Origin of the sequence: Alteribacillus sp. JSM 102045, from assembly GCF_041949975.1 — a bacterium.
Taxonomy (GTDB): domain Bacteria; phylum Bacillota; class Bacilli; order Bacillales; family Marinococcaceae; genus Alteribacillus.
Genome location: NZ_JBHFQG010000006.1, coordinates 1 through 57,671, shown reverse-complemented (window position 1 = coordinate 57,671; position 57,671 = coordinate 1). Strand labels below are relative to the sequence as shown.

57 protein-coding genes (1 of these 57 running past the window's edge) are annotated in these 57,671 nt (G+C 38.3%); 46 read left to right on the top strand and 11 right to left on the bottom strand.

Features of this window, described 5'->3' with window-relative positions:
• The 9 genes from ACE1TI_RS06090 to ACE1TI_RS06050 form a co-directional block, all read left to right on the top strand.
• Positions 1-114: the 3' portion of a tetratricopeptide repeat protein gene (locus ACE1TI_RS06090; RefSeq protein ID WP_375006698.1), read on the top strand. 1,155 nt of this gene lie to the left of the window's left edge; the window shows 114 of its 1,269 coding nt (coding positions 1,156-1,269); its start codon lies beyond the left edge, outside the window; its stop codon occupies positions 112-114.
• Between the two features lie 83 nt (positions 115-197).
• A complete protein-coding gene (locus ACE1TI_RS06085; protein WP_375006697.1) occupies positions 198-752 on the top strand; it encodes a ReoY family proteolytic degradation factor in 555 nt (184 codons plus the stop codon).
• Between the two features lie 144 nt (positions 753-896).
• Positions 897-1,361 carry a YpiF family protein gene (locus ACE1TI_RS06080; RefSeq protein WP_375006696.1) on the top strand — a complete coding sequence of 155 codons (465 nt, stop codon included), beginning with the start codon at positions 897-899 and terminating at the stop codon, positions 1,359-1,361.
• 145 nt (positions 1,362-1,506) lie between these two features.
• A complete protein-coding gene (locus ACE1TI_RS06075; RefSeq protein ID WP_375006695.1) occupies positions 1,507-2,007 on the top strand; it encodes a Rieske (2Fe-2S) protein in 501 nt (166 codons plus the stop codon).
• Positions 2,008-2,021: 14 nt separating this feature from the next.
• A complete protein-coding gene (gene qcrB / locus ACE1TI_RS06070; RefSeq protein WP_375006694.1) occupies positions 2,022-2,696 on the top strand; it encodes a menaquinol-cytochrome c reductase cytochrome b subunit in 675 nt (224 codons plus the stop codon).
• A gap of 52 nt (positions 2,697-2,748) precedes the next feature.
• On the top strand, positions 2,749-3,615 hold the full coding sequence (locus ACE1TI_RS06065; RefSeq protein ID WP_375006693.1) for a menaquinol-cytochrome c reductase cytochrome b/c subunit: 867 nt from the start codon (positions 2,749-2,751) through the stop codon (positions 3,613-3,615).
• 54 nt (positions 3,616-3,669) lie between these two features.
• Positions 3,670-4,296 (top strand): lipoprotein heptaprenylglyceryl N-acetyltransferase LhaT, encoded by a 627-nt coding sequence (gene lhaT, locus ACE1TI_RS06060; protein ID WP_375006692.1) that lies wholly within the window; start codon positions 3,670-3,672, stop codon positions 4,294-4,296.
• 103 nt (positions 4,297-4,399) lie between these two features.
• Positions 4,400-5,221 (top strand): sporulation protein YpjB, encoded by an 822-nt coding sequence (locus ACE1TI_RS06055; RefSeq protein WP_375006691.1) that lies wholly within the window; start codon positions 4,400-4,402, stop codon positions 5,219-5,221.
• 100 nt (positions 5,222-5,321) lie between these two features.
• Positions 5,322-5,999 (top strand): zinc metallopeptidase, encoded by a 678-nt coding sequence (locus ACE1TI_RS06050; protein WP_375006690.1) that lies wholly within the window; start codon positions 5,322-5,324, stop codon positions 5,997-5,999.
• Positions 6,000-6,043: 44 nt separating this feature from the next.
• Here the strand turns inward: ACE1TI_RS06050 and ACE1TI_RS06045 are convergent, their stop codons facing one another.
• Positions 6,044-6,919, bottom strand: a complete 876-nt coding sequence (locus ACE1TI_RS06045; RefSeq protein ID WP_375006689.1) for a YitT family protein — start codon at positions 6,917-6,919, stop codon at positions 6,044-6,046.
• Positions 6,920-7,059: 140 nt separating this feature from the next.
• Between ACE1TI_RS06045 and ACE1TI_RS06040 the strand changes: the two genes are divergently transcribed.
• The 19 genes from ACE1TI_RS06040 (at position 7,060) to ACE1TI_RS05950 (ending at position 27,966) form a co-directional block, all read left to right on the top strand.
• On the top strand, positions 7,060-7,410 hold the full coding sequence (locus tag ACE1TI_RS06040) for a nucleotide pyrophosphohydrolase (RefSeq protein WP_375006688.1): 351 nt from the start codon (positions 7,060-7,062) through the stop codon (positions 7,408-7,410).
• On the top strand, positions 7,403-8,209 hold the full coding sequence (dapB, locus tag ACE1TI_RS06035) for a 4-hydroxy-tetrahydrodipicolinate reductase (RefSeq protein WP_375006687.1): 807 nt from the start codon (positions 7,403-7,405) through the stop codon (positions 8,207-8,209). Before ACE1TI_RS06040 ends, dapB begins: the two co-directional genes overlap by 8 nt.
• Before the next feature lie 12 nt (positions 8,210-8,221).
• Positions 8,222-8,635, top strand: coding sequence for a methylglyoxal synthase (gene mgsA, locus ACE1TI_RS06030; RefSeq protein ID WP_375006686.1), 414 nt, complete (start codon positions 8,222-8,224; stop codon positions 8,633-8,635).
• Positions 8,632-9,336, top strand: coding sequence for a bacillithiol biosynthesis deacetylase BshB1 (gene bshB1 / locus ACE1TI_RS06025; protein ID WP_375006685.1), 705 nt, complete (start codon positions 8,632-8,634; stop codon positions 9,334-9,336). The genes mgsA and bshB1 overlap by 4 nt, the downstream gene beginning before the upstream one ends.
• The gene (bshA, locus tag ACE1TI_RS06020; protein WP_375006684.1) at positions 9,336-10,457 is read left to right on the top strand and encodes an N-acetyl-alpha-D-glucosaminyl L-malate synthase BshA; all 1,122 of its coding nucleotides are present in this window, start codon (positions 9,336-9,338) and stop codon (positions 10,455-10,457) included. The genes bshB1 and bshA overlap by 1 nt, the downstream gene beginning before the upstream one ends.
• A gap of 15 nt (positions 10,458-10,472) precedes the next feature.
• Positions 10,473-11,627: a CCA tRNA nucleotidyltransferase gene (locus ACE1TI_RS06015; protein WP_375006683.1), complete on the top strand. Its 1,155-nt coding sequence runs from the start codon at positions 10,473-10,475 to the stop codon at positions 11,625-11,627.
• A complete protein-coding gene (locus ACE1TI_RS06010) occupies positions 11,617-12,582 on the top strand; it encodes a biotin--[acetyl-CoA-carboxylase] ligase (RefSeq protein ID WP_375006682.1) in 966 nt (321 codons plus the stop codon). Before ACE1TI_RS06015 ends, ACE1TI_RS06010 begins: the two co-directional genes overlap by 11 nt.
• 194 nt (positions 12,583-12,776) lie before the next feature.
• Entirely contained in the window at positions 12,777-13,616 is an 840-nt protein-coding gene (gene panB / locus ACE1TI_RS06005) for a 3-methyl-2-oxobutanoate hydroxymethyltransferase (RefSeq protein ID WP_375006681.1), read from the top strand.
• Complete coding sequence (gene panC, locus ACE1TI_RS06000) at positions 13,613-14,506, top strand: pantoate--beta-alanine ligase (RefSeq protein WP_375006680.1); 894 nt, start codon at positions 13,613-13,615, stop codon at positions 14,504-14,506. The genes panB and panC overlap by 4 nt, the downstream gene beginning before the upstream one ends.
• Positions 14,481-14,864 carry an aspartate 1-decarboxylase gene (gene panD / locus ACE1TI_RS05995; RefSeq protein WP_375006679.1) on the top strand — a complete coding sequence of 128 codons (384 nt, stop codon included), beginning with the start codon at positions 14,481-14,483 and terminating at the stop codon, positions 14,862-14,864. Before panC ends, panD begins: the two co-directional genes overlap by 26 nt.
• 100 nt (positions 14,865-14,964) lie before the next feature.
• Positions 14,965-17,775, top strand: a complete 2,811-nt coding sequence (gene dinG, locus ACE1TI_RS05990; RefSeq protein WP_375006678.1) for an ATP-dependent DNA helicase DinG — start codon at positions 14,965-14,967, stop codon at positions 17,773-17,775.
• 26 nt (positions 17,776-17,801) lie between these two features.
• Complete coding sequence (locus tag ACE1TI_RS05985; protein ID WP_375006677.1) at positions 17,802-19,112, top strand: amidohydrolase; 1,311 nt, start codon at positions 17,802-17,804, stop codon at positions 19,110-19,112.
• Positions 19,113-19,131: 19 nt separating this feature from the next.
• The gene (locus tag ACE1TI_RS05980) at positions 19,132-19,608 is read left to right on the top strand and encodes a PepSY domain-containing protein (RefSeq protein ID WP_375006676.1); all 477 of its coding nucleotides are present in this window, start codon (positions 19,132-19,134) and stop codon (positions 19,606-19,608) included.
• Positions 19,609-19,810: 202 nt separating this feature from the next.
• Positions 19,811-20,992, top strand: a complete 1,182-nt coding sequence (locus ACE1TI_RS05975) for a pyridoxal phosphate-dependent aminotransferase (RefSeq protein ID WP_375006675.1) — start codon at positions 19,811-19,813, stop codon at positions 20,990-20,992.
• 97 nt (positions 20,993-21,089) lie between these two features.
• Positions 21,090-22,379 (top strand): asparagine--tRNA ligase, encoded by a 1,290-nt coding sequence (gene asnS, locus ACE1TI_RS05970; RefSeq protein WP_375006674.1) that lies wholly within the window; start codon positions 21,090-21,092, stop codon positions 22,377-22,379.
• Positions 22,380-22,448: 69 nt separating this feature from the next.
• A complete protein-coding gene (locus tag ACE1TI_RS05965) occupies positions 22,449-23,144 on the top strand; it encodes a DnaD domain-containing protein (protein WP_375006673.1) in 696 nt (231 codons plus the stop codon).
• 16 nt (positions 23,145-23,160) lie between these two features.
• Positions 23,161-23,823: an endonuclease III gene (gene nth, locus ACE1TI_RS05960; protein WP_375006672.1), complete on the top strand. Its 663-nt coding sequence runs from the start codon at positions 23,161-23,163 to the stop codon at positions 23,821-23,823.
• Positions 23,816-24,340, top strand: a complete 525-nt coding sequence (locus ACE1TI_RS05955; RefSeq protein ID WP_375006671.1) for a YpoC family protein — start codon at positions 23,816-23,818, stop codon at positions 24,338-24,340. The genes nth and ACE1TI_RS05955 overlap by 8 nt, the downstream gene beginning before the upstream one ends.
• Before the next feature lie 38 nt (positions 24,341-24,378).
• A complete protein-coding gene (locus ACE1TI_RS05950; RefSeq protein ID WP_375006670.1) occupies positions 24,379-27,966 on the top strand; it encodes a dynamin family protein in 3,588 nt (1,195 codons plus the stop codon).
• Between the two features lie 175 nt (positions 27,967-28,141).
• Here ACE1TI_RS05950 and ACE1TI_RS05945 read toward each other — a convergent pair whose 3' ends face one another.
• Together ACE1TI_RS05945 and recU are read right to left on the bottom strand one after the other, a co-directional pair.
• On the bottom strand, positions 28,142-30,904 hold the full coding sequence (locus ACE1TI_RS05945) for a transglycosylase domain-containing protein (RefSeq protein WP_375006669.1): 2,763 nt from the start codon (positions 30,902-30,904) through the stop codon (positions 28,142-28,144).
• A gap of 94 nt (positions 30,905-30,998) precedes the next feature.
• Positions 30,999-31,601, bottom strand: a complete 603-nt coding sequence (gene recU / locus ACE1TI_RS05940; protein ID WP_375006668.1) for a Holliday junction resolvase RecU — start codon at positions 31,599-31,601, stop codon at positions 30,999-31,001.
• A gap of 160 nt (positions 31,602-31,761) precedes the next feature.
• Between recU and ACE1TI_RS05935 the strand changes: the two genes are divergently transcribed.
• From ACE1TI_RS05935 to ACE1TI_RS05920, 4 genes are all read left to right on the top strand, one after another.
• Entirely contained in the window at positions 31,762-32,019 is a 258-nt protein-coding gene (locus ACE1TI_RS05935) for a DUF370 domain-containing protein (RefSeq protein ID WP_375006667.1), read from the top strand.
• A gap of 387 nt (positions 32,020-32,406) precedes the next feature.
• A complete protein-coding gene (locus ACE1TI_RS05930; protein ID WP_375006666.1) occupies positions 32,407-32,901 on the top strand; it encodes a helix-turn-helix domain-containing protein in 495 nt (164 codons plus the stop codon).
• Positions 32,902-33,019: 118 nt separating this feature from the next.
• Complete coding sequence (locus ACE1TI_RS05925) at positions 33,020-33,391, top strand: YppE family protein (RefSeq protein ID WP_375006665.1); 372 nt, start codon at positions 33,020-33,022, stop codon at positions 33,389-33,391.
• Between the two features lie 48 nt (positions 33,392-33,439).
• Positions 33,440-34,279, top strand: a complete 840-nt coding sequence (locus tag ACE1TI_RS05920) for a sulfurtransferase (protein ID WP_375006664.1) — start codon at positions 33,440-33,442, stop codon at positions 34,277-34,279.
• Positions 34,280-34,328: 49 nt separating this feature from the next.
• On the opposite strand, the gene ACE1TI_RS05915 is transcribed toward ACE1TI_RS05920, so the two are convergent.
• The 3 genes from ACE1TI_RS05915 to ACE1TI_RS05905 form a co-directional block, all read right to left on the bottom strand.
• Positions 34,329-36,005, bottom strand: a complete 1,677-nt coding sequence (locus tag ACE1TI_RS05915; RefSeq protein WP_375006663.1) for an ABC1 kinase family protein — start codon at positions 36,003-36,005, stop codon at positions 34,329-34,331.
• A gap of 64 nt (positions 36,006-36,069) precedes the next feature.
• The gene (locus ACE1TI_RS05910; RefSeq protein ID WP_375006662.1) at positions 36,070-36,399 is read right to left on the bottom strand and encodes a phasin family protein; all 330 of its coding nucleotides are present in this window, start codon (positions 36,397-36,399) and stop codon (positions 36,070-36,072) included.
• Positions 36,400-36,520: 121 nt separating this feature from the next.
• Positions 36,521-36,700: a hypothetical protein gene (locus tag ACE1TI_RS05905; protein WP_375006661.1), complete on the bottom strand. Its 180-nt coding sequence runs from the start codon at positions 36,698-36,700 to the stop codon at positions 36,521-36,523.
• A 226-nt stretch (positions 36,701-36,926) separates the two neighbouring features.
• Here ACE1TI_RS05905 and ilvA point away from each other — a divergent pair, with 226 nt between their 5' ends.
• The 5 genes from ilvA to ACE1TI_RS05880 all read left to right on the top strand — a co-directional run bounded on the left by ilvA (position 36,927) and on the right by ACE1TI_RS05880 (position 40,557).
• Positions 36,927-38,174 carry a threonine ammonia-lyase IlvA gene (gene ilvA / locus ACE1TI_RS05900; protein WP_375006660.1) on the top strand — a complete coding sequence of 416 codons (1,248 nt, stop codon included), beginning with the start codon at positions 36,927-36,929 and terminating at the stop codon, positions 38,172-38,174.
• Between the two features lie 65 nt (positions 38,175-38,239).
• Positions 38,240-38,992 (top strand): DUF3891 family protein, encoded by a 753-nt coding sequence (locus ACE1TI_RS05895; protein ID WP_375006659.1) that lies wholly within the window; start codon positions 38,240-38,242, stop codon positions 38,990-38,992.
• Between the two features lie 57 nt (positions 38,993-39,049).
• Complete coding sequence (locus ACE1TI_RS05890; RefSeq protein WP_375006658.1) at positions 39,050-39,574, top strand: type 1 glutamine amidotransferase domain-containing protein; 525 nt, start codon at positions 39,050-39,052, stop codon at positions 39,572-39,574.
• A 219-nt stretch (positions 39,575-39,793) separates the two neighbouring features.
• Positions 39,794-40,117 (top strand): thioredoxin family protein, encoded by a 324-nt coding sequence (locus ACE1TI_RS05885; RefSeq protein ID WP_375006657.1) that lies wholly within the window; start codon positions 39,794-39,796, stop codon positions 40,115-40,117.
• A gap of 14 nt (positions 40,118-40,131) precedes the next feature.
• A complete protein-coding gene (locus ACE1TI_RS05880) occupies positions 40,132-40,557 on the top strand; it encodes a TlpA disulfide reductase family protein (RefSeq protein ID WP_375006656.1) in 426 nt (141 codons plus the stop codon).
• A gap of 39 nt (positions 40,558-40,596) precedes the next feature.
• On the opposite strand, the gene ACE1TI_RS05875 is transcribed toward ACE1TI_RS05880, so the two are convergent.
• Positions 40,597-41,322 carry a metallophosphoesterase family protein gene (locus tag ACE1TI_RS05875; RefSeq protein ID WP_375006655.1) on the bottom strand — a complete coding sequence of 242 codons (726 nt, stop codon included), beginning with the start codon at positions 41,320-41,322 and terminating at the stop codon, positions 40,597-40,599.
• A gap of 217 nt (positions 41,323-41,539) precedes the next feature.
• Between ACE1TI_RS05875 and ACE1TI_RS05870 the strand changes: the two genes are divergently transcribed.
• The 4 genes from ACE1TI_RS05870 (at position 41,540) to ACE1TI_RS05855 (ending at position 45,056) form a co-directional block, all read left to right on the top strand.
• Positions 41,540-42,682, top strand: coding sequence for a conserved virulence factor C family protein (locus tag ACE1TI_RS05870; protein ID WP_375006654.1), 1,143 nt, complete (start codon positions 41,540-41,542; stop codon positions 42,680-42,682).
• 240 nt (positions 42,683-42,922) lie between these two features.
• Complete coding sequence (locus tag ACE1TI_RS05865; protein ID WP_375006653.1) at positions 42,923-43,135, top strand: hypothetical protein; 213 nt, start codon at positions 42,923-42,925, stop codon at positions 43,133-43,135.
• Between the two features lie 18 nt (positions 43,136-43,153).
• A complete protein-coding gene (locus ACE1TI_RS05860; protein ID WP_375006652.1) occupies positions 43,154-43,633 on the top strand; it encodes a PH domain-containing protein in 480 nt (159 codons plus the stop codon).
• Entirely contained in the window at positions 43,626-45,056 is a 1,431-nt protein-coding gene (locus ACE1TI_RS05855) for a PH domain-containing protein (RefSeq protein WP_375006651.1), read from the top strand. The genes ACE1TI_RS05860 and ACE1TI_RS05855 overlap by 8 nt, the downstream gene beginning before the upstream one ends.
• A gap of 41 nt (positions 45,057-45,097) precedes the next feature.
• Here the strand turns inward: ACE1TI_RS05855 and ACE1TI_RS05850 are convergent, their stop codons facing one another.
• The 4 genes from ACE1TI_RS05850 to ACE1TI_RS05835 form a co-directional block, all read right to left on the bottom strand.
• Positions 45,098-46,096, bottom strand: coding sequence for a DUF2777 family protein (locus ACE1TI_RS05850; RefSeq protein WP_375006650.1), 999 nt, complete (start codon positions 46,094-46,096; stop codon positions 45,098-45,100).
• Between the two features lie 274 nt (positions 46,097-46,370).
• Complete coding sequence (locus tag ACE1TI_RS05845; RefSeq protein ID WP_375006649.1) at positions 46,371-47,309, bottom strand: MBL fold metallo-hydrolase; 939 nt, start codon at positions 47,307-47,309, stop codon at positions 46,371-46,373.
• 105 nt (positions 47,310-47,414) lie between these two features.
• The gene (locus ACE1TI_RS05840) at positions 47,415-48,359 is read right to left on the bottom strand and encodes a hypothetical protein (RefSeq protein WP_375006648.1); all 945 of its coding nucleotides are present in this window, start codon (positions 48,357-48,359) and stop codon (positions 47,415-47,417) included.
• Between the two features lie 44 nt (positions 48,360-48,403).
• Positions 48,404-49,447 (bottom strand): toxic anion resistance protein, encoded by a 1,044-nt coding sequence (locus ACE1TI_RS05835; RefSeq protein ID WP_375006647.1) that lies wholly within the window; start codon positions 49,445-49,447, stop codon positions 48,404-48,406.
• 225 nt (positions 49,448-49,672) lie between these two features.
• Here ACE1TI_RS05835 and ACE1TI_RS05830 point away from each other — a divergent pair, with 225 nt between their 5' ends.
• The 5 genes from ACE1TI_RS05830 to ACE1TI_RS05810 all read left to right on the top strand — a co-directional run.
• On the top strand, positions 49,673-50,101 hold the full coding sequence (locus ACE1TI_RS05830) for a DUF2203 domain-containing protein (RefSeq protein WP_375006646.1): 429 nt from the start codon (positions 49,673-49,675) through the stop codon (positions 50,099-50,101).
• A complete protein-coding gene (locus ACE1TI_RS05825) occupies positions 50,101-50,874 on the top strand; it encodes an NRDE family protein (RefSeq protein WP_375006645.1) in 774 nt (257 codons plus the stop codon). Before ACE1TI_RS05830 ends, ACE1TI_RS05825 begins: the two co-directional genes overlap by 1 nt.
• 219 nt (positions 50,875-51,093) lie before the next feature.
• Positions 51,094-55,692 carry a glutamate synthase large subunit gene (gltB, locus tag ACE1TI_RS05820; protein ID WP_375006644.1) on the top strand — a complete coding sequence of 1,533 codons (4,599 nt, stop codon included), beginning with the start codon at positions 51,094-51,096 and terminating at the stop codon, positions 55,690-55,692.
• Between the two features lie 111 nt (positions 55,693-55,803).
• Positions 55,804-57,288, top strand: coding sequence for a glutamate synthase subunit beta (locus tag ACE1TI_RS05815; protein ID WP_375006643.1), 1,485 nt, complete (start codon positions 55,804-55,806; stop codon positions 57,286-57,288).
• A 172-nt stretch (positions 57,289-57,460) separates the two neighbouring features.
• Positions 57,461-57,671: transposase family protein (locus tag ACE1TI_RS05810; RefSeq protein WP_375006642.1), on the top strand; the 211-nt coding region annotated here is incomplete at its 3' end.

Below are 57,671 nucleotides of genomic sequence, written 5' to 3'. Positions count from 1 at the left end.
GAGATGGGACATAGGGAACAGGCCTTAAAAATTTTCAAAAAAGCCTTTTCACTTGACCCCTCCAATGAATCGCTTCACCAGTATATTAGTGAACTCGAAAACGATTTTTTTTAAGAAAGGACAGGAATGAAGGAATGCCCGTCGAATTATAATGTAAATATGTAAGAGTGCTGCAATTCAATCAGGAGGGGTTAGAGGTGAACAATGCTATTTCTATAATGGAAAAGAGAGATTTTTTAAAATGGTTTTTAAAAGGTCGGCATATTAAGAGAAGAGAATATGCTTGGATCTTAAATTATCTCCTAAGCGATAATCATCTGCTCGAGCATGTTCATTTTGTAGAGAAAGCTGAGTACTGTCCTAAGGCGATTATTTTATCAGCCGAGGACCTTGGCGATATTCCTTTTTCGTTTCATAAGCATCAATATGTTACAATGGATGCTGAAAGATCCTTCCATGATATCCGTCTTCATCCGGATGAAGAATTGTACGTGCAACTTAATTTTGAAGAAGCAGAGTTTCAACGTCATTATGTCTCTGTGTTAGAAGAGAACCCATATTTACCTGGTCATGGACAAGAAAAGCTTTTATTAGAGGTAGCAGCAGATATAGTATTAAATCGGTTATTAACTGAGTTTAGACAAAAATCTTTATTAGAAAAAATAGATAACGCCCTTGAAACAAAAAATAAAGAAGAATTTTATGCATACAGTCAAGAATTGTTAAAACTAAAGCACAATGGTGACTACTAGATATAGTATACAATTAAGGCGCTGTCCTTTTAAGGGCAGCTTTTTCTTTATAACATTATTAACTAAGGCTTCTGCAGTAAAAATTGGCGGCAAGCCAAGTTTTTTCATGTGTTTTTTATAAATTAATAGAAAGCAGGTAAAAATATGAAATGGACAACAGAAGATATTCTTTTCTTCATTAATGAGAGAGAATACATTGATACAGCCCTTATTCCATTATTACCGATAAACTTTGGGAATGGAATTCGTCAAAGTGCTGCTATGGGTGAGTTTATTACTGTTATAACAGCAGAGATTGAGAGACAGTTTAAAGGGAGGGTGCTTTTAGTCCCGCCTTATACCTACCTAGAAGAAGATAGTATTGCCGTCTGCAAAGAAGGCCTTGATAAATGGATCAGCCAGATGAAAAAGGAGGGTACAAAGCATGTCATTTTGATAACATCTGACCCATCGTGGAAAAAAGTGGAAGCTGAAATAGAAGATCTATTAGTATGGATGCCTCTTGTACCTATAGAAAACATGGATAACGAGTACAAAAAACAAGTGATTTCGGAACAGATAAAACAGTTGGTTCCCTTAGTGATGGATGAATGGAAAAATAATCCATAAGTTCGAAATTGATCGTAAAATGGGTCCGTAAAAGATTGACAGTATATTCAATACTAGGCTATCATGAGTATGTCCTAGTTTTGTAAAAGTGTGTGTGAAAATACGTCCGTGAGGACCGAACTTATATAGCAGGGGGGGATATGTGGTGAGTGAGAAAGAACATAACGTATCAAGGCGTCAGTTTCTGACATATACGCTCACAGGTGTTGGAGGTTTTATGGCTGCAGGTATGATTTTGCCGATGGCAAGGTTTGCGATTGATCCTGTGCTGAAAGCTGGGGCTGCAGGTGATATGAATGCTGTGGCGGAAGTTGATGACCTGACAGAGGAACCGCAGCGTTTTGACTTTTCCTACGAGCAGCAAGATGCCTGGTACACATCGGAAGTAACGGAAACAGCTTGGATTTATCAAGAAGGAGACGAAATTGTAGCTCTTTCACCAACTTGTACTCATTTAGGCTGTACAGTAAACTGGGATGCTAATGAAGATCATCCTAATCAATTTTTCTGTCCTTGTCATGGTGGACGTTTTGAAAAGGACGGCACAAATATTGAAGGTACTCCGCCGACTGAGCCGCTTCATAAATATCAGGTTGAGGTGCAAGATGGAACGGTCTACCTTGGAAAAGCTGAACCACAAATTTAGGAGGGGCGTCATTTATGTTACAACGAGTGTATGAATGGGTAGATGAACGCCTGGATATTACTCCAATGTGGCGTGACATCGCTGACCATGAAGTGCCGGAGCATGTAAACCCTGCTCACCACTTTTCAGCGTTTGTTTATTGCTTTGGAGGATTGACATTTTTTATTACTGTCATTCAAATCTTGTCCGGGATGTTTCTAACTATGTACTATGTACCCGATATTGTAAACGCCTACGAATCGGTCAAATATTTGCAAGGTGAAGTAGCGTTTGGGCTTATCGTACGCGGCATGCACCACTGGGGCGCTAGTCTCGTTATAGTGATGATGTTTTTACATACCTTGCGCGTTTTCTTTACCGGGGCTTATAAACGACCTAGAGAATTAAACTGGGTGGTAGGTGTACTTATCTTTTTTGTTATGCTGGGTTTAGGTTTTACAGGTTATTTGCTCCCATGGGATATGAAAGCTTATTTTGCAACAGTAGTTGGGCTGCAAATAGCAGAAAGTGTTCCGCTGGTTGGTACTTTAGCTAAAACTTTATTAGCTGGGGACCCGGAAATTATAGGAGCCCAAACACTTACACGTTTCTTTGCAATCCATGTATTCTTTTTGCCTGGAGCTTTGCTGGGTTTAATGGCAGCTCACTTTATAATGATTCGAAGACAAGGTATTTCAGGACCGTTGTAAGTGCTGCAGGTACGAATGATTGATTAGACAGAATCTATAAGGAGGGAAACCGATGCATCGTGGAAAAGGTATGAAATTTGTTGGGGATTCCCGCGTGCCTGCCGAGCGAAAACCAAACATTCCGAAAGACTATTCGGAATTCCCGGGTAAAACGGAAGCATTTTGGCCTAACTTTCTACTGAAAGAGTGGCTGGTTGGGGCAGTTTTTTTAATTGGTTATTTATGCTTGACAGTAGCACATCCATCACCATTAGAACGGATGGCGGACCCTACTGACTCCGGTTACATACCATTGCCGGACTGGTACTTCTTGTTTTTATATCAGCTTTTGAAATACGAATATGCTGCTGGTGACTTCACCGTAATCGGTGCGGTGATTATCCCCGGCTTAGCCTTTGGTGCACTTTTACTTGCACCATGGCTTGATAATGGACCGAGAAGAAGAGCTTCTCAAAGACCGGTTGCTTCTGGTTTAATGATTTTAGCTGTACTTGCGACCATTTATCTGACTTGGGAATCTGTAGACCATCATGACTGGGAAGCAGCAGCAGAGCAAGGTGAAATGCTGGATGAAGAAGAAGAAGCTGCTGTAGAAGAAGTCGATACGGAAGCAGAAGGCTACGAGATATTTGCCGATCAAGGATGTATAGGATGTCACGGTGATCAGCTTCAAGGTGCAGGATCTGCCGGACCGCCTCTCTTTGATGTTTCTTATGACGCTGATTCTATTAAGGATATCGCTGTTAACGGTATTGGTGAAATGCCGGCTGACCAATTCGATGGTTCAGAAGAAGAACTTGATATTCTTGCTGAATACATTGCCAGCGGGGGTAACCCAGAAGGAAATGATGGCGAGGATGAAGAAAACGGAGAAGAAGAGGCCGAAGAGACAGAAGACGATGGTGAAGCTGAAGAATAATGCAGTAATTATAAGTGACAGCTGCCCCTTATTTAAAAAGGGGCAGCTTATTTCATGACAAGTAAGAACGGATGGTGGCCGAAGTTGAATCTTCTTATTAGATTTTTAGGGATGCCTTCTATGCTGATACTTCTACTAATAATAAATATACTAGGTACTATTTACGGCTATTGGTGGTACAAAGTTCAACTTGAAATAACCCCTCCCATCTTTTTAGTATTTGTGCCGGACAGTCCTACTGCCAGCTTGTTTTTTTGTGTAGTACTTTTATTATTTTTATTTAAGAAAAATGCGGGATTTTTAGAGGCCCTGGCATCTATAACGCTTATAAAATATGGGTTATGGGCTGTGGTCATGAATATAGCAGGCGGTATTTTTGGAGATGAATTAAATTGGCAGAATTATATGTTGATTGCTTCTCATTTGGGTATGGCCATTCAAGCAGTATTGTATTCACCTTTCTACAGAATTAAAGTATGGCATATAATGGCTGCAGCTTTATGGACGCTGCACAATGATATCATTGATTATGTTTATGGAATGTACCCCTGGGTATCTCCTTCGATCAGTGATTATATAACTCACATAGGTTATTTTACTTTTTGGCTGAGCATCTTTTCTATTACAGTCACCTATTTATTAGGCGTGAAAAAAAACAGGTTTACTTTGGACCTGCCTTAAATATGTTCAATTGAAACAAATCAATTTGAAAAAGATTCCCCTTCCGGTCTACTCTTGTCCATTTGTTCATAGAATGGGACGAGGAGATAGGAGGGATTTTTTTATGAAAATTAATTGCTCGTACGGTTCAGATTGTACGTTGCTCAAATATGTTTTCGTTGTTTTTTTCGTATTGTCATTATTTCTTTGTTCAATTGGACAAACTATGGCAGAAGAACATGCTGCTTTAGACATGAAAGTTATGGACGAGAAGGCTTCGTTAATGTATGACCTGGTAAAGGAAGGAAAATATGAGGAAGCTAAACAAATTCATGAATGGATGGTTGTTCACTTCCCTTCGGTCTCATTTGATGATTACAATATGAATTCAAATCAAATGTCCGAATTGTTTCGTGCTTTTGACCGTGCTGGTGAAGGTGTAACTAGGACCGAACTTGATGAACAACAGAGAATTCAATATGTCTTTTCTTTTTGGCTTACTGTAGATGCTGTAATTAGTCAGGAAAATCCGTTATGGAAAAAATCGGCAGAAAGATTATTACTTATGCTTGATGACATAGAAGAAAAAGTTAAAAAAGGACAAATTAATGAAGCCCGGCAGGCTTTTCAAGGCTGGCAGGCACAATTTGAAATGATAAGGCCCGCAATATATACAGGAGTAAACGAGAAGAGTTATTTGCCCTTTATTTCTTTTGTTCGTTACCTGGATCATAATTCAGGTTGGCTTCAGTCAAAAGATGCGCAAGAAATAGAAAAACTAAGATCCTCGTTCCAAGAGGTACTTTCTGAAGAGGAACAATCTGGAGCTGATCCTTCCTTATGGATAGTAATGATGTCTATTGGGAGCGCTATATTTGTATCGTTAACTTATGTAGGATGGAGAAAATATAAAGGAGAAAAACAAAGGCAGCATTTAAGAGATTAACGTTCAAATTACCGTCACACTCTGCAGTGCAGCTTTATTGACTTTATTTGACGTTTTAAATAAAATTAAATTAAAAGTATAATTGGAGGGGGTAAAACAAATGGGACTTTGGATTGTGTATATTGCAGCATTATTAATCATTCCGATTTGGGCACAAATGAAAGTAAAAAAAGCTTATCGACAATATTCTAAGGTTTCGAACTCCTCTGGGATGAGCGGAGCTGAAGTAGCAAAGAAAATCTTACATGAGAACGGTATTTTTGATGTAGATGTGGAACCGGTGAAAGGGCAGTTATCAGACCATTACGACCCTAAAGCTAAAGTGGTTCGACTGTCAGAAGATAATTATTATGGCACCAGCGTCGCAGGGCAGGCAGTTGCTGCTCATGAAGTGGGGCACGCCATTCAGGATGCGGAAGATTATGCGTTTCTTCGTTTTCGTCACAGCCTTGTGCCGGCCGCTAATCTTGGTTCAAACTTATCGTTTTTCTTAATTTTGGCTGGTGTATTGTTTCGAGCTAGCGGACTTTTGCTCATAGGAATTGTTTTCATGTCAGCTGCGGTGTTGTTTCAATTAGTGACACTTCCGGTGGAATTTAATGCAAGTAATCGTGCTATGCATCAAATCGTATCAACAGGGATTATTCGAAATGATGAAGAAAAAGAAACAAGAAAAGTGCTTGATGCTGCAGCCCTGACGTATGTCGCTGCTGCACTTGTTGCAGTACTGGAACTTGTACGCTTTGTTTATATGTACTTTTTAATGAATGAAGAATAAATAAAGAGCGCAAGAGTCGTTATAAGGCTCTTGCGCTGTTTTATTTACTTAGAATGAATTGGTTTTTTGTTTTCATCTAAGGTAAAGCCTTCTCCGATGACATCCTGAACATCATTTACAGTGACAAAAGCGTGCGGATCTACTTTTTCAACTAAATTTTTAAGCCTTACCAGCTCATTTCTTCCAACAACACAATATAACACTTCTTTTTCAGAGCCAGTAAAGGATCCTTTTCCTCTTAAGACAGTAGCACCCCGATCCATTTCTTGAAGAATCTCCCGTGATATTTCTGATGTTTTCTCTGAAATGATAAAGGAGGCTTTGGCCGAATATGCACCTTGTTGTATAAAATCTATAACCTTTGCAGCTACAAATACAGCAACGAGTGTATACATTGCTTCTCTGTAATCCAAATAAACAAGAGAAGAGGTAATAACAAACGCATCAAAAATGAAAAGAGTTTTTCCCATACTCCATCCTAAGTAACGAAAACCTAATTTGGCCAAAATATCTGCTCCACCGGTCGTTCCGCCATAACGAAATACAATCCCTAGTCCAGTTCCTATAAACAGACCTGCAAATAATGCGGCAAGCGTCATATCTTCTTCTAAGGATAGGTGAAGGACCGGGTATTTTTGAAAGACCCACAAAAATATAGAAATCCCAATCGTGCCAATAATAGTATAGTAAAATACGACTCTCCCTAAAATTTTCCATCCGATGAAGAAGAGGGGAATATTTAAAAAAAGGTTTGAATAAGCAGGATCTATTTGTAATATAAAATACAGGATGAGTGTAATGCCTGTAAATCCCCCGTCAGCTAAGTTATTTTGCATATTAAAATATACGAGGCCAAAAGACATAATTGCAGATCCAAGCAAAATAAAAAATGAATTTTTTATGTGCTTTGTATATGACACAAACCTTCTCCTTTCTATAAAAAGAAGAGTTCTATAAATACTATCCCATTATAAGGAAAACGTATGAATAGGGCAACATTCACTAATATTGTCAAATGATATGGAATTCGATACGATTAAATGGAAGGTGAGGGATGGACATGCAGAAAAAAACAATGCAAGAGATGCAAAAAGAAGTAGATCTGCATATTTCACAATATAAAGAAGGATATTTCAGCCCGCTTGCTATGCTAGCAAGACTAAGTGAAGAGACAGGTGAACTTGCTAGAGAAATCAATCATTACTATGGCGAGAAACCGAAAAAAGAAACGGAAACAGAGAAATCCCTGGAACAAGAAATGGGAGATATTTTATTTGTGTTGATTTGCTTTGCAAATTCCTTACATATCAATCTTGATGAAGCGTTTGAACTCGTTATGGAAAAGTTTCAAACAAGAGATGCAGATCGCTGGACAAAAAAAGAGAAGGAGAGGACAAGTCATAATGAGTAACCTAACCACAAGGATTATTATTGCAGGACCAAGAGGAAAAATGGGAAAAGAAGCTGTACAGCTGGTGCATGAAACAAAAGACTTTCACCTAGCAGCAGCTGTAGATTCGAAAAATAATGGAAAAAAAATTAAAGAGCTTTCAGGCATGCCAGATGAAGATGCTGTAATATATGATGATATGGAAACATGCTTAGAAGAAACAGAGGCTGATGTGCTGATTGATCTCACAACCCCTGCAGCAGGAAAAGAGCATCTTGAATTAGCACTTGATCACCACGTACGGCCTGTCGTGGGAACAACTGGGTTTACCCCAGAAGATATTACAAGACTTCGTCAAAAAGCAGAAGAAAAGGAAATAGGAGCAATCATTGCCCCTAACTTTGCTGTGGGTGCAGTGTTGATGATGAAGTTTTCCCAAATGGCTGCAAAATATTTTCCTGATGTAGAAATCATTGAAATGCATCATGATCACAAATTAGACGCACCATCTGGCACGGCAGCGAAAACAGCTGCTTTGATAAATGAAGTGAGACCTCATAAATCACAGGGCCATCCGGAAGAACAAGAAGAATTGGACGGAGCAAGAGGTGCTGAAGTAGACGGTTTGCGAGTCCACAGTGTACGTTTACCCGGATTAGTTGCCCACCAGGAAGTTATGTTCGGCGGGTCTGGTCAAATGCTTACAATCCGTCATGATTCACTAAACCGCCAATCATTTATGCCTGGAGTAAAATTAGCGGTAGAAACGGTGTGGAATATAAAAACCCTCGTTTATGGTCTTGAAAATATAATGGAGTAGGAGGGGGCTTTATTGGATATAGCATTAATTGCTCATGATAAAAAAAAGGAAGATATTATTCGTTTTGTTCAAGCTTATAAACCTATTATTGAAAAGCATACTCTCCATGCTACTGGTACAACTGGAAGCAGACTAGAGCAGGAAACTGGAATTATCATTACAAAACATTTATCGGGCCCTCTCGGCGGTGACCAGCAAATTGGGTCCTTAGTGGCTGATGGAGTAATAGACCTCATTTTATTTTTTAGAGATCCTTTAACGGCTCAGCCGCATGAACCTGACATTTCGGCCTTAATCAGGCTTTGTGATGTACACAGTGTACCTGTAGCAACCAATATGGCAACAGCTGAAGTATTAGTAAAAGGGTTAAATCATGGTTTTTTCGAATTTAGAAAGATAATGCAAAAGGAGCGGAAAAGTAAGTGAAAAAGGATACCATACTTGCGGTAGGAGCACACCCGGATGATGTTGAAATAGGAATGGGCGGAACGCTTGCGTCGCATTCACAGAATGGTGGTCATGTATATATTTGTAATTTGACAAAAGGGGAATTGTCCTCCAACGGTACAGTAGAAGAGCGTCAGCATGAAGCAGAAGCAGCTGCGGCAATAATGGGAGTGAAAAAAAGGTTCCAGCTTGATTTTTCGGACCGCTCTTTAAAATGTGACGACAGCGAATATTTTCATCTGATCACGCTTATACGTGAACTGCAGCCGGATGTCGTATTCGCTCCTTATTATGAAGACAGGCATCCAGACCATGGCGATTGCTGTCACTTAGTAAAAGAGGCAGTGTTTGATGCAGGAATCCGTAAATTCCCGGGTTCTGATCTTAAACCTCACAAAACATCATCTCTTTATTATTATTTTATAAATGGTTTTTCAGTTCCTGATTTTTTTATTGATATTTCTCATACTCAAAAAACAAAAGAAAAAGCACTGACTTCCTATCAAAGTCAGTTTATAAAAAGGGATGGAAGTGTCAGAACGCCTCTTAACGATCGTTACATAGAAAGTGTACGCGCAAGAGATTTCCTATTTGGAAAAGAAGCAGGTGTATTATTTGCCGAAGGTTTTAAAAAAGGGTCTCCGCTCGTTTTTTCTGTTGTACCGAAAAGGAGTTCATGATGAGAATTAAAATTGGTATTACGTGTTACCCGACAGTAGGCGGATCGGGTGTAGTAGCAACAGAATTGGGTAAATTGTTAGCCGAGAAAGGCCATGAAATCCATTTTATTTCAACAAGCCTGCCTTTCCGCTTAAATAAGACTTATCCGAATATTTATTATCATGAAGTGGAAGTGAATCAATATGAAGTATTTCAATATCCGCCTTATTCACTAACACTTGCGAGTAAAATGGCTGAAGTAATTGAAAGAGAAGAATTGGATATATTACACGTACATTACGCAGTGCCTCATGCAGTATGTGCATTGCTTGCTAAAGAAATGGTGAATCGAGATGTGAAAGTAGTTACAACGTTACATGGGACAGATATTACGGTATTAGGTCATGACCCCTCATTAAGAGGAATTATTCGATATGCAATTGATCGTTCTGATAAGGTCACAGCAGTGTCAGATGCACTCGCTTCTCAAACAAAGGAAATGCTTCATACTCCAAAGCCAATTGATACGATATACAACTTCATAGACGAAAGAGTTTACCATCCTGAATTTTCAAAAGCTGAACTAAAACAAGCGTATGGAATTCAGGACGAAGAAAAAGTAATTATCCATATTTCAAATTTTCGTCCAGTAAAAAGAGTAGTAGACGTTGTGGAAGCTTTTTCTGTTTTAGAGAAAAAATGCGCTTCGAAATTATTAATGATCGGGGATGGACCAGAGAGGAATAAAGCTTTTAAACGGGCAGAAGAGCTTGGAGTTAAAGATTGTGTATTATTTTTAGGCAATCAAAAGAATGTAGTAGACTACTTAAATATTGCTGACTTAATGTTTCTGCTTTCAGAAAAAGAAAGCTTCGGTTTAGCTGCACTTGAAGCAATGGCTTGCGGGGTTCCTGTCATTGGAACAAATGCAGGAGGTATACCAGAAGTCATCCAGGACAATGAAACCGGCTATCTTTGTTCTATTGGTGATACACAATCAGCTGGGGAATGTGGAGCATACCTTTTAAATAATGGTTCATTATATAAGTCATTTTCTAAGGCTAGTGAACAACGGGTACGCAAAGTATTTGCTTCGTCTCTGATTGTGGAGCAATATGAAACGATATACCTTGAGGCGTGAAAGGCGGCGAAAAAAGTGGAGAGCCAATGGAAAAAAGCTTTGCTTTTTTTAAATTATTTTCAATCGCAAGGATTTTCCGCCTATATTGTTGGAGGAGCGGTACGTGATTTTCTTCTTCAAAGAAAAGTGAATGATTTTGATGTAGTAACAAGTGCTTCTCCGCGCGATATAGAAATGATGTTCTCCAACGCTTGTCAGCCATCCAAGCAGTTCCCTACGTTTTTCATTCGATGGCAGGACACTCAGTTTGAAGTGAGCCCTTTCCGATCCATTCTGAATACATTAACAGCTGATTTGTATCATAGAGACTTTACAATAAATGCTATTGCAATGGATGAAAAACAAAACATTATTGACCCATTATGCGGCCGAGTAGATTTAAATAATAACATCATCAGGGCTAATGAACCTTTTAAACGTTTTAAAGAGGATCCTTTGCGAATTCTCAGAGGGTTTCGTTTTGTTGCAGAATTAGGCTTTACTCTCGAAGAAAAAACTATGGAACAGGCACTGAATCAGTTATTTGCTTTAAAGAACCTCCCAATAGAAAGAGTTCAAATGGAAATAGAGAAATTGCTGAGAGGAAATAAACATGCACGGGCGCTTTCTTGTTTATTCTCAAAGGCAGTCCCTGCTTTTTTTCCTGAAAATATTAAGGCAGTATATTTCACTCGAGATATAAATCGTATGAAAATGGACGAGCTCCTTACTATCACAGAAAAATGGGCTGCTTTTCTCTGGCTGTTGTATGGGAGTAATGCCATGGATAAAACAGGGTCGTGGAAGTTTTCAAACCATTATAAAAAACAGATTAAGGCCATTCTTCAATTTGTTAATCATTACCCAGATTATATTCCTTGGGATAAATATATGGTGTATCAAACCGGAGAAGAGCTAGCTCTGCAAATAGATCGCGTGCACCAATGGATATATAGGTCTAATACTAACTTCTGTTTAATTAAACATTTATATAATTCCCTGCCTATTGTGAATAGAAGAGATTTAAAGATAAATGGGAAAGATATAATAGAAGTTTTCCCCTGTATAAAAAAAGAAAAAATAGGTGTGATGTTAAAAGAACTTGAGAAGGCGGTAGTAATGGGAAGAATAGAAAATCAAAAAATGGAAATGGTCACATTTATAAAGGAGCAGCTTTATAATGAGAGGTAAACTATTACAATTGTTAATGAAAACATCAAACACTTTTATCTCAGGCCAAGAGATAAGTGAAAACTTAGGGATTTCACGTACAGCTGTGTGGAAGCATATAGAAGAATTACGTAAAAACGGCTATCAACTAGAAGCTGTGCCTAGAAAAGGTTATCGTCTTCTTCATACTCCAAATCATGCCAGTGCAGACGAAATTGAAGCCTTGCTTACTACAAATAAAATTGGTAAGAACATTATATTCAAAAATGAAGTAACCACCACCCAGGAATTAGCACATGAGCTTGCGAGGAATGATGCCTCTGAAGGAACAATCATTGTGGCAGACCAACAACTGCAAGGTAAAGGAAGGTTGGGTAGAGAATGGCACTCACCACCAGGAACGGGGTTATGGTTCAGCTTAATACTAAGACCAGATGTACCTCCTCAAAAAGCTCCACAGCTCACTTTATTAACTGCAGTGGCGGTCACAGAAGGCATTTATGAAGCAGCCGGTATCGAAGCAGAAATTAAATGGCCAAATGATATTCTCATTGATGGAAGAAAAACAGCCGGTATTTTAACAGAAATGCAGTCAGAGCCTGATCGGGTACAAGCTGTTATTATTGGGATTGGATTAAATATCAACCAACAGCCAGAACACTTCCCTGATGAACTTTTATCAAAAGCGACTTCTCTTTCTATCGCTAAAGGGAATAAGATCTTTCAGCGGGCTAATGTTATTGCTGCTATTCTTGGACGGTTTGAAAGCTGGTATTATCAGTATTTAAATCATGGTTTTGATCAAGTCAGAAAACGATGGGAAGCCCTTGCTGTTACGATCGGAAAAGAAATAACTGCTACGACTGTCACGAAAACGGTAAAAGGAACAGCCGAAGGGATCACAGATGACGGAGTGCTGTTATTGAGGAAAATGAATGGGGAAATAGAACATATATATAGTGCGGATATTGAGTAACCTCCTTCCGTAAATCTTTGATATACTGACATTACAGACAATATCCTTTTGTGGAATTGTACTGTAGCTTTATATATTACAAATCAAAATTGTCTGCCTTGATCCAAACAGGACAGGGACGGAGAAAGTCGAGAAGCAGCCAGCAGCAAGGCCAAGGTTACTTCTCACTTCTCCACATGAAGGAGGAGGAACAGATGAAAAGTACTAGCTCATTTTTGAAGATGAAGCAAAAACAGGAACCTATTGCTATGATGACTGCTTATGATGCGCCATCAGCTAAAGCAGCAGCAAAGGCAGGTATGGATTTAATTTTAGTAGGAGATTCTGCAGGGATGGTCGTGCACGGTTATGATTCAACAATTCCCGTTACTCTCGATGATATTATATTGCACTCAAAAGCAGTAAGACGAGGTGCACCAGATGTGTTCGTGGTGGCCGACCTCCCTTTTTTAACATATAATGGAGAGTTTTCGGACACCCTTTACGCTGTGAAAAGATTAATGCAGCAAGCAGATGTTCAAGCTGTAAAACTAGAAGGGGGCGGTCAAACGCTTCCTACTGTGCAGCGTTTGACGGAAGCCGGAGTGCCGGTTATGGGGCATTTAGGATTAACGCCTCAGTCGGTAAATGTTCTTGGCGGATACAAAGTTCAAGGGAATACAGAAGAAACAGCAAACAGATTAGTAGAAGAAGCACAAGCTGTGGAAAACAGCGGAGCTTTTGCTCTTGTGCTTGAATGTGTACCTAGACAGTTGGCTGCTCATATATCTTCTTTACTGAATATACCTGTTATCGGTATTGGTGCGGGTGCCGAAACAAATGGTCAAGTTCTCGTTTTTCATGATGCTATTGGTTTTTCGGATGGTTTTACTCCTAAGTTTGTCAAACAGTATGCCAATGTCCAGCATGAAATTGAAACTGCTTTAACGCATTATGTAGATGATGTGAAACAATTGAGGTTTCCTGAAGAAAAGCATACTTTTACTATAAATGAAGACATGTTAGGAAAGTTTTACGGAGGGATAAAATCATGATATTTATTTCCTCTGTTAATGAATTACGTAATAATATTAACTCTTTAAAAAAAGAGCAAAAAACAATAGGATTTGTGGCTACAATGGGTGCTCTTCATAAAGGTCATCTTTCTCTTATGGAACGTGCGAAAAAAGAGAATGATGTCCTGGTAGTAAGTATTTTTGTGAATCCTTTACAATTCGGTCCGGATGAAGATTATGAACGTTATCCCCGATCCTTGGAAGAAGATACGAAGCTTGCAGAAGAAAAAGGAGCAGACATATTATTTGCTCCTTCTGCAGCGGAAATGTACCCTGGTCCTATGTTTAATACAGTAAAAGTCACTTCTGGTACAGATGTCCTTTGCGGTAAGAGCCGCCCGGGGCATTTTGATGGAGTAGCGACAGTTGTATTAAAATTATTTCAAATGATGCAGCCTGATTGTGCGTATTTTGGACAAAAAGATGCTCAGCAAGTTGCTGTGATTAAAAATATGGTATTTGACTTTAATATTCCAGTTCATATTTCAACTTGTAAAACGATGAGAGAAGATGACGGTTTAGCTGTAAGTTCGCGTAATGTTTATTTATCGAAGAAAGAACGACGTGAGGCTCCTCTCCTGTACGAGAGTTTACAAAGAGGTGCCGGTCGAGTGAAAGAAGGAATGAGGGACGCGGATTCGATAAAAAGTGAAATAATGCTATCTTTAAAAAAACATATGGATGCAGTTATTGATTATGTAGAAATTCTGTCTTACCCTTCGTTAAAACAAATGGATAGGATATCCGGACAAATAATTATCGCAGGAGCTGTTCAATTTTCAAAAGCCCGTTTAATCGATAATGTCATAATAGACGTAAATGGTTATAGAAAGGGGCAGGGAAATGTTTCGCACTATGATGAAATCTAAACTGCATCGTGCCACTGTTACAGAAGCAAATTTAAATTATGTAGGAAGCATAACTATTGACCAGGAACTAATGGAAGCAGTTGATCTTCTCGAAAATGAAAAAGTTCAAGTAGTTAATAATAATAATGGTGCTCGTTTGGAAACATATGTAATAACTGGAGAGCGAGGAAGCGGAATAATATGTTTAAACGGAGCTGCTGCTCGTTTGGTACAGCCTGGAGACAAAGTAATTATAATAGCATACAGCTTAATGGAAGAAGCAGAATGTCTTAAGTTTAATCCTAAGGTCGCGGTATTGGATGAAAAGAATCAAATTTCGGATATGCTCTCCTTTGAACCGCCTTCCACAGTAATATAAGAGTGGTCCCCGGCGGAGTGAAATCTTCTTGTCGGGGACTTCCTTATATAAATTCTTGATTAATGAAATCGTTAAGTTTGACCACACCGGGGTGAACGCTATGTCGGAAAAATTCGTCGTAATTGATACAGAAACAACTGGAAATGCACCAAAAAAAGGAGATAAAATTATTCAAATTGGGGCTGCAGTTATAGAAAATGATCAAATAAAGGAAACCTTTTCAACTTTTGTCCGCCCCTTTCAGCACATCCCGGTTTTTATCCAACAGTTAACAGGAATAAGGGACGAAGATGTTATAAGTGCGCCTGCTTTTTTCGAAACAGCTCCTTATCTGCTGGAATTATTAGAGGGCGCTTATTTTGTTGCACATAATGTCCCTTTTGATTTAAATTTTATAAACCAGGAACTTATACAAGCTGGATACGAGCCTTATTCCGGGCCTGCAATTGACACAGTGGAATGTGCTCGATTTCTATATCCATCGGCTCCGGCTTATCAGCTTTCACAGCTTGCAGACTGGTTGAATATCTATCATGACAGACCTCATCAGGCTGATAGCGATGCCATTGTTACAGCCCATTTATGGTTGAAAATGAAAGAAAAGCTGTTTCATCTGCCTGCAGCCACATTAAAATGGCTGAAGGGATTAGCTGTTCATATGGAGAGCGATATTTCCTCTATCATTTCAAACGCTTATAAGGTAAATAAACGTAATGATACTATAGAAAATAACGGTATTGAGATATATAAAGGACTGGCTATTAAAAAGCATGAACCCTGGAAACAGAACAGTAATACTGAAAAAATATCAGGTGAGGAGGAATTTTTTTCTGGTTCTGGACTGCTTGCTGAAAGCATGACCGGTTATGAACAGCGAATAGGCCAGCAAGAGATGGCCAGCGCAATAAGAGAGGCATTTCATGCAAGAGAGCATTTATTAATAGAAGCAGGAACCGGTATTGGAAAAAGTTTATCTTATTTAGTTCCTGCCTTGTATTATTGTAAAACTGCTGATCGTCGTGTGATGGTATCAACGCACACGGTTAATCTTCAAGAACAGTTAATGGAAAAAGAAATTCCTTTGCTGCATAAAATTCTGCCGTTTGAATTTAATGCAATTTTGTTTAAAGGCAGAAACCATTACTTATGTCTAAGGAAATTTAAACAGTTATTAAACACCGCACCTTCTACATATGAAGAGGTTTTAGGGCTGGCTCAAATATTAATATGGATATTAGAAACGTCTACTGGTGACGTAGAGGAAATAAATATAGCAGGAGGAAGCAACAGTGCCTTTTGGGAAAAAGTAAGAAGCGATGAAACAACTTTTTCACAAGCATCATTGGAATGGTCATCAAAAAATTATTATAATCGTGCAATAGAAAAAACAAATCAAGCTGATTTGATCATTACAAACCACGCACTTATGTTTACTGATCTCTCAAAGGAACAAAGCATACTGCCATCATATAAAAATATTATCGTTGATGAAGCTCATCACTTGGAGGAATTAGCCTCAAAGAAATTAGGGTTAGAGGTGAATTACTTTGATTTAACTCAAGTATTTCATCGATTGGGCTTTATGGATAAAAACGGTTTGTTTCAACGTTTAATGGTTTACGAACAATCTGTTCATCATCATTTTGCGTCTCATTGGTATCAGCGGCGGGAAGATCATTTCATTTTGCTGAAATATGAAGTAGACGAGTTATTTAGACTGCTTCACCATTTCTGCCTCGAGAAAGCCCCAAAAAAACAAACGGATGTAGGGAGAATATCTGTAAGATATGACTTATCGAAAGAGGTGTCATCTAATTGGAAAGTTATACAGGATTCACTGAAACGAATTCTTATTCTATTTGAAGAAGAAGCGGAGGCATGGCTTACTTTTTATAATTATTTGTCTTCTTGTGTTCCTTCCAATTCGTTAGAATATGGTCTGCTTCATGATTTTAAAGCTGCAGCAAAAGATGCAGAACAGGTTTGTGATCAGTTATTTTCATTGTTATTGGAACATGATGAAAACTGTGTGTATTGGATGGAAATTGATAAAAAAGGAGCTGCAAACGCAGCATATTTATACGCTAGACCTGTAGACGTATCAGAACTCTTGGCTGATCAATTTTTTGCTGAAAAAGACAGTGTAGTTCTCACTTCTGCGGCACTAACTGTTGATGGATCTTTTTCTTATGTGATAAAGAAGTGGGGTCTTCAGGACTTTGCTCCCCAGACCCTTCAACTGCCTTCTCCATACGATTATAAAAATAAAGCAAAAGTGTTTGTGCCAGATGATATGGCTGCTATTAAAGACGGTGAAAAAGAGTTTATTGTTCAAACTGCAGAATTTATCTACCACACTGCCTCTATAACTGAAGGAAAAATGCTTGTTTTATTTACCTCTTTTGATATGCTGAAAAAAACGTATTACCAATTAAGAATGTGGGATGAAGCAAGTGATTTTGTTTTAATTGGTCAAGGCTTAAAAAGTGGAAGCCGTTTGAAATTAATGAAGGCTTTTAAACAATATGAAAATGCTATTTTGTTAGGAACGAGTTCTTTTTGGGAAGGTATAGACATTCCTGGAGAAGACTTGCGCTGTTTAGTTATTGTAAGACTTCCTTTTTCCCCGCCGAACGAACCTATTTCTCAAGCTAGAATGGAAAAAGTTCGGACAGAGGGAGGAAACCCTTTTCAAGAAGTTTCACTTCCACAAGCCGTATTGCGTTTTAAACAGGGTTTTGGAAGATTAATCAGGCATAAAAATGATAAAGGTGTAGTGGTGGTCCTAGACAAAAGAATTTCACAATCAGCTTATGGGAAATATTTCATCCAATCTCTTCCGAGTCTGCCTGTTGTGAAAAAGCCTACTGACTCGGTTTTAAATGATATTGCGTCTTTTCTGCATGAATAGACGGTGCAAAGAGGAGTGATGATGCTATGGATCATTTTATTCTCAACCATATAGATATAATTACTACAAATCCTGCTAATAGAGTACAAAAAGATATGTACATCATAATCAAGGGTGGGATCATACAGGAAATCGGGAAATGCCCCTTGCCGGATTCGTCAAAAACGGGTGTACCGGTTTTTGACCAGAAAGGAAAATGGCTGCTTCCCGGAATGTACAATACTCATGCTCATACACCTATGTCACTATTACGCGGGGTTGCTGACGACGTCCCCTTAAAAGCATGGCTTGAACAGGAGATTTGGCCACGTGAGAGCTTGTTAGATGAAAGAAAAGTGAAAGCTGGAACTTCTTTAGCTTTAGCAGAAATGATACGTTCTGGCACAGTAGCTTTTTTGGATATGTACCACTTACATATGAATCAGGTATTTGATATAACAGTCGATGCAGGTTTGAAAGCAGTATTAAGCCGCGGCATGATAGGGCTAGGTGCAAAATATGAGCAGAATGAAAAGCTCAAAGAAGCTTGTGAACTTGCTGATTACTGGAATGAAACAGGGAAGGGAAAAGTAAAAGGAATGCTTTTCCCGCATGCTCCCTATACCTGCCCTCCAAACTTTTTGGAAGATGTCATTTCACAAGCCCGCAGCCGTCAATTTAAAATAGGCACACATTTAGCTGAAACAAAAGAAGAGGTTAACGAACATCATAATCGGTATGGTAAGTCTCCTATCCGCCATTTGCATGATCTCGGCTTCTTTGAGCAAGAAGCTATTTTAACTCACGTTGTTCATGTTTCAGATGAAGAGCTGGAGCTGTTGAAAGGTGATCTTATTACCGTATCTCACAATCCGATGAGCAATGCAAAATTAGGTTCAGGAACAGCTCCCCTTCCTAAGATGTTAAAACAAGGGATTAAAGTATCGATAGGTACAGATAGTACGGCTTCAAACAACAATTTAGATATGTTTCAGGAAATGAGAACAGCAGCCTTAATGCAAAAGACAGTGGAGCAAAACCCAGCTAGTTTAACTGCAGATCAAATATTTGAAATGGGAACGTTACATGGGGCTGATGCGCTTGGATTTACTGGTAAAGGTCTTATTAGTCCTGGAGGACCGGCTGATTTCATTATGATGGATGCTTCTTCTTTGCATTTGCAGCCTGAGGAGAATATTTTTTCGCATTTGATTTACTCTGCGTCTGGTCATGATGTAACGGATGTTTTTGTTTCAGGAAGCCAGCTTATGAAAGACAGGGAATTACTCACACTTGATGAAGAAAAAATAATATACGAAGCGAATGAGTGCTTTAAAGGTCTGAAAAACGGTTTTTAAACAGAAAGGGAGACTGTTAATGCAGCGGATGGTGATTCGAGCTGCTGGAGTTGGTTTGATACTTATTTTGGGGATTGCAGCTATCATTTTTTTTAATGCCCGTTCTTCACTGGCAGAAGATCTGAATAACGCTGAAACTTTACTGCATGCAGAAGCGGATATCGAATCTGTTAATAATGTGAGCTATTATTTTGGTGAAGATGCGGTGTATACCGCTGAAATCACGAATACGGAAGGGGAAAACGAGTGGGTATTTATTCGGAACGAAGAAATAGAAGAAAGACTACCCGAGCAGCAAAGTTTAAAACGGTCGGAAGCAGAAGAATTGGTCAAGGAAACGTTTGATTTACAAAAAGTAAGAAGTGTAAAGCCGGGGTATGAGCAAGGTGAACCGATATACGAGATAACTTGTGAAAAAGATAACCGTCTGCACTTTTATTATATGAATTTAAAGAACGGTGAGTTTATAAAGAGGTACAGCATGAAGCAATCATGAACATCTTCAGCCTTTGTAAAGCAGAGAGTGGTTTAATAGAAAAAAGAGGAACGTTATTGCAGAAAACGAACCTTGAATTAATTCCTTCAATTTAATACACTGACTTTATTGTATAAGAAGGGAAAATGAAGAAATTTCGCCTGTCAGACATATCAGCATCGACCTAAGTATGGAACTTTATAAAACTAAGGAGGAAACAAATATGCAATTATCAAAAAGAGTATCTACCCTGACCCCCTCTTCTACTTTAGCTATCACAGCAAAGGCAAAGGCATTAAAAGCGGAAGGACATGATGTAATTGGACTGGGTGCAGGGGAACCTGATTTTAATACACCTTCATACATAATAGAAGCTGCTGCTTCTTCTATGCGAGAGGGTTATACAAAATATACTCCTTCTGGAGGGCTGCCAGCCTTAAAGGATGCTGTGATTGACAAGTTTAATAAAGACCAGGGCCTTAACTATACTCCTGATGAAATAATGGTTGGAACAGGCGCAAAACATGTATTATATACTTTGTTTCAAGCATTGCTTGATGAAGAAGACGAAGTGATTATCCCTACTCCATATTGGGTAAGCTACCCAGAACAAGTCAAGCTTGCTGGCGGTAAACCTGTCTATGTAGACGGACTGGAAGAAAATGATTTTAAAATTACTCCGGACCAGCTTGAAAATGCGGTAACCAGTAAAACGAAAGCAGTAATTATTAATTCCCCAAGTAATCCAACGGGAAGTATGTATAGTAAGGAAGAGTTAGAAAAGTTAGGAGAAGCTGCTATAAACAATAATCTTCTTGTTGTTTCAGATGAAATTTATGAAAAGCTTATTTATGGTGAGGCTGTTCATCATTCCATCGCTCAAGTATCTAATCCGTTTAAAGAACAAACAGTGGTTATTAACGGTGTTTCTAAATCTCATTCAATGACCGGCTGGAGAATTGGATATGCGGTAGGAAATAAAGAGTTAATTAAAGCAATGACAAGCTTAGCCAGTCATTCAACATCAAACCCGACAGCCAGCTCTCAATATGGTGCTATTGCAGCATACACAAAAGAGGATGGATCTGTTGAAAAAATGAGAGAAGCATTCGAAGAACGACTGAATCGTGTTTATGAAAAACTAATACAAATTCCTGGAGTGACCTGTGTCAAACCTAAAGGCGCCTTCTATCTTTTCCCTAATGTAAAAGAAGCAGCTGTAAAAGGTGGTTTTTCCTCTGTAGACGAGTGGGTGAAAGCATTATTAGAAGATGAAAAAGTTGCTGTTGTACCAGGCAGCGGCTTTGGCTCTCCGGATAATATTCGTTTATCCTATGCTACTTCTCTTGATTTGTTGGAGAAGGCGTTAGAAAGAATAGAACAATTTGTAGAGAAGCATTCCTAATAGGAAAGGAATAGCTGAGCCTTAATTGACTGTGCTTTTTCAACGACTGTATAATAGTTCTTGTCAACATAGGCCTTTAGTGAAGGAGGAATTTCTGTTGAAAACGACCATTCAGCATATTGGGGACTTTACAGGTGAAAAGGTCCGTATCGGCGGCTGGATTGCAAATAAACGCTCAAGTGGTAAAATTGCATTTTTGCAGCTGCGCGATGGAACCGGATATATACAAGGTGTTGTCGTTAAAAATGAAGTTGGTGAAGAGTTATTTCAAACAGCTAAAAACCTTCCTCAGGAAAGTTCTATTTATGTAGAAGGAACTGTACAAGAGGATGAGAGATCTCCTTCAGGCTATGAGCTGCAAGTAACTTCTTTAGAAGTTATTCATGAAGCAACAGATTACCCTATTACACCTAAAGAACACGGTACTGAATTTTTAATGGATCACAGACATTTATGGATCCGTTCTAAAAAACAGCATGCTATATTAAGAATTAGAAATGAAATTATAAATGCCACCTATGAATTTTTTAAAAAAGAAGGATTTATTAAAGTTGACTCTCCTATTTTAACGGGGAGTTCAGCAGAAGGGACTACGAATTTATTTCATACAAAATATTTTGATGAAGATGCATATTTATCTCAATCTGGACAGCTTTATATGGAAGCCGCCGCAATGGCATTTAATAGAGTCTTTTCCTTTGGTCCAACTTTCCGGGCTGAAAAGTCAAAAACAAGACGCCATTTAATTGAGTTTTGGATGATAGAACCAGAGATGGCGTTTGTGGACCATGAGGAAAGCCTGGTTATTCAAGAGCAATATGTAACCTATGTTGTTCAGTCTGTTTTAGATAGATGTCAGCTGGAATTTAAGGCATTAGGAAGAGATAGAGCTCGATTAGAAAAAGTACAGGCTCCATTTCCCCGAATAACGTATGACGAAGCCATTGAGATTCTTCAAAAAGATGGCCACGAGATTACCTGGGGAGAAGATTTTGGAGCGCCTCATGAGACAGCGATTGCAGAGAAGTTTGATAAACCAGTATTTATTACACATTATCCTTTAGAAATCAAAGCATTTTATATGAAACCAGACCCTGAACGAAAAGATGTGGCACTTTGTGCCGATTTAATTGCTCCGGAAGGCTACGGGGAAATCATTGGCGGGAGTCAGCGTATTGATGACTTAGAGTTAATGAAGCAGCGTTATAACGAGTATAATCTGTCTGAAGATGCTTACCGCTGGTATTTAGAACTGCGTAAGTATGGTTCTGTGCCTCATTCTGGTTTTGGACTTGGACTTGAAAGAACAGTCGCTTGGATAGCTGGGACAGAACACGTGAGAGAAACCATACCGTTCCCTCGCTTGCTAAATCGATTGTATCCTTAATAATATCTGAATCTCCCCCTTTTTTGGGGGTTTTTCTATTAAATTTAGAGTGCGGAGAGGAGGAAAATAATGGAGCGGTCTCAGATTGTGGCATTAATGCAGTATGGACATTCATCTATTTCCAAGTTATTGTTTGATTACTATGCCAGGCTTGGATTAAATGAAACGGAAATGATGCTTTTACTTCATATCCATCGCTTCATAGAAGACAATCATCCTTTCCCTACTCCGGCTGAATTATCAGAGCGTATGGCTGTAACAGTTAGTGAATGCTCGGAACTATTACGTTCATTAATAAAAAATGATTTTTTACGAATGGAAGAAAATCAAGATGAAAATCAGGTTATGTATGAAACGTATTCTCTTACTCCACTGTATGAAAGAATTTTACAGGAAATGTTTAGTGAAAATGAAAGCGAAAATACAAATGAAGATGGAAAACTATATGAAATATTTGAAGAAGAGTTTTCACGGCCGCTTTCTCCAATGGAATATGAAACGATCAAAGTATGGCTTGACCAGGATAAATATAAACCAGAGTTGATTAAATCAGCGTTGCGTGAAGCAGTTATATCAGGCAAACTGAACCTTCGCTATATGGACCGTATTTTACATGAATGGCATAAAAATGGGGTTAAATCACCTCAGGAAGCAAAAGTGTATGGTGAAAAATTCAGGCCATACCAAAAAGGGAAACGGCCAAACAGTAAAGGGAAGGAAGACCTGCCGCAGTATCCTAACATAAATTGGCTTGATGAAACCTAAAAAAGGAGTCAAAAGAATGTTAACAAAAACACAAGTTCAAGAAGCTCTTAAGCATATAGGAGAGATGTTTCCCGAGGCTGAATGCGAATTAACCCATTCTAATCCATTTGAACTTCTTATTGCCGTAGTGTTGTCTGCTCAATGTACAGATGCCCTTGTTAACAAGGTTACCCCTGCACTATTTGAAAAATATAAAACCCCTAAAGATTATGTGGAAGTAAGTCAGGAAGAACTTGAACAAGATATCCGATCTATCGGATTATATCGAAATAAGGCAAAAAATATAAAAAAGTTGTCTCAGTCCTTAATCGAACAATATAACGGTGAAGTCCCGCGTACACGTGAAGAGTTGATGAGTCTGGCAGGAGTTGGGCGAAAGACAGCCAATGTCGTAGCTTCTGTGGCTTTTGACACTCCTGCAATTGCTGTAGACACTCATGTTGAAAGAGTTTCAAAACGCTTGGGAATCTGCCGCTGGAAAGATAACGTCAGAGAAGTAGAAGAAACGTTAATGAAAAAAATTCCAAAGGATCAATGGGCGGTAACCCACCACAGATTAATTTTTTTTGGACGTTATCACTGTAAGGCCAAATCCCCGCAATGTCATATATGCCCACTTCTTGACATGTGCAGGGAAGGAAAAAAGAGAATGAAAAATCAGGAGGTTTATCATGGTTGAGTTGAAGCTTCCAAAAGAGTTGGCAGCGGCACCATTTTATACCTCCCAAACTACGATCACTTTAGAAGAAGAAGCTGTTGCAAAAGCTGATATTTTTGAAATTCCTTTTATGGCTGAAATATTGTGGTACAACGATAAATTAGAATCAATCCCATGGTATCATCCACTAAAATATATACCAATTATTCAAAAAGAATGGGAAAACGATAAAAAAGTGTTAAACTCTTTATATGAAGCACGCAATAGAAAAGTCGCAAGGCCTTTAATGATTAAGCATATTGCTGCGTTAATGAACGCACTTTGGTGGATGAATAGATTGAAAGTACCTGCTGTAAACTCGGAATTTTTAAAAGAAGCAGCTCACGAATTGCCAAAAGCACCTGTCAATGCAGGAGAAAGACTTGCTTTTTTAATACAAACGCCGGACCATTATCACAGCTTTGTGCAATTAAACGAATTATTTGTTGAAAATAAAAAGCAATTTGCGGTTGTGAAAATAAAGGAACAACGTAAATAAACACCTGATGAACATCTTTCAAAAAGCGAGGAAATATTATGACGGAAGTACAAACTAAAACATTGATGTCGTCACTTGAAGAACTTCCCTTTTATCCCGAGGATAAAATAAGAATAGAGCTTTTAAATAAAAAAGTAAAAGAGGCTTCTTTTGAAGTAGCTTTTTGCGGCCATTTTTCTGCGGGAAAATCAACATTGTTAAACCGTCTTTTAGGAAGCGAATTATTACCCACAAGTCCGATTCCAACCAGTGCCAACATTATAGCCATTCAGAATGGAGCAATAAAATTAGAAGTAACAAATACGAATGGGGAAGTAGAAACCTGGGAAGAAGAAATTCCCTGGGATCAAGCAAAAAGATGGGGGATGGATGGAGAAGCTATTCAAACCATTAACATTTTTGCACCGCTGCCATTTTTATCAGATCATGGAAAGATTTTCGACACTCCAGGGGTAGATTCTACTGACGATAACCATCAACTTGTAACAACAGAACAGCTTTATACTACTGATATGATTGTTTATGTAACGGATTATAATCACGTGCAATCCGAAACAAATATAGAATTCCTTAAAAAGTTAACGAGTGAAAACAAACCTATTATATTAGTCATTAATCAAATTGATAAACACAATGAAAAAGAATTAACTTTACAATCTTTTGAAAACTCGGTACGCAGTATGCTTGCTAAGTATGAAATAAAACCTGTTCAAATATTTTTCACATCTATGAAGAAAGAAGATCACCCTTTTAATCAATATAACAAGCTGGAATCTTACTTGAAGGCTGTTATCTATAATAGCAGTTCGCTCATAGATCAAAGTAAAACAATGCTTGAAAATGCTGCAGTTTATCAATTGATGGAAAAAATACAAGAAGATAAGCAAGAAGAATTTGAGCGTTGGAAAGTAGAAATAATAGAAAAGGGTATTAGTCCAGAGGATGCGAAACAAAGTGATCAGCTGGAACAAACCCTTTTAAAAATGGATCAAGAAAAGCAGGAAGCTATTCAATCCATATATAACGAAAGAAATCAAATATTTAAAAATGTTATTCTTTTTCCTTACACGACTACTGAAAAAGCGCAATCGTGGCTTGAGAGTCAGCAAAAAAACTTTAAAGTCGGTATGTTTTTTTCAAAAAGAAAAACAGAAGCTGAAAAACAAGCCCGTCTTGATGAATTACTAAATGAATTAAATGAAAAAATTAAAACACAACTATTGTTTCATATACGAAAATTGCTTTTAGATAAAGAATATTTTAAAGATGATATCAACTATGAAAAGAGCATCCAGGATCTTTCTTTTGCAGCTGACGAACTGCTTTTAAAACGTTTCGCCACTACTTCAGAAATGGACCGTAATTTTGTTTATACATTTACAAAAAATGTGACTGATGAAATAGTAAAAATAATAAAGACAAATACGGTCTCATTTTTTCAACAATATGAACAGGCAATAGATAAATATTATGACCAAAGAAAAAAAGAAATAGAAAATAAACTAAGCTCTGCTGCTTATTTAAAAGAAGAATGGGAGAAATGGGAACAAATCGAACAAACCTATGATCATAAAATCATTGAGCTTCAGGATTGGTTAGATAACAGACAAAAAAATACAAACTTTTTGGAGTTGCTTCAACAAGCTGCAGCAAAATCGTACCCCGATGACCCGGCTCCAGACATTCATATTGTCCAAGAAGAAGAAGAAAGTGTGATTGCCGAAGAGGAAACAAATTCTTCCTTACCAGAAGAACGAATTATTGTGGATGACTCATTTATTAAGGACTTGAAACAATATTTAAAGCTCTTCCAACAACGAAAAGTATTTTCAGAGGAGAAAGAGAAGCTGCATCAGCTGATGCAACAATATGAAAATAATTCGGCTGTCATTTCTTTATTTGGAGCGTTTAGTGCTGGTAAGTCAAGTTTTATTAATGCTATGCTCGGCGAAAACATTTTGCCTGTTTCACCTCATCCTACGACAGCAGCCGTGAACAGAGTAAAGAAAAGCACGGTAGAACATCCCGACCAAAGTGTGATTATTTACATTAAAGACGAAGAATTTTTAGATAGTGAAATACAAGCAGCAGCAAGAGAGCTTGCTGTTCAAACAGACTTAAATTCTATAGAGCAGTGGAAGAAACCAAAAAATTCCCTTATAAATGGGTATCAGCGGATGTATGCAGATTATCTTTATACCTTGCAGCAAAGCATAAGAAAACAAACAATAAAGCCGGGAACATCTATTGTAACAACGTTGGAAGACCTCAAAGAGTGGGTGGCCAAAGAAGAGAAAGCTTGTATGATAAAAGAGGTTGTCATCCATTATGATTGTGAATGGACAGAACAAGGATTGGAGTTAATTGATACTCCAGGAGTGAATTCGATTCATGGAAGGCATACCAATGTAGCATTTGAGCAAATAAAGCGATCCGATGCTATATTTTATTTAACTTATTATAATCATGCTTTTTCAAAAGCGGATCAAGTGTTCTTGCAGCAGCTAGGACGAGCTAATGAGAACTTTGAGTCCGATAAGCTGTTTTTCATTATCAATGCAGCTGATTTAGCTGCCACTCCATTTGAGTTAAACGGTGTTCAGCATCATGTAAAAGAACAGCTTTATAAAAATGGTATTACCAAGCCGCGTTTATTTGCCTTATCTAGTAAAGATGGATTGAAGATGAAACAGCACATCGAGTTGGAAGGTAAAACCGGCCAAGCATTTTTGGACTTTGAAGAAGCATTTACCCGTTCAACATGGGATCAATTAAAAGTATTACATCTTAAGAAAATTCGATCTCTCTGGCGAAATATTTATGGACAAACCAATGACATTTTAACTTCTTTTTCAAATGATGAGCACTCATTAAAGATACAGCTGAATGATCGTGAGAAAAAGGTAAATGTATTTGTTGAAAAACTAGATGATTTCAACTTGGATTTTTTATTGCCTTCGTTAGAAGAGGAACTACAGCAGCAATCGGCTTTTTTAAAAGAAAGGACAGCTTTTATTGTACAAGATTATTTTCCTCATGCCATTAACCCGTCTACTGTTACAGGCACAACTAAAAAACAGCAAAAAGCCCAGCTGAGAGGTGCTGTGCAAGAGCTTGAAGGGTTTGTTAGAAAATATGTTTCTCAAGAGCAAGAAACTATTCTCATTCGAATAGAAGAGCAATTGAAAAAACGCATGATGTCATACTTGCAATCCTTTTTACAAAAGGAAGCGGGGGAAGGAATGCATCTCTTGACGCCATCACTGCCAGTGGATCTAAGCGGAAAAATAACGATTTATGATGATTTTTCTTTTCAGAAAGAATTGTTATTGGATATTTATCAATCAAACAAAGATTTTTTTGAAAATAAAAAAGCATTAGTATTAAAAGAAAAAGCAATAGATCAGGTTCAAAAGGAAACGAATCGGTTAGTTAGCGAATTTGAAAGAAATGCTTACGAAAGTTTAAGAAATTATATTAAGGATCTAACAGAGTGGGGAAAAGAAGAACTGGAAAAAGAAGCGAATAAAGAAAAAGAACGAGCAGCTTGGATGCTGGATCCTTCCCGAAAGCAAGATTTAGAAGAGGAACATCAATTTATTGAAAAAGCTCTTCACGTTAACTAAAAAGAAACCACCTGCTAAAGCTGATTTTATCAGCTTGGCAGGTGGTTTTTTATACTTTTAGGGAAGGTAAGTGTAACTTTTTTATTGGTAAACAGTATAAGCGAAACTGCGGCATTCGCCATAAGGATTCGGAGATAAGCCGAGTTTTACCAATACATTAGTCACTTTCTTCATTTTAACTATCGTTATTTGTATCGGAGGTAGAGGCCTCTTCACTGTCCTGATCATCGTCTTCATTTTCATCTTCATCGTCGTCTGGCTGGGGCTCTTTCGTATCTTCTTCATTGTCTTCGTTATCACCATTTCCATTCCCATTACCATTACCATTATTGTTGCCATTCCCATTGCCATTCCCATTGCCATTACCGTTGCCATTATCGTTGCCATTGCCATTTTGGTTACCATTGTTATTACCATTTTCATCGCTTTGGCCATTGTCATTTGATGTGTCATTTTCTCCAGGCTCTTCTTCGTTTTCGCTTTCACTTTCTTCTTCCTTTTGGTCTTCGCTTTCATCTAATTCTTCTTCAGTCTCTTCAGGGTCAGGCACGTTAACCTGCACTTCTGCTGAGTCGCTTGAATCGTCAGGCCCTTCTTGGTTTATTACTGTAACTCTAAATTGATGAGTAGTACCTTTTTCAGGATTAGACAGAGAGTAAGCCATTTCACTTTGTGTACTGATGGATTGATAACTTCCGTCACTCACTCTGTGCTCTATTTCGAAAGCTCTGCCATCCAGTTCGTCTTCATCATAGTCCCAGCTTAATTGTATTTCATCTGTTTCTTCATTATAAGAAGCATTTAAGCCGCTTATTTCATTAGGTGTAGTATACTCTTTAGACACATCTTCGGGGCCAGTTCCTTTTACAAATAGTTCTGTGATGGTTTGATCAGAAGGTGTAAAAGGACTTGCGCGTTTTCCGGTGTCTTTTTCAATTTCTATTTCTTCCACAGAATCAGGTTTTTCAAAATCAGGAGTATCTACTTCTTCAGAAACTTTGCCCATGATGGTACGGAAAATATCTTTAGCAATATCACTTTCGTCATTAATGAGGTAATTTTCGCCTCTTCTTCCGCTGAACCCCGTCCAGACAGAAGCTGTATACTGAGTAGTGTAGCCTGTAAACCATACATCAGGATCCCCGCCGGAAGGTATATTAAACTGTTGATGCTCTTCATCTGTAAAGTTTGTCGTTCCTGTTTTTCCGGCAACTGGAAGCCCAGGAATGTTAGCTGCCCGACCGGTTCCTCTTTCATCAGTTAACACATCTTTTAGCATGTCAGTAATCATATAGGCTGTATAATCATTCATAGCACGAGTAGATTCCGGCTCTAAATTAATTTCCCGACCGTCTGGAAATTCAATTTTCCGTACGGCATACGGTTCCGTATAATTCCCATTATTCCCAAAGGCCGCATAAGCTCCTGCCATTTCGAGACTGGATACACCTTCACTGACTCCACCGAGTGCTGCTGCTTCGTTTACATTTTCCATAGGAATACCCAGGCCGCGGACGAATTCTCCGGCTTCCTCCAGGCCGGTTTCCTGAAGGGCTTTAACAGCTGGAATATTTAATGAACGAACAAGAGCTTCCCTAATACTAACGTTACCAGCATAATTGCCGGAATAGTTTCTGATTTCCTGTCCAGTGGAATATTCATGAGGTGCATCTTCTAATTGATGATACGTAGACCACTGGTTGTGTTCAATTGCAGGACCATAATCCAACAAAGGCTTAATAGTGGACCCTGGCTGGGCATTAGCACGAGTAGCATAATTCAGTCCTCTAGCTATATCCTGACCTTGGTGATTACCTACCATTGCTTTTATAGCTCCAGTCTCTGTATCAAGGAGAGTAAACCCAACCTGAAATTCATCACGATCCGGATAATTGCCAATATGCTGATCGGTTTGAATAACTTCTTCAGCAAAATCCTGGGCGTTTTTATCCAATGTTGTGTAAACCTTTAATCCAGCTGAATAAATGTCTGAAGATGTTATACCGTCCACATCCTCTAGTTCATTTTGGACGTGAGTTATAAAAGAATCGTAAACTACACCTTCTTCCGTAGGATTATAATCAATTTGTTCTTCAACAGATACGCTCATTGCTTGTTTAGCATCTTCTGCGGAAATGAAGTCATGCTCTTCCATTAAACTTATCACTCTGTCACGCCTATCTTGGGCTGCCTCAGGGTTTTGAGTAGGGTCATAATAACTTGGTCTTCTTGGAATAGCAGCGAGTAAAGCTGCATCTTCAATCGTTAGCTCTGAGATATCCGATTTATTAAAATAGATTTTTGAAGCTTCTCCAATACCGTAAGCTCCCTGATTAAAATAAATAAGATTTAAATACATTTCGAGTATTTGGTTCTTGCTGTATTGCTGTTCAAGACGTATGGCAAGATACTGCTCTTGAACTTTACGTGTAATGGTCTTATCGGGAGAGAGAAATGCATTTTTTACAACTTGCTGTGTAATGGTACTAGCTCCTTCTGCCCCAAAACCACCAGTGATATTTGCTGCAACGGCTCCGAATACGCGGCGGATGTCAATTCCAAAGTGATCGTAAAACCGAACGTCCTCGACTGCTACAAAAGCTGCTTTTGCATGTTCAGGCAGTTCATTTATATCAATTAAATCTCTATTTTCGCCTGCTTGCAGCCGGGTGATTTCCTCTCCATTTTGGTCATAAATCTCTGCTGCTTGGGAAAAAATAAGTTCATCCGGATCCAGCGCGGGAGCTTTGCTTATCATTGCCACCGCTGTAATCGTTCCTGCGGTAAATAAAACAAGACCTGCTATAAAAAGAGATATAAATACCTTCCGCCAAATTGATCTTTTTGGCTTGGTTTCTTTATTTGTTTTTTTATGAGTGCGCTTAGAATTTTCTTCTGCTTTGCGTCTTTCTTGTCGTGAACGGTAATTTTCGCTCATATTACGTATTCTTCCTTTCTGTAGATGCCGATTACGTATACGCCGGCTGACATGCGTATTATTAGACGACTAATTTTTAAAAAAGTTACATCTTTTAAAAATATATTTCATCAATGACAGTTAGGTAATCTAAGCGCGGCGCATACCCTTCTGAGATGAAATGACCGTTTTTTTCAATGTCGCTTTTTGGTATCGATTTGCGTTTTTTCTGTTCAAAATACCACCAAATAAAATATGAAGCATCGTAAAAATATGTTTCATTAAGTAAAGAAAAACGTATAATAACAAATGTAATGCCATCGTGCTTTATAATACTCTTCATATGTTCCGCTTGGTGGACGTGTATATTGCTAAAAGGAAACGATGTTTTATTACGGGTTTCTTTCGCTTCAAAATCAATATAACGGCCCCGGTAAACACCGTTGTAATCTGTAGTAGATGGCTGCATAAAATACGCTTCTGTTATTTTGGCAGCACTTCTTTTCGGGTAATCTACATTTACAATTTGGATAGGGGTTGGTTTTTTGTGTATAATGCATCGACCTGTTGATTGATAATATTTATTGGTTTCGTTAAGATCTTCTTCAAGTGACATACCCCTGTTCCCAAACTTTTTATTAACGGATTTTAAATTTTTATTGTAAGAAGAGACAGAGGGATACACATATTTTTTCCCGCCAGGGTATCGAAAGGTCATAGCGACACCTTCCTTTTTCTATATAACAATTGTCATCCCTATATATTAGCATATATTCATCCTTGAAAGAACAGGATGAAAGTATCAGGCTGTATATAAATTGGACAATCATGGGTAGGGTCATGTTACGATAAGAAAGGAAGAGAAAGTGAGGGATATAATGGGTGACAAGCCGGTTAATCTTGGATTTGGCAATATGATGCCTCCAGAAAGAATTGTATCTATTGTCAGCTCAGATTCAGCTCCGACGAAGCGGTTAATTCAAGAAGCTAGAGAAAGAAAAATGCTTATTGATGTAACAAACGGCAGAAAAACAAGAAGTATTATTTTGGCGGATAGTGATCATGTACTTCTTTCAGCTATTCAGCCAGAAACAGTTGCACAGCGATTACATGATAATACGGAAGAAGAAGCATAAAAAAGCTCCGGATTAATCCGGAGCTTTTTTATGTTTACGTTTAAAGATGGCCTTGACAAATACGTTAACATGTGCGGGGCTGAAAGCGGTGTTGTTTATGTTTTTGGTTCGTTAGGGCCTTTTAGTTTTTTATCTCCGTAGCCGACATTTTGCTTTGCACTTTGTTCTTTTTTCTTATCTCCGTTCTTTTTTGTCATTTCTTTCCCTCCTTGTTTTATTAATCTCTCCATTGCCGTAGACTTTATTCTCACACAGAAAAAATAGATTGTAGAAAAAAAGATAAAATCTGCTTTCTTACTCGAAACTGCACTAGTTCTGTCACAGCAGCAGGGTATTCGCCTGCTCATTAAGAAATCTTATAAACCAACTTTACGAGGAGGTTAGAAGATGAAAGAGAAACGTTACAAAACAAAAGATGTGGCTGATTTGTTAGATGTCTCTAAGGGCACTGTTTTAAAATGGGTGAAAAAATACGATGTTCCTTGCTCTGTTAATCAATATGGCCATTATTGTTTTGACGAAAAACACCTTGCTTTGTTTCTTGACATTAAAGAAAAAAACCGTCAGGTCGTATCTGCTGCTCAAAAAAAAGAACCTCCAGTATCCACGTATGTATTAACTGATAAAATAACAAATATGGAAGAGAATATAAAAATATTAGAGAGAATGGTTTCTAATAAAGCAGATGAAGTTGTAAGCTATCAGTTAATGGAACATCGAAAAGAAGTCCGCAGTTTGAACAAGCAGCTGCAAAAAATAGAAGAAAGGCTCGATCGGCTTGAAGATCAAAAACAAACATTGGAAAATACAGAATTTTCAGCGCACTATAAAAGAGACAAACGGGTTCTCGCCAGTCTTTTTTCTGCACTTAAAATAACGTAACCTTTAAAAAAGTTAACAATAAGAAAATCTAACCTTTGTGACAAGTACCGCTTAAAGGGATTGTGTTATTTGATAAGCCCCGCTGCAGCTGGTAAGATAATGAAAAAGGGGGATTATTATGCATGCAGAGTCCAAAGAAAGCCTGTATGAACGGACAGATAAATTGCGAAAATTAAACAATGAAGCACTAAATGTTTATTGCGGGATAAAAGAAAATTCGGATAATCCCCCTGACTTCTATGAAGACGTCAAACCTTTTGCTGATAAGGTGAAAGCTTGTGCCGATAAATGGAAACCATTAGCAGAACAATGGGTAGTGGAGGACAGGCCTCCTTATTTTTACCTAAAGCAAATAGAGGATACTCATGAAAATTTGTTAATTTCTTCTGTACTAGCTTTTCAAACAGATACGAAAGAAAAAAGGTTTAGAGAAATGATACAGTCGATTGATTATATACTTTCTGGGATAAAAAACGTATTAAACGAATAAGAGAGTTCGAATTTAGTTACATTTTAGGGAAGATACGGGAGGGGAATTATGCAGTATCTAGTCACATCAGATTGGGTAGAACACCAGTTGGGGAAAGAAAAAATAAGATTGGTGGACTGCCGTTTTGATTTAGGCGATCCTATGAAAGGTAGAGAACAGTATGTAGAAGAACATATTCCAGGAGCTGTGCATTTTGATTTAGAAAAAGACATGTCTAGTGAAGTATCTAATCACGGAGGGCGCCATCCTCTTCCAGATATAGATGATTTTTCAGAAAAAGTTTCCCGTGCCGGTATTGATAAGGATACAAAAGTTGTGGCATATGATGATCAAGGAGGGGCAATGGCTGCACGCTTGTGGTGGATGCTTATGTATGCGGGCCATTCCGATGTTTATGTCCTTGACCGGCCTTTCTCTTTATGGAAAGAAGAAGGAAGACCTGTGGAGCACAAAATTCCAGAATACGAACATAAAGTGTTTATTCCAAATATTGAACCGAATCTGCTTGTTCATCTAGAAGAAGTAAAACTGGCCTTACATGATGATACCGTTACTCTTATTGATGCTAGAGATGAAGATCGCTATAAAGGAAAGCAGGATATGGTAGACGGCGTAGCAGGGCATATCCCCGGGGCTCGTCATTATTTCTGGAAAGATATTCTGGATGAAAAAGGAAAATGGAAAAGTGGGGAAAAATTAAAGCAGCATTTTAAGGATCTCTCGAAAGAAGATGATATTTTCTCTTATTGTGGTTCTGGAGTCACAGCATGTGTAAACGTTCTTGCTTTAAAAGACGCTGGCTATGAAAATGCCAGACTATATGCTGGAAGCTGGAGTGATTGGATAACATATGATGACCTGCCGATTGAAAAAGAAGAAGACACTTAATAAAAGGAAAGCCGAGCTTATTACGTGCTGGCTTTCCTTTGTTAATGAGTCAGAACCTACCCGATTTAAATATGGCATATAAAAGCCAGAGAAACATTAAAAACGTAGCAATAAAGCTGATTTCGATAACAGGTAATCGGACTAAAGGAGAAGATGAATCACCGAAAGTAGAGCCAATGATCAATCCGACCATTATAATACTAAAAGCTAATAGAATAATACTAAATGAAAGCCGGTTACTGATTCGGTCTAATTTATTAAGAAAAATGTTGATTTTAGGAATTTTCATTTCTACGCCAACATGGCTTTTATTTAATTTCTCAAGGGCGTCCCGCAGTTCGCGCGGTATGTCTAGTAAGTATTCCTTTTGCTTCTGTCCTTCTTTGAGCCATTCGTATACTTTTGTTTTCGGATTTAATCTTTCTTTTGCTAGCATCCTTCCGTAAGGTTCAGCTACCTCAACGATGCTGAGCTCAGGATCTAGATGTTCAACCACACTTTCGAGAGTAATAATAGCTTTTGCCAGCATCGTGTACTCTTTATAAATTTGAATTTCATATCTGTGAGCAGTAGAAAAAATATCATTTATAGCTTCGCCGATTCTTACTTCATTAAAGGGGCGGTCATAGTATTTAAATAGTAAATATTCGACGTCTTCAGCAAATTGATCATGATCAATCGTATTAGGAATGTCTGCCATATCATAGATAGCATTAGCGACAAGATCCGGCTGCTTTTTTGTCATAGCAATGATGTAGTTGATAAATTGCTTTCTCATAGCTTTATTTAAGCGGCCTATTTGCCCAAAATCGATAAAGGCAGCTTTGTCATAACCCGTGAAAATGATGTTTCCAGGGTGGGGATCACTATGAAAAAATCCATTCACCAGCACTTGATTTAAAAAGGCATCTGTTAAAGTACGAGCAAGGCTTTTTGTATTAAATTCTTTATCTGCTGCTGAAAGCTCAGATAATTTCACACCTCTAGTAAATGACATAGTCAGCACTCGCCGGCTTGAATAATTGTCAACGACATCGGGAATCTCAATATTTGAAAAATCAGCCATATGATTTTTCATTTTTTCTGTATTTCGTGCTTCTACATAATAATCAACTTCATCGCGGATAGCGTCTACATATTCTTCTATAATATCCTGAAGCCGGTAATAACGCGCCCATTGAAACCTCTGGGTGAACAATCTTGCTAAATCTCGAAGAATATCAATATCTTTTTCAATCGTTTCCTTAATATTAGGTCTGGAAATTTTTACTGCTGCTTCTCGCCCGTCATTCAGTACAGCATAATAAACCTGGCCGATAGAAGCAGCAGCTAAGGGTTCTTCAGAAAAATGAGAAAAAACGTCATGTAATGAGCAGCTAAGATCACTTTCAATAATTTGTTTACTATACTCATAAGGGAAAGGAGGCACTTCGTCTTGAAGTTTTTCTAACTCCTCAATAATGGATGGTGGAAAGATATCTTTTCTGGTACTAATAAGCTGGCCGAGTTTTATAAACGTTGGGCCTAAATCTTCAACTACCAGACGAATTCTTTTCCCAATGGATTGGGTGTTGAAATCTTCGGAATCAGCTGCCAGTCGTTTAGGGAGGGATAAAATATGAAAAAGTCCCACTTCCTGTAATATATAGCCAAATCCATGCCGTGCTAACGTAGCGGCAATTTTTCGGTAACGATTGGCGTGTTTGAGTCCTCGGGAAATTGCCATTTTTGAAAATTCCTTTCCAGGGCTTTCAGGGTATGATAAGTGCTGAGATGCACGTATTTGTTAATTATTCATTATCTTTTTGAGAAGAATTGTTTATATGAAACTCTAATTTTTGTTCAATATCGTGAAGCTTCTGTTCAATTGCATTGATGTCTTTTTCTGTTGCCAAACCCATTTCTTTAAAAGCATCCTGCATTTTGTCTTTCGCCTGAAATGACCATTCCATTTCGGTATCACGCCCTCTTTGAATAAATTCTTCTTTCCATTGTTCTGCTTCACGCGGCGTGATTTTTCCTCTGGAAACAAGGTCGTCAACATAGTTTTGTATTTTTTCTTTACCGTACGCTGCTGCCCCTAAGCCAAGAAAAAATCCTTTTTTTAACATGTCATTCATTGAAGGACCCTCCTGTGTATAATAGTTATATTCTATGTTTATTTTACCAAAAGCCTGAAAAATAAAACATCTGAAAATGGGCCTCCCCGAAAGTCCAGCTGCTTCAGGAAAGGCCCAATAATTATCCGTTGTCTCTTAACATTAAATAAATAAAAATAAAAATGGTGATCACCGATAAGATTGTAAGTACAGTAATAAACATTGGTTCTGCATCGTTCCAGCCGTTTACTGATGCAAATGCATTAGAAGGTACGAAAGCTAAAATCAGCGCAGAAAAGAATGCGGCCATCCATTTATTCATTGCAGCCCCTCCTTTATAATCTTTTATTTTAGTATGTAACGAAAAGCATCAAAAGATTTTCCAATTTTATTATATAGGGAGACGCTGAAATTATCAATTATAGTCCGTGCCTTTTAAGCAACGGAAAAAATGTTATAATAGGTACTGTTTTAAGGATTTGAAAAAATTTTGAACTAGTAACAAAATAACATAAATGAGCTTGGAAAAAATGGAAAGGATAATGAAAATGAGTAAGATTCACATTGAAGATATTATTATAGCTAATCAAACATTAAAAGATGTTGTCACTCATACACCGCTTCAAAAGAATCAGGTATTATCAGAGCGTTATGATGCTAATGTTTATTTGAAAAGAGAGGATTTGCAAGTAGTACGTTCTTTTAAAATAAGAGGAGCATATCACTTAATGCACAGCCTGCCTAAAGAAAGAATGAAAAATGGTGTAGTGTGTGCAAGCGCGGGCAACCATGCACAAGGAGTGGCTTACTCATGTAAAGCTCTGCAAGTGAATGGAAAAATATTCATGCCGACTACGACTCCTCGTCAAAAAGTAGAGCAAGTAAAACTATTTGGCAAGGAATTTGTTGAAGTAGTACTCACAGGGGATACATTTGATGATGCTTATGCCGAAGCTAATGAATATGGCGAGAATAATGAAATGGCTTTTATACATCCATTTAATAATGAAAAAATTATTGCCGGCCAGGGAACAGTCGGAATGGAAATTATGAATGACATTGAAGAGTCCATTGATTACTTGTTTTGTTCCATTGGAGGCGGCGGTCTCATTTCGGGCATTGGGACCTATATAAAATCTATTTCACCAAATACAAAAATTATCGGAACAGAACCAGCTGGAGCGCCAGGGATGAAGGAGTCGTTAGCTCGAAACAAAGTAGTAGAACTTGAAAAAATTGATAAATTTGTTGATGGTGCAGCTGTGAAGCGGGTAGGAGATATCCCTTATGAAGTGTGTCAGTCAGTAATAGACGATATTTCGCTTGTTCCAGAAGGAAAAATATGTACGACGATCCTTGAGCTTTACAATGAGAATGCATTAGTTGCTGAGCCGGCTGGCGCCATGCCAATTTCAGCGCTCGATTTTTATAAAGATGAAATTAAAGGAAAAACGGTGGTATGTGTGGTAAGCGGTGGAAACAATGATATTGGAAGAATGGAAGAAATGAGAGAGAAATCGCTTCGCTATGAAGGATTGCAGCATTATTTTATCATTGATTTTCCTCAAAGAGCAGGTGCGTTGAGAGAATTTCTGCATGAAGTATTAGGGCCCGATGATGATATTACAAGATTTGAGTATGCTAAGAAAAATAATAAGACCAATGGACCTGCGTTAGTTGGTATCGAGTTATCAAACAATAAAGATTATCAGCCTCTGATCGACCGCATGCAGAAAAAAGGGTTTCAATACAACGAAATTAATAAGGAAGAAAGCTTATTTAATTTTCTTATTTAACCTTCCTGTGGGAAGGTTTTTATATAGATGATTTATGGGTAAGGAATAATAAGGAGGGGAGTCAAATGATTGTCAATGACCATCATTCTTATTTCGAGATGATCCCTCAGCATGAACATGCCAGGATTTCTTATGAAATAATAAAGAACTGGGGAGATACATCCATAGAAGAAAGCCCATTCTGGGATGCCCTCCTGCTAGCAGTCAGGGAACACGATAGCGCGTGGATACCGCTTGATGCCAGCCCGAAATTAAACAGAGAAAATAATAAACCTTTTTCCTTTATAGATTATCCGGAGAAAGAAAAAATGGCAGCTTATCAGCACGGCATACAAACGGTGGCTGATAAAAACCCATACAGCGGTATGCTGAACAGCTTACATTATGCATCTTTTTATAAGCATAATAAATCAAAAGAAGCTGCTGCTTTTTTACAAGAAGAAACAGCGAGGCAGGCCAAGCTGCGTAAATCCCTGCATCCTTTGCCGGAAGAGGAGTTCCACCTTAAACTTCTGCAGTTTTGTGATGATCTTTCTTTATATGTTAGTATGAATAATCCTGGTACAACGAAGGAAGAAGAAGTGAACTGGTTTAAAAACGGCTTTCGTCACACATTTGATTTTCTAGACTACCGCACCATCCAACCTCGTTTCAAATCCAAGGAACAGGTTGAACTCTGTCCGTTTCCACTTCGCTCATCGTTAGAAGTATCCATAAACGGCATTTCTGTAAGTAAAAAGAAAATTGAAGAAAAAAGTTTACTTTCAGCGTTCGAAACAGGTGAAAGTACTGAAAGAAAGTTTACTTTTGTGCCTTGATGGACGGAAGAAAATGTACGAAGATAGGAAGAGATGTAAAAAGGAAAGGGGTATACAATGCAATTAAAAGAAACACGTATTATTGCACTAGTTGATGATGATTTTGAAGATTTAGAAGTCTGGGTTCCAGTAATGCGTCTAAGAGAGGAAGGCGCTGAAGTAGTATTAACTGGGAAGGAAAAAGGAAAGACGTATTACGGGAAACACGGAGTACCAGCTGAAGCAGAAGCTGGTTTCTCAGATATCAACGCAGAAGAATATGATGGAGTTCTCGTCCCAGGCGGCTGGGCACCAGATAAACTGAGGCGGTATGAAGAAGTCATTAATATGGTAAAACATATGGATGATAACAAAAAAGTTATTGGACAAATCTGCCATGCCGGCTGGGTATTAATTTCAGCTGACATTTTACAAGGCAAAAGGGTAACGAGTACACCTGGTATAAAAGATGATATGAAAAATGCTGGATCTCATTGGGTAGATGAAGCAGTAGTAGTAGACGGGCATATCATCTCAAGCCGCCGTCCTCCTGATATTCCGGATTATGGAAGAGAGCTGGTAAAAGCTTTTCTTAATAGATAGCAAAAAGTCCTTTTCATTAATAAAGAAAGGGAAGCCAGCAATACTTGAAAAAATATCCTTTTAATAAAGACTTACCAAAAGTAGTGGAAGACATCGCTGCTTGGAACGATGAGATTAGAAATCTGTAGTTCTCTCTTTAATACCTTAAATGGAAAGTGAGGTCTGGTTCTGAAGGAATCAGACCTCCATTAGTTACTTATTTAAAGATAAGGAGCAGACATGATTGAAAAAAGTGAGAAACAAGTTTTTAATATGAAGGCAGCAGGTGAATCTTTTGTATTGTTTCTTTATTCTCCACTTTGCGGTACTTGTAAAGCAGCTGAGCAAATGCTCAACTCCATAGAGAGAGTATACGATCAGGTTTCTTTTGTAAGAGCGAATATAAATACGATGCCTGCATTGGTAAAAGCTGAAAAAATAAAAAGTATTCCATGTTTACAGGTCGTTCAGAACGGCAGTGCAATAAAAACAATATATGCCTTTCACTCTATTCCTTCATTAGTACAACGACTGCATCCTATATTTGACTCCATAAATAAATAGAAAGGATGGTATTTTTGAACGCTCCTCTTTTCGAGTTAAAAGAAATGTTTTCCGAAAAAACCGTTCGGTTATCAATGTATAAAGGAAAACCTTTAATGCTTACGTTCTGGGCGTCTTGGTGCCCGGACTCACAAAAGGATTTAGCCCAGAAACAAAGATTTTATGAACACCTGGACCAAAACCAGCTGGAGTTTTTAACGATCAATGTATCAGGGCGAGAAGGAAAAGTAGATGACGCGAAAAAACTGATGAATCAAGAAAGTTATACGTTCCCTGTACTAGTGGATAATGGAACTAAAACATACGACCGGTATCAATGCATGGGAGTGCCAACTACTTTTATCATCGATGAAAACCAGCGCATTGTAGATCGGTTTAACGATAAAGCAGCATTTGTGGATATTGTGAGAGGCATGAATAAGATTATACGTACAAAATAATGCCCGGCTTTGAATAACACAGCCGGGTTCAATTTCGTTTTATGGTTTTTTCGCCTTCTTTATCACCGTCTTCATTTGTTCACTATTTGGATAATCATTGGCATCATATTGCTTTAACACTCTTTGCAGGTCATAAGATACTCGGTGGATAGAAGCGGAAAAAGTATCATCTTCTACCTGAAGAAGGACATAAGATGGACGTGGATCTCCATCAAAAGGAAGGCCGACACTGCCAGTATTAATATAAGTTTTGTCTCCGATTTTTTTAATATAAGGTGTATGAATATGGCCGTAAACAATGACGTTTGTCTCTTTCTGAGCAGTGAGTTTTTCTTCTATTTCCTCGTCTGGTGCATCGGCAGCGACAACATCAAATAAGCTGTCAGGGGCAGCATGAAAAGCATGCATCGTTACAGAGTCACTGAATTTTTCAATAAAAGATTCAGGAAGGCGGTTCAAATAATTTATATCCTCAGATGATAATCGTTCCACCGTCCAGTCACGTTCTTGATTCATTAAAGCAAGAGCAGTATCAGGGACTTCATTTTTTAACACACCGCGAACTACCCACTCATCTGCATTTCCTTTTAATACTTTAGCTGGAGAGGAACGGACAGTTTCTAAAGCATTTTTGGGTTCAGGACCTCTGTAACACAAGTCGCCTAGAATATAGAGCTGGTCAATCTTTTTATCCTTTAGGTCATTAAGCACAGCTTTTAGAGCACGTGCATTCCCGTGTATATCTGATAATAGAGCAATTTGCACAAAGATAACCTCCCTGATTATGTACAATTTTCAACAATAGAATAAATTATTATATATTCTCCTCCATTATACAGGATAAGAGCAGCTTGAATAACCCTCTTCGCAAGAGGTTATGAAATTGGAAGATGAACTTACCGTTATGTTACAATCAATATTACTTTATAAGATTGGTAAATTTTTTACTTGAAATAATAAGAAGGGAGTTTACTATACTGCTATGAGAATAGTTTCTATAGAACCAACACCAAGTCCTAATACGATGAAATTAATTATAGATGAATCGCTGCCAGCGGGGAAAAGCAATAATTATTCAGATAAAAATATAGAGGAAGCTCCTGATTTTATTCGGCCGATTTTAGAGATTGAAGGAATAACGGGCGTCTATCATGTAGCAGACTTTATGGCTGTAGAAAGACATCCAAAATCTGATTGGAAAGTAGTTCTTCCTCAAGTACGCGCCGTTTTTGGTGAAAAGGATGTTGATGAAGCAGAACAGGCAAGTGAGCCAACAGAAGCGTATGGTGAAGTCCAAATTCAGATCCAAACCTTTAAAGGTATTCCAATGCAATTGAAAATAACTACAGCAGATGAAGAAAAAAGACAGGGATTGCCTGAAAGGTTTCAAAAAGCTGCTTTTTCGGCTCAAACGGAGAACGACAATCTAGTAATGGAACGAAAATGGGAAGACCATGGAGTACGGTATGGTAGTGATTTAGAAGCAATTGGCCAGGATGTGGCTGAGGAAATTGCTGCAGCATACCCTAAAGAAAGACTTGACCGTCTCGTAAAATTGGCCCAATCTGGAGAAGAGCAAGCTCAAAAAAATGCGAGCCGGTACATTAAAGTTACGGAAGAGATGCTCGATGATCCGGATTGGAAAAATCGTTACGCAATGTTGGAACAAATGGATCCAACTGAAGAAGACCTGCCAGTCCTGGAAAAAGCTTTGCAGGATGAAAAGCCATCTGTTCGAAGACTAGCTGTCGTCTATCTTAGTATGATCGAAAAACCAATTGTATTACCGCTCCTTCGCCAAGCCATGCAGGATAAATCTGTTACCGTAAGAAGAACAGCAGGCGACTGTTTCTCTGATATTGGAGATCCAGCTGCTATTCCTGCTATGATTGATGCTTTGAAAGATAAAAATAAGCTTGTACGCTGGAGAGCTGCTATGTTTTTATATGAAGTAGGAGATGAAACAGCAGTAGAAGCACTGCAAGAAGCTGTAAACGACCCTGAATTTGAAGTAGCTCTGCAAGCTAAAATGGCTCTTGAAAGAATTAAAGGAGGAGAAGAAGCTAAAGGCTCAGTTTGGAAACAAATGACAGAAAAAATGGCTGAAGGAAGAAAGAATCAGTAAAAAATGATTTTATCAATTTGTGTGAAGGATATGTCCTTTACTCCACGTTTTGCGGAAGTGAAACCCTGTATGTTGAAGCCAATAGTTTTAATTATATTTCTAACAGTGTCACAAAGGGACCGTCTCCGAAAAATTAATGAGGCGGTCTTTTATTAACGACAGAAGGTATCAGTTTATGGAAGGGCTTTTCACAATTGGTGACTTGGTGAAAAATCAAAAAAATGAAGGAGGCAGTTATGAATGACAAAAGATGAATTAAAAAGTGTTTTGAAAGTAAAAGAAATGGAAGAAATCCTTGAATTAATAGAGGAAGCGGAATCAGGTGAATTGGCTGAATTAGAGATTGTTGAATCATTAGGACTGCTGCGTGACGAAACTTTAAATAAAGAAGTGCTGCGTGTGCTCAAAGAAGAAGGCGTCTCTATTATTTATATATCGGGTAATGATGCTTAAAAAGAGAGGAAGAATAAAGTGCGGGGTAAACCAACATTTAGAATTTCAAAAAAAGCTTTATCTGTATGGCGGATAAAAGGAGTAATTGCGACAGCCATTTTTAGTATGGTTCCGCTGATTCTTTTTTTTATCTACTACAGGTTTCAATTGCCGTTGTTTTATGTTTGGGTAAGCGGTATTAGTGTTGCAGTCTACGGTCTGTGGCAAATAGTTATTTTGCCAAAAATAAGGTGGAATATGTGGCGCTACGAAGTATATGGGAAAGAAATTGAACTCCTCCGCGGGGTTTTCATTGCTCGTCACACATTGATTCCAATGACACGGGTACAGCATGTAGACACAGAACAAGGTCCTATATATAAAAGGTATGGGCTCACAACGGTTACCATATCTACGGCTGCTGGTGTCCATGAAATTCCTGCTCTGTCAGAACAAGTTGGCAGCAGGCTGCGAGATCAAATTGCATATTTAGCAGGAACGGAGGAAGACGATGAATAATTGGCACAAATTACATGCCGCCTCCATATTATTTATGTTTGCTTCAAAAGTTAAAGATTTCCTTATTCCTTTATTATTAACTTTATTTGCTGGTGGTACAGGGCAGGGATCTCAATTTACACAGTATCTTTTTCCTATACTGATGGCTGTTATTTTATTTTATAGTGTTTTTTACTGGTTTTCTTTCCGATATCAATTGGATGAAAATGAACTGCAGATAAAACAAGGGATTTTCATAAAAAAAAACCGCTACATTAGAAGAAACAGAGTCCAGTCTGTAGATATAACTTCGGGTTTATTTTACAGGCTGTGGAGTGTAGAGAAAGTGAAGATTGAAACAGCAGGAGGCGGGCTGGAGCCTGAGGTAGAATTAGCTGCTGTGAAGCAAGAAGAGGCAGAGAATATAAGGAAACAGCTTAGAAGCGACCAGACATCAAGTCAATTGGACGAAGGACCACAAGGGCCGTCCAGCAAGGATAAAAGTATTCACTATGATGTACCTTTAAAATCTATTATTCTTACTGGATTAACTTCAGGAAAGGTAGGACTTGTTTTTTCAGCAGCAGCAGCTTTAATTTCCCAAATAGACCAGTTTCTTCCCGCTGGGTTTTATGAAGATTCTTTCGGCATACTGATTTCTATGGGTGCTTTGTTTTTGACAGTTCTTTTATTATTAGCAGCGTTAGTTGCCTGGGTAGTTTCTATTTTAATCACAATTATTCAATATGGTATGTTTAAAATATATAAAAATGATAAGGAATTAACTATATCAAGAGGTCTTTTGGAAAAAAGGAAGCTGACTCTGCAAATAGACAGGATTACAAGCGTTCGCTATGTTTGCAACCCCCTAAGGCAATGGCTTGGTTTATGGAGTATATATATTGACAGTGCTGGAGGAGGTTCAAATGAGGAACAGCTTTCTACTTTACTTTTGCCGCTTGGAAACAAAGAAGAAATACATACTTTAATGAAGGACATTCTGCCTCAAGCGCAATTGCCGGATAGTATAGAGTTTTTGCCTAAAAGGGCAGCTTTTCGTTATATTATCCGCACCTCCATTATTTGGTGGCTGGTCGCTATTCCGGTTCTTTATTTTATTCCAAATGGATGGATTTTTATGGTGATTCCATTTTTCTTTTCTTGCCTCGGCTGGCAAAGATATAAAGACAGCGGAATTAAGCTTGAGAAAGAGTACTGTATCGTTCAAACCAGAACTTTTAATTTATCATGTAATATACTTCCGAGACAACAGATTCAATCCATCACTTTTCAACAATCTATATTTCAGCAAAAAAGAAAGCTTTACACTTTGTCTGCAGATATTTTAACATCCAATGGCGGACGAACTTTTCATTTAAAAGATATTGAAACAGACGAGAATCATAATATATTTGAATGGTATCGTAGAAAATACAGCATATAAAAACTGCAGGGCATGTATAACGTCCCTGCAGTTTTTTTCATTTATGATTCATGGTCTTTGCTGTAGGCATTAGTATATGTTGATATACTTCTTTCTCCATTGTCAGTAGTGCATTCAAATCGGTCGAACACATAATCAGGAGAATCGGTGTGTAATGTTCGTTCGTAATGGTGCTGAATAAGCAAAGTTTTACCTGGCTTTCGAAAAGTAAGGAAATTTACTCCTTTGAAAGAAGAAGTGCCTTCAGATTGCAAAAGTTCATATAGTAAACGATTGTGGCAGTCCACTAAATTATTTTGATTAAATCCAAAAGAGCGGATTCTGTTTAAGAGACTTTTGCGGGCAGGGTGTTCTAATTCATTTAATAGGATAGTAAATGGCTGAAATTGTTCTTTATGGATTCGCACCCAATTGTCTTTTTTGGCTCGGTGCTCTTTTCCTTTATTATCTTGAAAAGTGTAATATTGCTTATAGGTTACTGGAATCCATGTACTGCCAGCCTTTTGAATTTCAAGCTCAAATGGGCATCCGTCTAAATCCAGTTTATCTCCATTTACGGATTCTGTAAGGTATAGGGACCCATCTTTTTCTTGAATTTGATAATATACATATGGGTCGTCATCTTTTTGATTTTCTTTCTTATTTATTGGTGGAGACGGAAAAGAAATATCTCCATAAATTAAGCCGATTTCTTGCCATTTTTCAGCAGCTTGCAATTGTTGGTTTGAAGTATGGAACAATTCATTAATGGTGGATTGAATAGCCTGCACAACCGATTCATTAAAAGATAAGTTCCATTCCATATCAGGCAAATGGATTTTTGAACCAGGAACAGTGACGTAAACATTCTTTTTTTCATCTATCGTATCAGCTGCCTCGAGTTCAGGAGCTTTAGCCAGTCCCAGGATGAACACTTTTCCAGACCAGGTTTTTTTGGGAGGAGTAAATACTTCCTCTAAACGGCCATAAAAAACACCTTCTATTCCTTTATCAACGAGTACGGTGCTGCCTTTATATTTAGTAGCTTCATTTCGATTCATGGAAACCCTCGCTTTAAATTTAGTTTATTTCTCTCGGTGCACATTTTCCATCAGCCGCTAAGGTAGATGGGAAAGACCGAAGTTATTACACACTGTATAAGAACTGTGACAATTGATTCAAAATAAGAGTGTCGAATCATACACTATTATGTGCTGATTTAAAAGTATCGTTTATTACTACCTGCATAGCAAATATACAAACGATTATATGTGCAGACAGGTTCACTTCATTATACGAAAAAAAAGGGTCTTCCGGCAAGAAGACCATTATAAGTCATTTGGAAAGATAATCAAAAATGCCCATAGCTGAAACAGCTGCATCTATTTTGATAATAGTGATAAATGGGTGATTCTCATCCAGATGCTGCAAAGAATAGTGGCTTAAAACTTCTTGGACTAACTGATCAGCTAAAGACCCAATCGCTAAACCTTCCTCTTTCAGCAATTTGCCTTTTTGCACAAATTGCGGCAGCCAAAATGTTATCTGCTTTTCAATTTCATCGAAATTTTGAGAAGGGCCGTAATGCCCAAAAAATATATAGGAAGGTTTGTAAGAACGAATGAGTGCAAGAGATGCTTCCATTTTAGCAGGATCAAATTGATTAGGTGAGGTGGAAGGTAAATATATTTCTTTTTGAAACTCTTTTGCATCCGTATACTGAATTCCTATAGTATCTCCGGTAAATATCCCCTTACTCTTAGAATCTACAATGCTAAAATGATGAGCTGCATGGCCTGGAGTGTCAAGAAAAGTTAGTCTTCTGTATGAAGATACAGATAGAATTTCTTGATGATCTTTTACAATAACTTTTTCTTCCTCTATAGGAACAACTGGATCAAATAAAGAGTCAAATTGGTCTCCATAAACAGCACGAGCCCCTTTTACAAGACGGGAAGGTTCCATTAAGTGTCTGGCGCCGCGAGGGTGTACGACGACTTTAGCATTTGGACAATCTTTTAATAACAGGCCTACACCTCCAGCGTGATCGAGATGCACATGCGTAACAATAATATATGTAACGTCATGCAGACTTCTCTTTAAATAGTCAAGGCTTTTTTTGATTCGTGGTATAGAAAGGCTCGGGCCTGTGTCAATTAATGTTAAGTTTTCTTCGTTAATAATATAAGTGCCGGTCCGGTTAGGTAAATGAAGATCAAATCCATCTGACATCCAAATATTATCAGTTAATAGTTCTGGTTCTTTCCACTTCACAATATCAAGCCTCCTTGTAAGGGTTTACTATAATGTAGAGAAAAACGATGCAATACTGCCCATTTTACTAGTAATATTTAAAAAAAGTTTTGCTTTAAAAAAATTCTAATCAAACATATTTTTATTTTTGGCTGCTGGGTATCGTTTTTCATATAATTTCAAAAGCTGTTCCATTTTTTCTACTTTTGTGTATTCTGCCTTTTCTCTCATCGCACGGATGTTGATTTCCATTTTTGTTAGTGTTTCATATAGTTGTTCTGTTCGTGCGTTTTTATAATCTGAAGAAAGTGATAAATATGTTTTGATTAATGAAGGAATATCTTTTTGCAGAAGCCGTTTAATAGTATATTTCTCTTCGATTTCAAGTAGCTCATATATTTTCCCTGTTCGTTCGATTTCTTCAATTAGCCTCTTTAGTCGATTTTCTAATAAATTTCCCAGGATTTTGTATTGGGGCTCTAAAAAACTTTCAAGCTCTTTAATAAAAGAAAAAGGTTCTTCAGATGATTGAATAAATTCTTTATCTTCTTTTGGAGCAGAGGAAAAAGAATGTGCAGTTTGATGATTTGATGTCGATTTTTCCATTAACCCTCCGAGCAGCACTTCATCAAGCAGTTCACATTTATAAAATATCCCCTGAAAAAAATTAGATTTTTGAATACTGCGTACAAACGTTTGTCCGTTTTTAATATATTGCACTGTAGCTTCCTTAAAGCGGTTTTGACGACTTTTGGGAAGGTGGGCTTTGCGAATGTATTCTATAATAATTCTCTTCTTAATCGCAGCCTCTGATTTAGGTGTTTCATAGCTTAGTAATTTCATTCGCTTTTGATTTATTTTTAAGCGAAAATGAAATGTCTTTCCGTTTTTTTTGAATGTTTGTGCTGTTTTTACTTGCTTGCCGTGCTGAATCAACCGGTCCAGCGCTGCTTCTGTATCGTGAACAAGATCTAAGCCGTGTGCATCTGAGAAAATATGATCATCTACCGGACGTAAATGGTCAGGTAAGAATTTTTCAAGCCAGGGGTGTGTAAGCCAGTCTTTTGTCAATGCGACCACCTTCTTAAGCGAGGTTCAAGGTTATTTTTTAAACCTTATTCTAATAATTTTGTTTTCATTTGTTCATTTAATTGATCAAGTTCGGTAATAAATTTTTTCCCTGATTGTACAATACGCTCATTAGACTGTTCTGTCATTTGAATTGCTGAATAGACATCTTCATATGCTTTTCTAAATGTTTCGATTGCAACAGCAGGTTCCTCTAATGTTTTTAATGTATCTTCGGTATTGTTTTTCAGCATTTCAGCATTGCTTAATATCATATTTTCGGTGGCATCATTAACACTTTGAATTGCATTAATGACTTTACGCTGGTTACCAAGTGCAAGCTGAATAGAAGCAGTTACGGTAATAATATTTTTTGTCATTGTTATAGCGTTGAAAATAGCTTCTTCTAATTTTTCATTGTTATCTAAAATTAAATCTACCGATGCGAGCGACTGCTGTAATACCATGACGGCCTGGGTCATATTTTTGATTCTCGAGACTACTTTCTGCTGCCCTTTTTGAAGAGTGCTGGGGTTGTGCCGCCATTCCTCTTTTGTCATCTCACTTTCAAGCATTTCATTTAATGTTTTACCTGTCTGGATTTGCTCTTCTAGGTCAGCGATTCGAAGTTTTGCCGTTTCTTTTAACTGTTCTAGCATGACATTGTCTTCTTGCAGCTTATCGCGGCCGGCGAGCAAACCTTCTATTATATTTTCCACCTGGGCTTCTACTGTTTCATACTTTTTGGCATATTGCTCCATTGGGTTTCTCCGCAATATTTTGTTCAACGTTTTCTGCCATTTTCCCTCTTTTAAATAATCGGGTTCAAGTTCACCTACCATCCCTTTTAATTCATGAAGCTTTTCTGGAAGTTCGTTATCTTTTTGATTCATCATTTCTCGTACAGGTCTTTTTAAAGCATCTAAAGAGTCGCCAGCTTTTTGTTGTTCTGCCTCCCCTAAGCCTCCAAGAGCTGTGACTAAATCCTTTGAACTGTCAGCTTCTTTAAACTGCTCTAAAAAATTTTCTGCTTTTTGTCTCGCATCACTTGTTTCATATTCATCATTATGGTTGTTTTGTTCTTGAGTCATTCAGGCTTCCCCTTTCTAAAACCTTTTCATATATAAAAGCGGACACAACGCTTATTAGTTTTGCGTATTATAGGATTATTATATCATTTATTGTCAGGTTTCGTAGTTAATCCCTTTTCTTTCTTATATGAATTAGGTACGATGTAATCTACTAAGAAGTTTCGGGCACTGATCATTTTTTGCAGGCAAGGAATCGCTATATTTACAATAAAAGGAGTGTTTGAAATGTTTAAAAAATATTTCACGCTTCAAGAAGCGAATAAACTGCTTCCTGCTGTCAGGGAAGAATTGGCTCATCTTCAGTATTTGCAGCGGGAATTTCAAGCGGTTTATTATCAACTTCAGGCTGTTAAAAAAGCGGAGTTAGAAGGGAAAACTAAAGACACGGATGACATTTTTATGCTTGAATCAACTATTGATTTTTTAGAAATCCAAGCTCAATGTTATGTTCGTCAATTAGAACAGGCAGGTATCTTTATAAAAAGCATTGATGAAGGGCTCGTTGATTTTCCTGCAAAGGTAGAAGGGCAGTCAGTACTTCTTTGCTGGAAGCAGGGAGAAGAATTTATTACGCATTATCATCATTTGTTTGAATCTTTTAAAAAAAGAAAGAAAATTTATAGTACAGATGATGAAATAGAGGGAGGTTTATAATGTGTCTTATCGTTTTTGGCTACAGGGTGCATAAAGAATTCCCATTGATTGTTGCAGCAAACCGTGATGAGTTTTATTCGAGACCGACAGAGCCTATCCATTGCTGGCCCGGCTCTTCAATCATTGCTGGAAAAGATAAAGAGAAAGGCGGAACGTGGATGGGGGCTACAAAAAGCGGGCGATTTGCTGCAATAACCAATGTGAGAGCTTCAAGGCAGCAAACTGCAAAATATTCTAGAGGAGAAATTGTAAAAGGTTTTTTAGAAACGAACAGTCCGCATTGTTATTTAGAAGAATGTAATTCTAGGAATGAAGATTTTGATGGTTACAATTTAATATGCGGAAACAGTCAAAAATTATATTATGCGACAAATCAGGACAAGCAGGTGAAAAAGCAGTTACAGCCCGGGGTGTATGGGCTGAGTAACGCCTCCTTAAACACCCCCTGGCCTAAAGTTAGGAAAGCAAGAAACCAATTTACTGAAATTATAGAGTCTCAAGCAAATTTCCTTTCACCCAAACTTTTTTTTGATCTCCTTTCTGACACTAAGGAAGCAAAAGAGCAAGACCTGCCGGATACCGGAGTCAACAAAAACCTTGAAAGAAAACTGTCCCCGATGTTTATAATCATGGAAAATTATGGAACGAGATCACAAACTGTATTATTTTTTAAGAATGATGGCAAAGCGATAATGGAAGAGAAGACTTATGACAAAAAAGGAGAGAGAATAAACCAAAAGAGTTTAAAATGGAAGTTGGAAATAAGTGAATAGTTATGCTTTATAACGCATAAATATTTAAAAACTATATTTTTTCATAAATAAATATTAAAAAAAATAAGTGAAAAAAACGCCGTAGAAAGCGTTTTCATTGAGTTTTCTTTATGTGAAATAATTTGCCGAAATGTCAGAAAAATGATATGCTTTCGTATATTAGATAAAACTCCAGGGATTTAATTTGGTAAGATAGTTTTGAGAGAGGTGGAGAGGGCAATGATATATCCTTACATTTCACAGAGAGAAGGCCTTTACGATTCTGATTTTGAGCATGATAACTGTGGAATCGGGTTTTTGGCCAATATTAAAGGGAAGAGATCACATGACATCGTGAAAAAAGCCCTTGACATTTTGGTTAACCTTGAACACCGCGGTGGTCAAGGGGATGAACCAAACACTGGTGATGGTGCCGGTATTTTGTTACAGCTGCCGCATCGTTTTTTCAAAAATAACGAAAAACAATTAGGCTTTGAGATTCCTCAAGAAGGATTTTACGGAGTGGGAATGGTTTTTCTTCCTTCGGACGACCAAAAAAGACAACAATGTGAAAAAGAAATAGCTCAGGTTATAGAAGAAGAAGGTCAGACCGTTTTAGGTTGGAGAGAAGTCCCAGTAGATGACTCTATGATCGGAAAAGCCGCCCTTAAAACTAAACCTGCTGTATACCAAGTGTTTATTGGCCGAAACGAAAAAGTAGCTTCGAGAGAAGAGTTTGAGAGAAAGCTGTATGTCATTCGAAAGCGTGCCGAACATGAAGCGGGGAACAATTTAGAAAATGGCGATTCTTTCTACTTTGCCAGTTTGTCTTCCAGAACCATCGTTTATAAAGGAATGCTAACAACGGAGCAGGTACCTCAATTTTATAAAGATGTAAATGATAAAGATTTTGAAACGGCTGTGGCACTTGTTCACTCCCGCTTTTCAACGAATACTTTCCCAAGCTGGGAACGAGCGCATCCAAACCGTTATCTCATTCACAATGGAGAAATTAACACGATAAAAGGGAATGTGAACTGGATGCATGCTCGCGAGGCTGTATTTCGTTCTGAATTATTTGAAGGCGACTTGGAAAAAGTGCATCCAATCATTGACCATCACGGCAGTGACTCATCTATGTTCGATAACACGTTCGAATTTTTAACATTAGCTGGCCGTTCTATGCCGCACGCAGCAATGATGATGATCCCGGAGCCTTGGCAGAATGATCCTTTAATGAATGAAGAAAAGAAAGCTTTTTATCAGTTTCACAGCTGTTTAATGGAGCCCTGGGATGGTCCGACTGCCATTGCTTATACAGACGGGAGAAAAGTTGGGGCTTGTTTAGATAGAAACGGCTTGCGTCCAGCTAGATATTACGTAACAAAAGATGATCATATTTTGATGTCTTCAGAAGTAGGCGTTTTAGATATTGACCCAGAAGATGTGCTGTACAAAGAACGCCTTCACCCAGGTCATATGCTTTTAGTCGACATGGAAGAAGGACGTATAGTACCTGATGAAGAAATTAAACATTCTATAGCTTCGGAAAAGCCATATAAAGAGTGGATCGATAATTATATGGCTGATTTAGAAAATGTTATGGAAAGCCAGGATGTTTATAATACAGAATTTGATAAATTAGAACAAAGACAGTTAGCTTTCGGCTATACGTATGAAGAGCTTGGGAAAATGGTGAAACCAATGGCTGTAGAAGGCGTAGACCCGGTTGGCTCTATGGGTTATGACTCACCATTGGCTGTATTATCTAAAAAGCCGCAGCTTCTGTATAATTACTTTAAGCAATTGTTTGCCCAGGTAACTAATCCTTCCATCGATGCCATTAGGGAAGAACTGGTGACAGCTATAGGCACGACGATTGGTAAAGAAGGCAACCTTCTTCATCCAGAACCTGAAAGTGCCCGACAGCTTTTCTTAAAGACGCCGATTTTAAACAATGAAGACTTTGCAAAACTTCGTGCTAATAAAAAAGCAGGTTTTCAATCAGTAACCCTTCCTATGGTATTCGAGGCTTCAAAAGGGAAGGAAGAATTAAAGCCTGCGCTGGATCAATTATTCGCTTCTGCAGATCAAGCAGTGGAAAATGGAGCTACTGTGATTATTTTAAGCGACAGAAATGTGGACAGTCAGTATGCACCTATTCCTGCACTTCTAGCTGTTGCCGGACTGCATCACCATTTTATCCGCAATGGTATGAGGACCCGTGTGAGCCTGGCAGTTGAAACGGCTGAACCTAGAGAAGTACACCACTTTGCAGTACTGCTTGGTTACGGTGCAGAAGCAATCAATCCTTATCTTGTTTTTGATTCAATAGACGGGATGATTAAAGATCAATTAATTGAAGGCACTTCTTATGTAGAAGCAGTACAGAAATATATTAAAGCAGCAACGAAAGGCATCATGAAAGTTCTTTCTAAAATGGGAATCTCTACCATTCAAAGTTATCGTGGTGCGCAAATATTCGAAGCTGTAGGCATTGATTTGAAAGTAGTTGATGAATATTTCACATGGACTCCATCGAGAATAGGCGGAGTAACACTGGATATTATTGCAGAAGAAGTGCTGATTAGACATAACCGGGCTTTTACAGAACAAGAAGGTCAAGATAAAATATTAGACCCCGGTGATGATTTACAGTGGAGAAGAAATGGAGAACCGCATCAATATAACCCCCACACGATCCACATGCTTCAGCATGCAGCGAGAAAAAATGACTACGAATTGTATAAAAAATATTCTACTGCTATCAACGAACAAGAAAAGGAACAAACATCGTTACGTGGATTACTTGCTTTTGATAAAAAGAAAACAACTCCTGTGTCTATAAATGAAGTAGAACCAGCCTCAGAAATTGTGAAACGCTTTAAAACAGGAGCCATGTCATTTGGTTCCATTTCCAAGGAGGCCCACGAAGCACTTGCTATTGCAATGAACCGAATTGGCGGTCGTTCCAACACAGGAGAAGGCGGTGAAGACCCAGACCGCTTTAAACGAGATGCAAATGGCGACTTGCGCAGAAGTTCCATTAAACAGGTTGCTTCCGGCCGTTTTGGGGTAACCAGCCATTATTTAGTGAACGCAGATGAAATCCAAATAAAAATCGCTCAAGGTGCTAAGCCTGGAGAAGGCGGTCAATTACCTGGCAATAAAGTATACCCATGGGTTGCAGAGGTCCGCGGAACAACAGCGGGAGTAGGATTGATTTCGCCTCCTCCTCATCATGACATTTATTCGATCGAGGATTTAGCTGAGTTAATTCATGACCTTAAGAATGCTAACCCATCTGCACGAGTCAGTGTGAAACTCGTATCCGGAACCGGCGTTGGAACAATTGCTGCCGGGGTAGCTAAAGGCCGGGCTGATGGACTTGTAATAAGCGGCTATGACGGCGGAACGGGAGCGGCAGCTAGAACTAGTATTAAGCACGCCGGCCTGCCATGGGAAATTGGTCTGGCTGAAACACATCAAACACTCGTGCTTAATAACCTTAGGAACCGTATAAAAGTAGAAACAGATGGGAAACTCATGACAGGCCGTGATGTAGCAATTGCCGCACTTTTAGGTGCTGAAGAATATGCGTTTTCCACTGCTCCGCTTGTGGTTTTAGGCTGTGTTATTATGCGTGTCTGCCATTTAGATACTTGTCCGGTAGGGATAGCAACGCAAAACCCTGAATTGCGTAAAAAATTCATGGGCACTCCGGATCATGTAGTAAACTTTATGTATTTTATTGCAGAGGAAATGCGTGAACTGATGGCAGAATTAGGATTTAAAACTGTTAACGAAATGATAGGAAGAACAGACGTCCTAGAACAGAAAAAAGGTGTCGACAACTGGAAAGCAAATACTATTGATTTGACAAACCTTTTATATAGACCTAATAAGTTAGATCAATCTAACCATTTTGGCCACCTTGAGCAGGATCATATGCTGGAAAAGTCCTTAGATCACACTACTTTATTAAAAGCAGCTAACCAGGCTATTACTAATAAAGAAGCTGTTTTTGGCGAATTCTCTGTTAAAAATACGGACCGTGTTATCGGTACAATTGTTGGCAGTGAAGTAACGAAACATCATGGAAGCGAAGGTCTGGAAGAAGACACTATCCGTTTTACTTTCAGAGGTTCAGCTGGGCAAAGTTTTGGAGCTTTCCTTCCTAAAGGAATTACTCAAACATTAATTGGGGATGCCAATGATTATTTAGGTAAAGGTCTTTCAGGCGGTAAAATTGTTGCATACCCTCCTGAAACTTCTACTTTTGCTCCAGAAGAAAGTATATTAATAGGTAATACAACTTTCTATGGCGCAACATCGGGAGAAGCATATATTCGCGGAGTTGCCGGAGAGCGTTTTTGTGTCCGGAACAGCGGTGTCAATGTTGTAGTTGAAGGGGTTGGCGACCATGGCTGTGAATATATGACTGGAGGTACAGTAGTAAATCTTGGAGGAACCGGCAGAAACTTTGCAGCAGGTATGTCCGGCGGAATTGCTTATGTGCTGGATAGAGACGGAAATTTCGCTGACTACTGCAATCAGGAAATGGTTTATTTAGAGGCATTAGAAGATGCAGAAGATATTAAACATCTGAAAAGCTTAATTGAAAAACATGCCTACTATACGGAAAGTTCTCTTGCGGAGAGCATCTTACAGCAATGGAAAAACTCTGTCTCTAAATTTGTCAAAGTAATTCCAAAAGACTATAAACAAATGATGGAATCTATTGAAATGGCCAAAAAAGAAGGCTTATCCGAGCAAGAAGCTATCATGAGTGCCTTTAATGAAACGAAAACAAGTAAGGCAAGAGTTGGCGGCAAGTAATTAAATAATATGAAGCAGCGGTAAAAGGAGCAGGAAATTTTGAAAAGAAAAAATTTCTTTCATTAACCGCTGTAACAAACACCAAGATTTAGAATGTCTGGAGTGAGAGATGTGGGGAAACCAACAGGTTTTATGGAGTATACAAGAGAAGCTCCTCCTAAAAAAAACCCGCTTGCCAGAGTGAAAAACTGGCAGGAGTTTCAAATAATAATGCCTGAAGAAAAACTGCAAAAGCAGGGAGCGCGTTGTATGGATTGTGCAGTTCCTTTTTGTCAGGCAGGTACTGCAATGGACGGTTCAGGTGAGATTGGCTGTCCGGTTTATAACCTTATTCCTGAATGGAATGATCTTGTGTACCGTGGTAAATGGAAAGAAGCATTAGAACGCCTTCATAAGACAAATAACTTTCCTGAATTTACGGGGCGCGTTTGCCCGGCACCTTGTGAAGGGTCGTGTACGGTGGCTTTAAATGACGAACCGGTTACTATTAAATCGATTGAATTTCACATTGTGGAAAAAGGTTTTAAAGAAGGCTGGATTAAAGCATCACCTCCTAAAAAACGTTCCGGTAAAAAAGTAGCAGTAATAGGCTCAGGACCAGCTGGGTTAGCTGCAGCTGCTCAGTTGAATAAAGCAGGGCATTATGTTACGGTATATGAAAAAGATGACAGAATCGGCGGGCTGCTCACTTACGGTATACCGGATGTGAAGCTTCCTTATCATATTGTAGAGCGCCGTTTAACGCTTTTAGAAGAAGAGGGAGTAGAATTTGTAACAAATACAGAAATTGGAAAAGATTACTCCACAGAAGACTTAAATAAAAACTTTGATTCCGTTATTCTTTGTACTGGTGTGCAAGTTCACCGCGATGTTCCTGCTGAAGGAAGAGGACTTGAAGGCATTCATTATGCAATGGACTTTTTACGTCCGAATACAAAATCTTTATTAGACTCTGAGCATAGAGATGGAAATTATATCACTGCTGAGGGCAAGAATGTAATTGTAATCGGCGGCGGTGATACTGGCGTTGACTGTATTACTACCTCTTTAAGACATGGATGCAATTCACTTGTTCAGTTTGATATTCATCCGGAGAAAGACAGCACACGGGATGAAGACAATCCATGGCCGCTATATCCACAAGTATACACTCAAGAAGAGGGTCACAAGGAAGCAGAAGCAGTCTTTGGAAAAGATCCTCGTGCCTATAAAGTGATGACCAAAAAGTTCGTAGGGGATAAAAACGGCCGCGTGAAAGAACTTCATACTATTGAAGTCGATACCGTATATGAAAATGGGAAAAAGATTAGAAAAGAAATTCCTGGAACAGAACGAGTATGGAAAGCAGACCTTGTACTGCTTGCCATTGGATTTACAGGACCTGAACAGGAATTGCTGGAGCAAATGGAAATTGAAACGGATGAGAGAAGTAACGTGAAAGCAGAATACGGAAAATATACTACCAACCAAGAAGGTATTTTTGCTGCTGGCGACAGCAGAAGAGGACAAAGTTTAGTAGTTTGGGCAATTCATGAAGGAAGAGAAGCCGCAAGAGAATGTGACAAGTATCTAAAAGGCTCAACTAATTTACCATAAATTCTTCTACATCCCCAGTCTAACAGGCTGGGGATGTAAATTACTTAAAAATTTGGCTCTATTATAATTGTTGGGGTATGAAAAAATTTAGACATAAAAAAACACGCAAGCTCCAAAATCCTTTACACTTGAATTGTCCAAGAAACAAGAAAAAGATTGGAGTTGCGTGTAGATGCATTTTAACATGAAGTGGCCTGGATTAGAAGACGTAGTGGTTACCAAAACGGAAGAGATAGGGGAGGCATTTTATCTCCACGTGGAGGTACCCCGTAAATCCCATCGGTGTCCAGCATGCGGGGAAAGAACAAGCCGAGTCCATGATTACCGTATCCAAAAGATCCAGCACCTTAAAGTATTTGAACGAACGTCTTATTTATTTTATC

Coding starts and splice junctions, on each gene's coding strand:
- ACE1TI_RS06080 (WP_375006696.1), top strand. CDS start 897: ATGAAATGGACAACAGAAGATATTCTTTTCTTCATTAATGAGAGAGAA.
- qcrB (WP_375006694.1), top strand. CDS start 2,022: ATGTTACAACGAGTGTATGAATGGGTAGATGAACGCCTGGATATTACT.
- ACE1TI_RS06065 (WP_375006693.1), top strand. CDS start 2,749: ATGCATCGTGGAAAAGGTATGAAATTTGTTGGGGATTCCCGCGTGCCT.
- lhaT (WP_375006692.1), top strand. CDS start 3,670: ATGACAAGTAAGAACGGATGGTGGCCGAAGTTGAATCTTCTTATTAGA.
- ACE1TI_RS06055 (WP_375006691.1), top strand. CDS start 4,400: ATGAAAATTAATTGCTCGTACGGTTCAGATTGTACGTTGCTCAAATAT.
- ACE1TI_RS06050 (WP_375006690.1), top strand. CDS start 5,322: ATGGGACTTTGGATTGTGTATATTGCAGCATTATTAATCATTCCGATT.
- ACE1TI_RS06040 (WP_375006688.1), top strand. CDS start 7,060: ATGCAGAAAAAAACAATGCAAGAGATGCAAAAAGAAGTAGATCTGCAT.
- dapB (WP_375006687.1), top strand. CDS start 7,403: ATGAGTAACCTAACCACAAGGATTATTATTGCAGGACCAAGAGGAAAA.
- bshA (WP_375006684.1), top strand. CDS start 9,336: ATGAGAATTAAAATTGGTATTACGTGTTACCCGACAGTAGGCGGATCG.
- ACE1TI_RS06010 (WP_375006682.1), top strand. CDS start 11,617: ATGAGAGGTAAACTATTACAATTGTTAATGAAAACATCAAACACTTTT.
- panB (WP_375006681.1), top strand. CDS start 12,777: ATGAAAAGTACTAGCTCATTTTTGAAGATGAAGCAAAAACAGGAACCT.
- panC (WP_375006680.1), top strand. CDS start 13,613: ATGATATTTATTTCCTCTGTTAATGAATTACGTAATAATATTAACTCT.
- panD (WP_375006679.1), top strand. CDS start 14,481: ATGTTTCGCACTATGATGAAATCTAAACTGCATCGTGCCACTGTTACA.
- dinG (WP_375006678.1), top strand. CDS start 14,965: ATGTCGGAAAAATTCGTCGTAATTGATACAGAAACAACTGGAAATGCA.
- ACE1TI_RS05985 (WP_375006677.1), top strand. CDS start 17,802: ATGGATCATTTTATTCTCAACCATATAGATATAATTACTACAAATCCT.
- ACE1TI_RS05980 (WP_375006676.1), top strand. CDS start 19,132: ATGCAGCGGATGGTGATTCGAGCTGCTGGAGTTGGTTTGATACTTATT.
- ACE1TI_RS05975 (WP_375006675.1), top strand. CDS start 19,811: ATGCAATTATCAAAAAGAGTATCTACCCTGACCCCCTCTTCTACTTTA.
- ACE1TI_RS05965 (WP_375006673.1), top strand. CDS start 22,449: ATGGAGCGGTCTCAGATTGTGGCATTAATGCAGTATGGACATTCATCT.
- nth (WP_375006672.1), top strand. CDS start 23,161: ATGTTAACAAAAACACAAGTTCAAGAAGCTCTTAAGCATATAGGAGAG.
- ACE1TI_RS05955 (WP_375006671.1), top strand. CDS start 23,816: ATGGTTGAGTTGAAGCTTCCAAAAGAGTTGGCAGCGGCACCATTTTAT.
- ACE1TI_RS05950 (WP_375006670.1), top strand. CDS start 24,379: ATGACGGAAGTACAAACTAAAACATTGATGTCGTCACTTGAAGAACTT.
- ACE1TI_RS05945 (WP_375006669.1), bottom strand. CDS start 30,904: ATGAGCGAAAATTACCGTTCACGACAAGAAAGACGCAAAGCAGAAGAA.
- recU (WP_375006668.1), bottom strand. CDS start 31,601: ATGACCTTTCGATACCCTGGCGGGAAAAAATATGTGTATCCCTCTGTC.
- ACE1TI_RS05935 (WP_375006667.1), top strand. CDS start 31,762: ATGGGTGACAAGCCGGTTAATCTTGGATTTGGCAATATGATGCCTCCA.
- ACE1TI_RS05930 (WP_375006666.1), top strand. CDS start 32,407: ATGAAAGAGAAACGTTACAAAACAAAAGATGTGGCTGATTTGTTAGAT.
- ACE1TI_RS05925 (WP_375006665.1), top strand. CDS start 33,020: ATGCATGCAGAGTCCAAAGAAAGCCTGTATGAACGGACAGATAAATTG.
- ACE1TI_RS05920 (WP_375006664.1), top strand. CDS start 33,440: ATGCAGTATCTAGTCACATCAGATTGGGTAGAACACCAGTTGGGGAAA.
- ACE1TI_RS05915 (WP_375006663.1), bottom strand. CDS start 36,005: ATGGCAATTTCCCGAGGACTCAAACACGCCAATCGTTACCGAAAAATT.
- ACE1TI_RS05910 (WP_375006662.1), bottom strand. CDS start 36,399: ATGAATGACATGTTAAAAAAAGGATTTTTTCTTGGCTTAGGGGCAGCA.
- ACE1TI_RS05905 (WP_375006661.1), bottom strand. CDS start 36,700: ATGAATAAATGGATGGCCGCATTCTTTTCTGCGCTGATTTTAGCTTTC.
- ilvA (WP_375006660.1), top strand. CDS start 36,927: ATGAGTAAGATTCACATTGAAGATATTATTATAGCTAATCAAACATTA.
- ACE1TI_RS05895 (WP_375006659.1), top strand. CDS start 38,240: ATGATTGTCAATGACCATCATTCTTATTTCGAGATGATCCCTCAGCAT.
- ACE1TI_RS05890 (WP_375006658.1), top strand. CDS start 39,050: ATGCAATTAAAAGAAACACGTATTATTGCACTAGTTGATGATGATTTT.
- ACE1TI_RS05885 (WP_375006657.1), top strand. CDS start 39,794: ATGATTGAAAAAAGTGAGAAACAAGTTTTTAATATGAAGGCAGCAGGT.
- ACE1TI_RS05870 (WP_375006654.1), top strand. CDS start 41,540: ATGAGAATAGTTTCTATAGAACCAACACCAAGTCCTAATACGATGAAA.
- ACE1TI_RS05865 (WP_375006653.1), top strand. CDS start 42,923: ATGACAAAAGATGAATTAAAAAGTGTTTTGAAAGTAAAAGAAATGGAA.
- ACE1TI_RS05855 (WP_375006651.1), top strand. CDS start 43,626: ATGAATAATTGGCACAAATTACATGCCGCCTCCATATTATTTATGTTT.
- ACE1TI_RS05850 (WP_375006650.1), bottom strand. CDS start 46,096: ATGAATCGAAATGAAGCTACTAAATATAAAGGCAGCACCGTACTCGTT.
- ACE1TI_RS05835 (WP_375006647.1), bottom strand. CDS start 49,447: ATGACTCAAGAACAAAACAACCATAATGATGAATATGAAACAAGTGAT.
- ACE1TI_RS05830 (WP_375006646.1), top strand. CDS start 49,673: ATGTTTAAAAAATATTTCACGCTTCAAGAAGCGAATAAACTGCTTCCT.
- ACE1TI_RS05825 (WP_375006645.1), top strand. CDS start 50,101: ATGTGTCTTATCGTTTTTGGCTACAGGGTGCATAAAGAATTCCCATTG.
- gltB (WP_375006644.1), top strand. CDS start 51,094: ATGATATATCCTTACATTTCACAGAGAGAAGGCCTTTACGATTCTGAT.